At 35.9% G+C, this 57,671-nt stretch carries 56 protein-coding genes and 3 pseudogenes (2 of these 59 cut by a window edge); 30 read left to right on the top strand and 29 right to left on the bottom strand.

The window, feature by feature from the left end; translation table 11 throughout:
- The 3 genes in view from AC5P2S_RS16955 to AC5P2S_RS16965 are tightly spaced (each overlapping or abutting the next) and all read right to left on the bottom strand, a layout consistent with a single transcriptional unit that may run on beyond the window.
- Nucleotides 1-688, bottom strand: partial view of a glycosyltransferase family 2 protein gene (locus AC5P2S_RS16955; protein ID WP_494555708.1) — the 5' portion only. Its footprint begins 317 nt before the window's first position; only the first 688 of its 1,005 coding nucleotides appear in the window; the start codon lies at nt 686-688; its stop codon lies off the left edge, out of view.
- Complete coding sequence (locus AC5P2S_RS16960) at nt 685-1,539, bottom strand: glycosyltransferase family A protein (RefSeq protein WP_494555709.1); 855 nt, start codon at nt 1,537-1,539, stop codon at nt 685-687. The genes AC5P2S_RS16955 and AC5P2S_RS16960 overlap by 4 nt, the downstream gene beginning before the upstream one ends.
- Nucleotides 1,540-2,544, bottom strand: a complete 1,005-nt coding sequence (locus tag AC5P2S_RS16965) for a WaaS/CpsH family glycosyltransferase (protein ID WP_494555710.1) — start codon at nt 2,542-2,544, stop codon at nt 1,540-1,542.
- Between the two features lie 100 nt (nt 2,545-2,644).
- On the opposite strand from AC5P2S_RS16965, the gene AC5P2S_RS16970 reads away from it, so the two are divergent.
- Genes AC5P2S_RS16970 through AC5P2S_RS17005 form a run of 8 tightly spaced genes read left to right on the top strand, consistent with a single transcriptional unit; the run spans nt 2,645 to nt 11,261 of the window.
- Nucleotides 2,645-3,781: an NAD-dependent epimerase/dehydratase family protein gene (locus tag AC5P2S_RS16970; protein WP_494555711.1), complete on the top strand. Its 1,137-nt coding sequence runs from the start codon at nt 2,645-2,647 to the stop codon at nt 3,779-3,781.
- Nucleotides 3,782-3,790: 9 nt separating this feature from the next.
- Nucleotides 3,791-4,681 carry a hypothetical protein gene (locus tag AC5P2S_RS16975; protein ID WP_494555712.1) on the top strand — a complete coding sequence of 297 codons (891 nt, stop codon included), beginning with the start codon at nt 3,791-3,793 and terminating at the stop codon, nt 4,679-4,681.
- Nucleotides 4,682-5,794: a glycosyltransferase gene (locus AC5P2S_RS16980; RefSeq protein ID WP_494555713.1), complete on the top strand. Its 1,113-nt coding sequence runs from the start codon at nt 4,682-4,684 to the stop codon at nt 5,792-5,794. It abuts the gene before it with no gap.
- A gap of 6 nt (nt 5,795-5,800) precedes the next feature.
- The gene (locus AC5P2S_RS16985; protein ID WP_494555714.1) at nt 5,801-7,246 is read left to right on the top strand and encodes an MBOAT family O-acyltransferase; all 1,446 of its coding nucleotides are present in this window, start codon (nt 5,801-5,803) and stop codon (nt 7,244-7,246) included.
- A 5-nt stretch (nt 7,247-7,251) separates the two neighbouring features.
- The gene (locus tag AC5P2S_RS16990; protein WP_494555715.1) at nt 7,252-8,307 is read left to right on the top strand and encodes a hypothetical protein; all 1,056 of its coding nucleotides are present in this window, start codon (nt 7,252-7,254) and stop codon (nt 8,305-8,307) included.
- The gene (locus AC5P2S_RS16995) at nt 8,294-8,974 is read left to right on the top strand and encodes an NAD-dependent epimerase/dehydratase family protein (protein WP_283415968.1); all 681 of its coding nucleotides are present in this window, start codon (nt 8,294-8,296) and stop codon (nt 8,972-8,974) included. The genes AC5P2S_RS16990 and AC5P2S_RS16995 overlap by 14 nt, the downstream gene beginning before the upstream one ends.
- Nucleotides 8,975-9,970, top strand: coding sequence for an SDR family oxidoreductase (locus tag AC5P2S_RS17000; RefSeq protein WP_494555716.1), 996 nt, complete (start codon nt 8,975-8,977; stop codon nt 9,968-9,970).
- Between the two features lie 4 nt (nt 9,971-9,974).
- Complete coding sequence (locus tag AC5P2S_RS17005) at nt 9,975-11,261, top strand: nucleotide sugar dehydrogenase (protein WP_494555717.1); 1,287 nt, start codon at nt 9,975-9,977, stop codon at nt 11,259-11,261.
- Here the strand turns inward: AC5P2S_RS17005 and AC5P2S_RS17010 are convergent, their stop codons facing one another.
- Nucleotides 11,262-12,257 carry a glycosyltransferase family 2 protein gene (locus AC5P2S_RS17010; protein WP_494555718.1) on the bottom strand — a complete coding sequence of 332 codons (996 nt, stop codon included), beginning with the start codon at nt 12,255-12,257 and terminating at the stop codon, nt 11,262-11,264.
- Between the two features lie 85 nt (nt 12,258-12,342).
- Here AC5P2S_RS17010 and AC5P2S_RS17015 point away from each other — a divergent pair, with 85 nt between their 5' ends.
- The 3 genes from AC5P2S_RS17015 to AC5P2S_RS17025 are packed head-to-tail and all read left to right on the top strand — an operon-like array spanning nt 12,343 to nt 14,893.
- Complete coding sequence (locus AC5P2S_RS17015) at nt 12,343-12,870, top strand: acyltransferase (protein WP_494555719.1); 528 nt, start codon at nt 12,343-12,345, stop codon at nt 12,868-12,870.
- An 8-nt stretch (nt 12,871-12,878) separates the two neighbouring features.
- The gene (locus AC5P2S_RS17020) at nt 12,879-13,865 is read left to right on the top strand and encodes a glycosyltransferase family 2 protein (RefSeq protein ID WP_494555720.1); all 987 of its coding nucleotides are present in this window, start codon (nt 12,879-12,881) and stop codon (nt 13,863-13,865) included.
- A gap of 8 nt (nt 13,866-13,873) precedes the next feature.
- Nucleotides 13,874-14,893 (top strand): glycosyltransferase family 2 protein, encoded by a 1,020-nt coding sequence (locus AC5P2S_RS17025; RefSeq protein ID WP_494555721.1) that lies wholly within the window; start codon nt 13,874-13,876, stop codon nt 14,891-14,893.
- A gap of 33 nt (nt 14,894-14,926) precedes the next feature.
- Here AC5P2S_RS17025 and AC5P2S_RS17030 read toward each other — a convergent pair whose 3' ends face one another.
- Nucleotides 14,927-15,703 carry a class I SAM-dependent methyltransferase gene (locus AC5P2S_RS17030; protein ID WP_494555722.1) on the bottom strand — a complete coding sequence of 259 codons (777 nt, stop codon included), beginning with the start codon at nt 15,701-15,703 and terminating at the stop codon, nt 14,927-14,929.
- An 89-nt stretch (nt 15,704-15,792) separates the two neighbouring features.
- Between AC5P2S_RS17030 and AC5P2S_RS17035 the strand changes: the two genes are divergently transcribed.
- From AC5P2S_RS17035 to AC5P2S_RS17055, 5 genes are all read left to right on the top strand, one after another.
- Complete coding sequence (locus AC5P2S_RS17035) at nt 15,793-16,950, top strand: glycosyltransferase (protein WP_494555723.1); 1,158 nt, start codon at nt 15,793-15,795, stop codon at nt 16,948-16,950.
- A gap of 3 nt (nt 16,951-16,953) precedes the next feature.
- The gene (locus AC5P2S_RS17040) at nt 16,954-17,514 is read left to right on the top strand and encodes an acyltransferase (protein ID WP_283415960.1); all 561 of its coding nucleotides are present in this window, start codon (nt 16,954-16,956) and stop codon (nt 17,512-17,514) included.
- 99 nt (nt 17,515-17,613) lie between these two features.
- Complete coding sequence (locus AC5P2S_RS17045; RefSeq protein WP_494555724.1) at nt 17,614-18,564, top strand: 3-oxoacyl-ACP synthase III family protein; 951 nt, start codon at nt 17,614-17,616, stop codon at nt 18,562-18,564.
- Between the two features lie 9 nt (nt 18,565-18,573).
- On the top strand, nt 18,574-19,719 hold the full coding sequence (locus AC5P2S_RS17050; RefSeq protein WP_494555725.1) for a glycosyltransferase: 1,146 nt from the start codon (nt 18,574-18,576) through the stop codon (nt 19,717-19,719).
- Between the two features lie 59 nt (nt 19,720-19,778).
- Nucleotides 19,779-20,330, top strand: coding sequence for a serine acetyltransferase (locus tag AC5P2S_RS17055; RefSeq protein ID WP_494555726.1), 552 nt, complete (start codon nt 19,779-19,781; stop codon nt 20,328-20,330).
- On the opposite strand, the pseudogene AC5P2S_RS17060 reads toward AC5P2S_RS17055, so the two are convergent.
- The 6 genes and pseudogenes from AC5P2S_RS17060 to AC5P2S_RS17085 form a co-directional block, all read right to left on the bottom strand.
- A pseudogene (locus AC5P2S_RS17060) lies at nt 20,327-20,567 on the bottom strand (IS1 family transposase); the annotation flags it as partial. The gene AC5P2S_RS17055 and the pseudogene AC5P2S_RS17060 sit on opposite strands and share 4 nt — an antisense overlap.
- A gap of 546 nt (nt 20,568-21,113) precedes the next feature.
- Nucleotides 21,114-21,626, bottom strand: coding sequence for a hypothetical protein (locus AC5P2S_RS17065; RefSeq protein ID WP_494555727.1), 513 nt, complete (start codon nt 21,624-21,626; stop codon nt 21,114-21,116).
- Between the two features lie 739 nt (nt 21,627-22,365).
- Nucleotides 22,366-22,545, bottom strand: a pseudogene (locus tag AC5P2S_RS17070) (RHS repeat domain-containing protein); the annotation flags it as partial.
- A 24-nt stretch (nt 22,546-22,569) separates the two neighbouring features.
- Nucleotides 22,570-23,229 carry a hypothetical protein gene (locus AC5P2S_RS17075; RefSeq protein ID WP_494555728.1) on the bottom strand — a complete coding sequence of 220 codons (660 nt, stop codon included), beginning with the start codon at nt 23,227-23,229 and terminating at the stop codon, nt 22,570-22,572.
- A gap of 18 nt (nt 23,230-23,247) precedes the next feature.
- A complete protein-coding gene (locus AC5P2S_RS17080; RefSeq protein ID WP_494555729.1) occupies nt 23,248-23,424 on the bottom strand; it encodes a hypothetical protein in 177 nt (58 codons plus the stop codon).
- A gap of 62 nt (nt 23,425-23,486) precedes the next feature.
- Nucleotides 23,487-23,621 (bottom strand): hypothetical protein, encoded by a 135-nt coding sequence (locus tag AC5P2S_RS17085; protein WP_494555730.1) that lies wholly within the window; start codon nt 23,619-23,621, stop codon nt 23,487-23,489.
- A gap of 10 nt (nt 23,622-23,631) precedes the next feature.
- On the opposite strand from AC5P2S_RS17085, the gene AC5P2S_RS17090 reads away from it, so the two are divergent.
- Complete coding sequence (locus AC5P2S_RS17090; RefSeq protein WP_494555731.1) at nt 23,632-23,838, top strand: hypothetical protein; 207 nt, start codon at nt 23,632-23,634, stop codon at nt 23,836-23,838.
- 51 nt (nt 23,839-23,889) lie between these two features.
- Here the strand turns inward: AC5P2S_RS17090 and AC5P2S_RS17095 are convergent, their stop codons facing one another.
- The 10 genes and pseudogenes from AC5P2S_RS17095 to AC5P2S_RS17140 all read right to left on the bottom strand — a co-directional run bounded on the left by AC5P2S_RS17095 (nt 23,890) and on the right by AC5P2S_RS17140 (nt 38,313).
- The gene (locus AC5P2S_RS17095; protein ID WP_494555732.1) at nt 23,890-24,348 is read right to left on the bottom strand and encodes a hypothetical protein; all 459 of its coding nucleotides are present in this window, start codon (nt 24,346-24,348) and stop codon (nt 23,890-23,892) included.
- On the bottom strand, nt 24,338-24,937 hold the full coding sequence (locus tag AC5P2S_RS17100; protein WP_494555733.1) for a hypothetical protein: 600 nt from the start codon (nt 24,935-24,937) through the stop codon (nt 24,338-24,340). Before AC5P2S_RS17100 ends, AC5P2S_RS17095 begins: the two co-directional genes overlap by 11 nt.
- A gap of 82 nt (nt 24,938-25,019) precedes the next feature.
- Nucleotides 25,020-25,203, bottom strand: a pseudogene (locus AC5P2S_RS17105) (RHS repeat-associated core domain-containing protein); the annotation flags it as partial.
- Complete coding sequence (locus AC5P2S_RS17110; protein ID WP_494555734.1) at nt 25,199-25,618, bottom strand: hypothetical protein; 420 nt, start codon at nt 25,616-25,618, stop codon at nt 25,199-25,201. The pseudogene AC5P2S_RS17105 and the gene AC5P2S_RS17110, both read right to left, overlap by 5 nt.
- A 3-nt stretch (nt 25,619-25,621) precedes the next feature.
- Nucleotides 25,622-26,737 carry an RHS repeat-associated core domain-containing protein gene (locus AC5P2S_RS17115; RefSeq protein ID WP_494555735.1) on the bottom strand — a complete coding sequence of 372 codons (1,116 nt, stop codon included), beginning with the start codon at nt 26,735-26,737 and terminating at the stop codon, nt 25,622-25,624.
- Between the two features lie 337 nt (nt 26,738-27,074).
- The gene (locus AC5P2S_RS17120; protein WP_494555736.1) at nt 27,075-27,326 is read right to left on the bottom strand and encodes an Imm74 family immunity protein; all 252 of its coding nucleotides are present in this window, start codon (nt 27,324-27,326) and stop codon (nt 27,075-27,077) included.
- 2 nt (nt 27,327-27,328) lie between these two features.
- Complete coding sequence (locus AC5P2S_RS17125) at nt 27,329-31,249, bottom strand: DUF6443 domain-containing protein (protein ID WP_494555737.1); 3,921 nt, start codon at nt 31,247-31,249, stop codon at nt 27,329-27,331.
- 17 nt (nt 31,250-31,266) lie between these two features.
- Nucleotides 31,267-32,100 (bottom strand): hypothetical protein, encoded by an 834-nt coding sequence (locus tag AC5P2S_RS17130; RefSeq protein ID WP_494555738.1) that lies wholly within the window; start codon nt 32,098-32,100, stop codon nt 31,267-31,269.
- A gap of 99 nt (nt 32,101-32,199) precedes the next feature.
- Nucleotides 32,200-36,525 (bottom strand): hypothetical protein, encoded by a 4,326-nt coding sequence (locus AC5P2S_RS17135; RefSeq protein ID WP_494555739.1) that lies wholly within the window; start codon nt 36,523-36,525, stop codon nt 32,200-32,202.
- Between the two features lie 12 nt (nt 36,526-36,537).
- Nucleotides 36,538-38,313 carry a T9SS type A sorting domain-containing protein gene (locus AC5P2S_RS17140; RefSeq protein WP_494555740.1) on the bottom strand — a complete coding sequence of 592 codons (1,776 nt, stop codon included), beginning with the start codon at nt 38,311-38,313 and terminating at the stop codon, nt 36,538-36,540.
- Between the two features lie 680 nt (nt 38,314-38,993).
- Between AC5P2S_RS17140 and AC5P2S_RS17145 the strand changes: the two genes are divergently transcribed.
- From AC5P2S_RS17145 to AC5P2S_RS17165, 5 genes are all read left to right on the top strand, one after another.
- Nucleotides 38,994-39,632: a DUF6266 family protein gene (locus AC5P2S_RS17145; protein WP_494555741.1), complete on the top strand. Its 639-nt coding sequence runs from the start codon at nt 38,994-38,996 to the stop codon at nt 39,630-39,632.
- A 190-nt stretch (nt 39,633-39,822) separates the two neighbouring features.
- The gene (locus AC5P2S_RS17150) at nt 39,823-40,488 is read left to right on the top strand and encodes a carbonic anhydrase (protein ID WP_283415947.1); all 666 of its coding nucleotides are present in this window, start codon (nt 39,823-39,825) and stop codon (nt 40,486-40,488) included.
- A 14-nt stretch (nt 40,489-40,502) separates the two neighbouring features.
- Complete coding sequence (locus AC5P2S_RS17155) at nt 40,503-40,799, top strand: hypothetical protein (RefSeq protein WP_283415946.1); 297 nt, start codon at nt 40,503-40,505, stop codon at nt 40,797-40,799.
- A 183-nt stretch (nt 40,800-40,982) separates the two neighbouring features.
- Nucleotides 40,983-42,578 (top strand): SulP family inorganic anion transporter, encoded by a 1,596-nt coding sequence (locus AC5P2S_RS17160; RefSeq protein ID WP_494555742.1) that lies wholly within the window; start codon nt 40,983-40,985, stop codon nt 42,576-42,578.
- Between the two features lie 62 nt (nt 42,579-42,640).
- Nucleotides 42,641-43,276, top strand: coding sequence for a carbonic anhydrase (locus tag AC5P2S_RS17165; protein ID WP_120212127.1), 636 nt, complete (start codon nt 42,641-42,643; stop codon nt 43,274-43,276).
- 65 nt (nt 43,277-43,341) lie between these two features.
- On the opposite strand, the gene pth is transcribed toward AC5P2S_RS17165, so the two are convergent.
- The 6 genes from pth to mfd form a co-directional block, all read right to left on the bottom strand.
- The gene (gene pth / locus AC5P2S_RS17170) at nt 43,342-43,905 is read right to left on the bottom strand and encodes an aminoacyl-tRNA hydrolase (RefSeq protein ID WP_494555743.1); all 564 of its coding nucleotides are present in this window, start codon (nt 43,903-43,905) and stop codon (nt 43,342-43,344) included.
- On the bottom strand, nt 43,905-44,798 hold the full coding sequence (locus AC5P2S_RS17175) for a hypothetical protein (protein ID WP_494555744.1): 894 nt from the start codon (nt 44,796-44,798) through the stop codon (nt 43,905-43,907). The genes pth and AC5P2S_RS17175 overlap by 1 nt, the downstream gene beginning before the upstream one ends.
- A 72-nt stretch (nt 44,799-44,870) precedes the next feature.
- Nucleotides 44,871-45,863 carry a hypothetical protein gene (locus AC5P2S_RS17180; RefSeq protein WP_494555745.1) on the bottom strand — a complete coding sequence of 331 codons (993 nt, stop codon included), beginning with the start codon at nt 45,861-45,863 and terminating at the stop codon, nt 44,871-44,873.
- 21 nt (nt 45,864-45,884) lie between these two features.
- Nucleotides 45,885-46,184, bottom strand: a complete 300-nt coding sequence (locus tag AC5P2S_RS17185) for a type II toxin-antitoxin system RelE/ParE family toxin (protein ID WP_494555746.1) — start codon at nt 46,182-46,184, stop codon at nt 45,885-45,887.
- Nucleotides 46,168-46,410, bottom strand: coding sequence for a hypothetical protein (locus AC5P2S_RS17190; protein WP_494555747.1), 243 nt, complete (start codon nt 46,408-46,410; stop codon nt 46,168-46,170). Before AC5P2S_RS17190 ends, AC5P2S_RS17185 begins: the two co-directional genes overlap by 17 nt.
- Before the next feature lie 33 nt (nt 46,411-46,443).
- Nucleotides 46,444-49,791, bottom strand: a complete 3,348-nt coding sequence (mfd, locus tag AC5P2S_RS17195; protein WP_494557046.1) for a transcription-repair coupling factor — start codon at nt 49,789-49,791, stop codon at nt 46,444-46,446.
- Nucleotides 49,792-49,909: 118 nt separating this feature from the next.
- Here mfd and AC5P2S_RS17200 point away from each other — a divergent pair, with 118 nt between their 5' ends.
- The 4 genes from AC5P2S_RS17200 to AC5P2S_RS17215 all read left to right on the top strand — a co-directional run bounded on the left by AC5P2S_RS17200 (nt 49,910) and on the right by AC5P2S_RS17215 (nt 51,748).
- Nucleotides 49,910-50,287, top strand: coding sequence for a hypothetical protein (locus AC5P2S_RS17200; protein WP_283415939.1), 378 nt, complete (start codon nt 49,910-49,912; stop codon nt 50,285-50,287).
- A complete protein-coding gene (locus AC5P2S_RS17205) occupies nt 50,287-50,901 on the top strand; it encodes a hypothetical protein (RefSeq protein WP_494555748.1) in 615 nt (204 codons plus the stop codon). The genes AC5P2S_RS17200 and AC5P2S_RS17205 overlap by 1 nt, the downstream gene beginning before the upstream one ends.
- Nucleotides 50,902-51,004: 103 nt before the next feature.
- On the top strand, nt 51,005-51,268 hold the full coding sequence (locus tag AC5P2S_RS17210) for a hypothetical protein (protein WP_283415937.1): 264 nt from the start codon (nt 51,005-51,007) through the stop codon (nt 51,266-51,268).
- A 141-nt stretch (nt 51,269-51,409) separates the two neighbouring features.
- Nucleotides 51,410-51,748: a hypothetical protein gene (locus tag AC5P2S_RS17215; protein WP_283415936.1), complete on the top strand. Its 339-nt coding sequence runs from the start codon at nt 51,410-51,412 to the stop codon at nt 51,746-51,748.
- A 64-nt stretch (nt 51,749-51,812) separates the two neighbouring features.
- On the opposite strand, the gene AC5P2S_RS17220 is transcribed toward AC5P2S_RS17215, so the two are convergent.
- Entirely contained in the window at nt 51,813-53,825 is a 2,013-nt protein-coding gene (locus AC5P2S_RS17220; RefSeq protein ID WP_494555749.1) for an AsmA family protein, read from the bottom strand.
- Nucleotides 53,826-53,869: 44 nt separating this feature from the next.
- Nucleotides 53,870-54,661, bottom strand: a complete 792-nt coding sequence (locus AC5P2S_RS17225) for a DUF2797 domain-containing protein (protein WP_494555750.1) — start codon at nt 54,659-54,661, stop codon at nt 53,870-53,872.
- Between the two features lie 120 nt (nt 54,662-54,781).
- Between AC5P2S_RS17225 and AC5P2S_RS17230 the strand changes: the two genes are divergently transcribed.
- The 4 genes from AC5P2S_RS17230 to secA form a co-directional block, all read left to right on the top strand.
- Nucleotides 54,782-55,591, top strand: coding sequence for a T9SS type A sorting domain-containing protein (locus AC5P2S_RS17230; RefSeq protein WP_494555751.1), 810 nt, complete (start codon nt 54,782-54,784; stop codon nt 55,589-55,591).
- 88 nt (nt 55,592-55,679) lie between these two features.
- Entirely contained in the window at nt 55,680-56,708 is a 1,029-nt protein-coding gene (locus tag AC5P2S_RS17235; RefSeq protein ID WP_494555752.1) for a GDP-mannose 4,6-dehydratase, read from the top strand.
- Nucleotides 56,709-56,828: 120 nt separating this feature from the next.
- Complete coding sequence (locus tag AC5P2S_RS17240) at nt 56,829-57,050, top strand: DUF2795 domain-containing protein (protein ID WP_027382805.1); 222 nt, start codon at nt 56,829-56,831, stop codon at nt 57,048-57,050.
- 98 nt (nt 57,051-57,148) lie between these two features.
- Nucleotides 57,149-57,671, top strand: the start of a protein-coding gene (gene secA, locus AC5P2S_RS17245; protein ID WP_494555753.1) for a preprotein translocase subunit SecA. 2,549 nt of this gene lie beyond the right edge of the window; the window shows 523 of its 3,072 coding nt (coding positions 1-523); the start codon lies at nt 57,149-57,151; its stop codon lies off the right edge, out of view.

Below are 57,671 nucleotides of genomic sequence, written 5' to 3' on the forward strand. Positions count from 1 at the left end.
CATAAAGGTTTTTTAATCCCACACCAGCTGTAATGGATCCTGTATTGGAATAATAATAATTATAAGTTTTTTTATTCAGAAAAGTAATTTTTTTTGCAAGTGCCGAAAACTGAAACACCCATAATTCATCTTCGTGAAGCAATCCGTCTGGAAACTTTAGATTATTTTCTCTTATAAAATTAATATCATATAATTTATTCCATACAGTTGAAGCCCATTCTGTAGAGAAAAACCCGTCCAAAATTTCATTGTCACAATATGTTTCCTTTTTATTTTCAAGTGTATGATACTTGCTATTGGTGAGAACATCATTTACATAAAAAAAATTTTCCCCTATGACTATATCGGGGTTATCCTTCGTTTTATCAATAAAGCTCTGTAATGCAGAATCTCCTACCAAATCATCATCAGCATCAATAAAAAAAATATAATCCCCCTTTGACATTTCAATCCCAATATTTCTACTGACACTAGGCCCAGAATTTTTATCATTTGTAAATATTGTGATATCATGATTGATATTTTGTGCTTTATATTGATTCAATATTTCTAATGTATTATCTGTACTCCTGTCATTAACAAGAATAATTTCAAAGTTTTTATAACTCTGAATTTTAATAGAATCGAGACATCGTAATATATAATTGCCGGCATTATAAACCGGTATAACTATGGATACTTTTTTCATTTTTTGTATTTATCAAACAATACTTTCAATATTGAGAATGGATTGATTCCAAAGAATTTTTCTGTGAAAGGTCTGTTGGTTTTGGATGCGATATCCCAATAGGTTTTCGCAAGATTCAATCTTTCTTCTTGGGATAATTTATCTTGAAAACGCTCTTTAATATTGAGCAATGATCCTTGGGGGTTCTTCAAAAGTAATTTGTAAAAATCATTAGATAATCCATCCTCAAGATAATCTCCAAAAGCCAAAATCTTATTCGTGAATAATATGCAATATTTCCTTTCAATTCTTCTAAAAACCAGAGATTCCTGGCAAAACTTTTCTCCTTCAAACTCCGGAAACAAAAATTTTTTATGAATTTTTGTCTTGAAACAATACACCATTTCTCCAGGAAATTCCCATTCATATTCTGCTCTCCCTGATACAAGCCATTCTTTTTCACCAAATGAATCGATATCAACAGTATTTTTTCCTGAAAAATGGATAAATGTAAACGCTGCAATCTGATCATTATTCCCGATTTTATGGGAAAGACGTTCCATTTCGTCAACTGCATTTACTGCCAGATAATCATCACTGTCTATTACACAGAAAAACTCAGTTTTTGTATTTCTCAGTCCGTTGTTCACGGCAACATGCTTTCCTTTATTTTCCTGAAAAATATAATGAATTTCGATTTGATTTTCATCCTGAAACTTCTGGACTAAAGTTTTAGTTTCGTCAGAAGAACCGTCATCCACAATCAGCCAAATAAAGTTTTTATTGCTCTGATTTTTAAGACTGTTATAAAGCTTTGAAAGAATATAAGCCCTATTGAACGTAGGTGTAAAAACAGTAAGAAACTTTGTCATCTAAGGCAAATTTATAGGTTCATAATCTCCGTAATCCAAAGCATATTTCAGCCAGTTTTTAATACCATATTTTTCAACTATTTTCCTGTCAATTTTATGATACGGTTTTTGTAGAAATTCTTTTAATCCCGTAAAATTTTCAAAGTCTGTGATGAAAATATTATCCGGATGATAAAAGTCGTAATCTTTAAGATTATGGTTATTGGAAACAAATTTCTGCTCCTGATTCAGGCATTCGAAAAATCGGAAAGCAACACCATTATGCGTACTCATTTTGAAATCTACAACCGCTTTTGCTTTCTCAGTATATTTTTCGTTCTCGGCTAAAGAGATTCCTTTATGCCGCAAACTTACCGATTTCGTTTTCTTTTCTTCTCTGAATTCCGGAATTGTCAAAATAGCCTTAAATTTCAGATCATTTTCTTTAGAATAATCTTCGATATTATAAGCCCATTTTATACGCTCATCCAATCCTACTCCAACATAAAAAAGATCAAATTCTTCTTTTGCCGGATCGTGAAAAATATTTTCAGTATAATGATAGATCGGCAAAGGAAGAAGATTGTACTGTGAGTATTTTCTGATATCATTGCCATCAAAAACCAGTCTTCTGTCAAAATATTTGTAGTAATCAAGAATTTTGGGATACATATCTACGCCGTCCCATTGGTAACTTACCATTTTTTCAGACTGCTTTCTGACTCTTTTGATAAGCTTTTCAGAATACATATCCGCTCTTATAAAAAAAGCAATGTCATAAGTTTTGTTCTTCAATTGTTTTTCAGCGAATTTTTCAAAAAGCTGTTTTTCTTTTTTGATGAAATAATTTTTGTCTTTCAAGATTAATCTTGAAAAAATATTTCCGATTTTATGAACCAATGCAGATTTATCAAGAGCTTGAGGCAAATTTTCTATCAAAACATCGACCTCGAAACCCATTCTGATCAACTGATCTACGATCGGTTTCGAAAGATTAAGATTTTTATTGACGTATAATATCTTCATTAATCAAATTTAACACGGTTCTGATAATATTTTCCGCTAAATTATGGTTTTTTTGTACTTTTACAAATTGAAAATTTTCTTTATTAAAGAACTTTCACAAATGATAAAAAAAATATTAATAACAGGCGGCGCAGGATTTATCGGAAGCAATCTTGTTCTCAAATTAACCAGCAGAGGCTACATAATCACTGTTCTTGACAATCTGTCTGAGCAGATTCATGGTTCAGATCCCGAAAACACTTCCCCTCTTTATAAAAGTATCAAGGATAAAGTCCGATTTATCAAAGGAACCGTAACATCCCGTGAAGATCTTGAAAAATCGATTGAAGGACAAGATGCAATTGTTCATTATGCTGCAGAAACCGGCACAGGACAATCTATGTATTGCATCGAAAAATATACTGAGGTGAATGTCCAGGGAACAGCTTTGATGCTAGATATTTTGGTGAATCAAAAAAATTCAGTCAAAAAAGTGATTATTGCATCTTCTCGCTCAATTTACGGTGAAGGAAAATATGAGCATCCGGAATTGGGAGTGGTTTATCCTTCTCACAGAACCGAAAAAGAAATGTTGGCGGGAAATTTTGAAGTTAGATACAAAGACAATCAGACGCTTAAGCTATTACCAACATCTGAGGATTCTAAGATTCACCCTTCGTCTGTTTATGGAATTACAAAGCAGAATCAGGAGCAAATGATTATGGCAGTTTGTCCTACGATTGGAATTGCTCCGGTTGCATTCAGGTATCAGAATGTTTATGGTCCGGGACAATCTTTGTCGAATCCTTACACCGGGATTTTGTCCATTTTTTCTAACCAAATAAGAAATCATGACGATATCAAAATCTTTGAAGACGGAAAAGAATCCCGTGATTTTGTTTTTATTGATGATGTTGTGGATGCAACCATCGCCGGAATAGAAAATGACAATGCCAATGGAGAAGTTTTCAATGTCGGAACAGGTGTTGCTACTGATGTAATGACTGTTGCTAAAACTCTGATTGTCTCTTATGGGATTGATGTGCCTGTAACCATTACCGGAAATTTTCGGTTAGGAGATATCAGGCATAATTTTGCAGACCTTACAAAAATAAAATCCAAGCTTGGCTTCGAACCAAAATTTGATTTTAAAAAAGGAATTAAACAATTTACAGATTGGGTTTTACAGCAGGACATTCAGGAAAATAAATTGAATGACTCTTTGGATGAGATGAAAGCGAAAGGATTATTCAAATAAAATCAAGAAATGATCGGAACATTAATTTGGAGATGTCGAGAGGCAATGGCCGTTCTTCTGGGAAAAAAGAAAACTTTTCCTGACAACAAACCGACTTCTGAAACATCACTTTCCATAGACAAACTCCCTGATTATAAAATTGACAATCAAGACATTAAATCTTTTCTAGAATCTATTTCCATCGAGTTTTTGTTTTCTGAATTTGGAGAAAATCGTGTCAATGCTGGCGGATCAGAATTTAATTTGGAAAACAGATTGGAACCTTCTCTTTCAACAATCAGACACTATTTCCCAAATGCAAAATTCACGGTTTATTCTGATTTTGATTTGGAGATCGAAGGAGTTAATCTTAAAAAAGTAACATCTCCTGTTCCGGAAAAAGAACATCCAAGGTATCTCTACAGGACTGCAGATTATTTTAAATTCAAATCTCTTGCGGAGTCGGAGGCAGACTTCCGCTGTGTTGTTGACTCCGATATGTTTGTGGTTTCACCAGATATTTACAGTTTGGTTTTTCTTACAAAGATATTTGGATTTTGTGCGCCATACACACCAAGAAACCTTCTGAAAAGAGATATGGAAACATCTCTGGATGCCAGAAAAATCACCGACGAAAGTAGTGGTTTCGGACATTCTTACAACCAAAGCCCGATGACACTTTGGAAAGACTCAGAAAATGGGAAAGCATTCTTCGAAAAGTGTTGTGAGATTATGATAAAAGAACCTTCCAGAGCTTCTCTTGTGATGTGGAAAGCTGCTGTAGAAACCCACTCTTCACCTTATCTTTTACCAGCCGAGTTTTGTGTTTGTGGTGCTGATGTTGGTATAGGAAACGAAGTAATATTGCATGTTGGTCACACTCAAGTTGCTGATTATTATAATGTAAAATTTAAAGGCTAGATGAAAAAAACAATTCTTTTTATTGCTGACAGACCAGATTGGGCTTATGAGTTTATGATCAAAGCCTGGCTTCCGTTTTTGCAAAAAGATTATGATTGTTTTATAGCTTACGATGATGATTATTCTATTAAAAAAAACAATTCAAAAGGCAAATTATTTCAATTTATTTTCAACTTTAAAAGTTATCTCAAATTTTTAGTTTTCAAATTAATTAAGAAAAACGAAGCTGTTTATTTTCTAAATAAAAGTAGAAAATACTATTACCCCAGGTATATTTCTGATAAAGTTTATCAATATAAAACTGATCTTAACAAGGAACTAACGGCAAAGAAAAATTTTGATATAAAAATCGAAATGGCCTATTACTTTCAATATATGGCAAAATTTCCGTTCTCTGCAAAAAAAAATATTGTTGGGATTTTCACTGACAAATTTCCACACGAAGGTCCTTCAAACGACTTAAAAAACAATATCGACAGAAGTCGTCTGAATCAGGAAGAGTTTTTCGAAAAATATATAAAACCTTATGATCACCTCATCGTTGGCGGTGGTAACCTGCTAACGCGTTATAAAAAACTGACGGACAAAGTAGATTTTGTTTACGGTATCTATGGACAAGAAAACTTTGTTGAGAATAAAAATGTTGGCAAAAATCCTTTTCTAACCGTTGGCTGGACAGGAAATCCAACCAGAACAATGAAAGGTTTTGAAGAATATATTGTCCCCGCCATAGAAAATGCAAAAAAAACAGGAAGAGATATTCGGTTAAAGACCAAATTTTCCGGTCCATATCAGGATCTTTTTACATTCTATCAGGATGTGGATGTCGTAATTGTTGCTTCTGATGCGGATTCTGGACCATCGATGTATGCAGAAGCCTGTTTGTCCGGTGTGCCCTGTATCTCTACCAAAGTAGGTCTACCTCTAATGGGAATAAAAGATAATGAAAATGGATTTCTAATTAATCGTGATGTTGAAGAGCTGGAAAATAAAATCATCAATCTTTATGATAATCGAGATCTTTTAAAAGCAATGTCGGTAAAAGTCAAATCTGATTATCTGCAATGGATGGATAATAAAATAACCATCGAACATATTAAAAAAGTATTGTAATATTCTATGCTGTTCAACTCTCTTAGTTTTGCGATCTTTCTCCCAATAGTTTTTGCTTTGTACTGGTTGACAAAGACCAGAAGAAAGCAGAATATTCTTCTGATGATAGCAAGTTATTATTTCTACGCTTGCTGGGATTGGAGGTTTTTGTTTTTATTGGCATTTTCAACATTTCTGGATTATTATACAGGTCTTAAAATTGAAAAATCTCAGAAAAAATCTTCTAAAAAATTCTGGTTTTGGCTCAGCGTCGGCGTTAATCTTGGATTTTTAGGATTTTTCAAATACTATAATTTCTTCGCTGAATCATTCGCTGAGTTGTTTGCCGGTTTTGGCTTCCAAATCAATCCCTGGGTTTTGAAAATTATTCTTCCTGTCGGGATTTCCTTCTACACATTCCACGGATTGTCATATGTCATTGATATTTATAAGGAAAGAATCAAGGCAGAAAAATCATGGATAGATTACGCATTATTTGTCAGTTTTTTTCCGCTATTGGTTGCTGGTCCTATTGAAAGAGCCACACATCTTCTTCCTCAAATTAAGAGAGAGAGAAACTTTAGTTATAGCAATGCTGTTGATGGATTGCGGCAGATTCTTTGGGGGCTATTCAAAAAAATGGTAGTTGCGGATAATTGCGCTTACTATGCCAATATGATTTTCAACGATTACCATAACTATACCGGTGTGACCTTGATTTTTGGAGCTGTTTTGTTTGCATTTCAGATTTATGGTGATTTTTCAGGATACTCCGACATTGCTTTAGGAACGGCGAGATTATTTGGATTTGATTTGTTGAGAAACTTTTCTTACCCTTATTTTTCAAGAGATATTGCAGAATTCTGGCGTAGATGGCACATTTCGCTTTCGTCCTGGTTTCGTGACTATTTATATATTCCATTGGGAGGAAGCAAAGGTGGAAACTGGATGAGAATAAGGAACACATTCATCATATTCATTGTCAGCGGTTTTTGGCACGGTGCCAACTGGACATTTATAATTTGGGGATTTCTGAATGCACTTTTCATTATGCCTTCCATCATTTTGAAAACCAATAGAAATAACTTAAACATCGTTGCGGAAGGAAGATTATTCCCGAATTTCCGAGAAATCATTCAGTTGATTATTACTTTTTCTTTGGCTTGTTTTGCATGGATATTTTTCCGTTCGGCTTCGGTTACAGACGCGTTCTCTTATATCGGAAGATTATTTTCAACCTTAGGAACCGGAATCGGATATCCTTACAAACTTCTGAATGGAGATCTGAAGGTTTTGATTTTTGTGGTAATAATGTTAATTTTCGAATGGTTTATGAGAGAAGAACTTCATCCATTGAGAAAACCTTTTACAAAATTGCCTACTATTGCAAGGTGGGTTATTTATTTTCTGTTAGCAACTTTGGTTTTATTATTTGCTGGTGAGCAGGCGGAGTTTATTTACTTTCAATTTTAAAAGAGATGAAAAAGTTTATTTTAAGAACACTTTTATTTTTATCACCATTTCTGATTATTGAAATTTCTCAGGGGTTTTTACCTATTTATGCTTTTACCCATAAGTTCTATGAATCGCCTCTTTATAAAAGCACTGTTGTTCCTCATAATTATCCGATCTATGCCAACCAGAATGGAAAAATGACCGGCGTCGGTGATCTTTGTTTCAATACTAAGTATGAAATTCCAAAAGACGAAAGCTATATCACTGATGAGTTAGGATTCAGAAACGATAGATTCATTAAGAATCCCGACATTCTTATCATTGGTGACTCTTATACAATGGGAGCAACACTTAATCAGTCCCAGATTTTAGCCAATCAGATAATGAAAAATTCTGATTATAAATACTCTGTCTATGGAATGGCGCCAACAGACTTTTCTACACTTGATAAAATGCTGAAGCTTAATATCATTCAAAAACCAAAATACATTATTTATGAAAGGGTTGAGAGAGGAGTAATTCCTAAGATTGAACGTTTTGACAATTCTTTCCTGACTCAATTAAAATACGAATACAACAATCTTTGGGCGCTGGGTGACACTAATGTTTTTCTGGATAAGATTTTCAGAGGTTATATTAATAACTTTGCTAAAGCTAAAATTACAAAATCGCGAGGAACAGGAACCCAATCAAAAGTAGACGAAAAGTTGTTTTTTTATGACACAAAACATTTGGAGCCTTCTGATGAATGGATGCATATCAATATCAAATCTCTGGAATCCTATAAAAAATATTGTGATTCCATTGGAAGCAAATTTCTTTACTTGCCAATGCCAAATAAAGAAACGGTTTATTTTGATAAAATACCTGTAAACACGCAGCCCGACTATCTTTTCAAAGTCGGGAAAATTCTGAATCAGAATAATATCAGTTATTATCCTACAATTGAATTTTATAACAATTTCAGAAAAAAGGATAACAGAATGTTGTATCAATATGATGATTCTCATTGGAATGCATTGGCCTGTGAACTCATCTCAAAAGAAATTATTAAAACATTAAAAAATGATAATAGGTAGAGGACTTTTAGCTTCACTGTTTGTAGAAGATGATCGGGATGACACCGTTTTCTTTGCTTCAGGTGTTTCCAACTCATTAGAAAACCGTCCCGAGGAATTTATGCGGGAAGAAAATCTCGTTACCAAGACCTTATCAGAAAACCCTGATAAAATTTTTATTTATTTCTCTACCTGTAGCGTTTATGACTCCTCAAAAACGGAAAGCAGTTATGTTTTGCATAAACTGAAAATGGAGCAGATCATTAAAAACCAATGTGAAAAATATCTCATACTGAGAGTAAGCAATGCTGTTGGAAATGGTGGAAACCCCAACTTACTAATGAATTATCTTATCAGATCTATTAATCAAAATGAGATCATCAATGTGCATACAAAAGCTACCAGAAATCTGATTGATGCAGAAGACATTAAAAACATCACTTTTCAACTATTAGAAAAATCAGAATTAAATAAAATCGTTAATGTAGCTTATATTCAGAACTATTCAATTATTGAAATTTTGGAGATCATCGAGCGCTTTTATGATAAAAAATTAAGCCTGAACTTAATCAAAAGCGGATCCGGATATGACATCAATGTTCCTGATGTAGAGTATTATTTTCAGGAAAACGGATTGACAGATAAAGATTCTTATCTTAATAGGATATTAAAAAAATACTATTCGTAAATGATGAATTATAAAGAAAAACTTAATAATAAAAATATTTTAGTAACCGGTGGCGCTGGCTTTATCGGTTCCAATCTTTGTGAAGAATTATTAAATCTCGGGGCAAATGTAACTTGTCTGGATAATTTTTCTACAGGTTTAAGAGAAAATCTGGAAGCCATCAAAAATAATCCGAATTTCACATTAATTGAAGGCGATATCCGCAATTTGGAGGATTGTAAAAAAGCTTGTGAAAATCAGGACTTCGTTTTACATGAAGCCGCATTAGGCTCTGTTCCAAGATCTATCAATGATCCGATTACAAGCAATGACGTTAATGTCGGCGGATTTCTCAATATGCTTGTTGCAGCCAGAGAAGCGAATGTAAAACGATTTGTTTACGCAGCGAGTTCTTCCACCTACGGAGACTCCGAAAGTTTGCCAAAAATTGAGGATAAAATCGGAAAACCTTTATCTCCATACGCGATTACAAAATATGTCAACGAGTTATATGCTGATGTTTTCAAAAGAACTTATGATTTTGATACCATTGGTTTGAGATATTTCAATGTATTTGGAAGAAAGCAAAATCCAAACGGTGCTTATGCCGCAGTAATTCCAAAATTTGTAATGCAATTGATGAATCACGAATCTCCTGTCATCAATGGAGGCGGAGAATACTCAAGAGATTTTACATATATCGACAATGTGATTCTGATGAACCTTTTGGCTCTAACTTCCGAAAATCCCGAATCGGTAAATCAGGTTTACAATACCGCTTTTGGAGAAAGAACAACCCTTAATGATCTTGTAAAATATCTGAAAGAATATCTCTCCGATTTTGATCCTAAAATTGCAGATGTGGAAGTCATCTACGGTGATTACAGAAAAGGCGATGTTCCACATTCTCTTGCAAGTATTGACAAAGCAAAAAATCTATTAGAATACCAGCCGAAACACTCTATGAAAGAAGGTTTGAAAGAAGCTGTAACTTGGTATTGGAATAATCTTAAATAAAACAATGAATCATAAAATTACAATAATTGGTCTTGGTTATGTCGGTTTGCCATTAGCAAGATTATTCTCAACAAAATATCCGGTTGTTGGTTTCGATATTAATGAAAAAAGAATTGCTGATCTTAATTCCGGGAAGGATGACACTTTGGAAGTTGATGACGATTTATTAAAATCAGCTTTGGTCCCAAACAATCCAAATCTGGAAGAAACAGGATTATTCTGCTCAAGCAAATTTGAGGATATTGCTGATTCTAATATTTACATTGTAACCGTTCCTACACCTGTTGACAAGAACAACCGCCCGGATCTCACACCGCTTTACAAAGCGAGTGAAACGGTTGCCAAAGTTCTGAAAAAAGGAGACATTGTCATTTATGAGTCAACTGTTTATCCCGGAGTCACGGAAGAAGAATGTATTCCTGTATTGGAAAAAAATTCGGGTTTGAAATTCAATGTAGATTTCTTTGCCGGTTATTCCCCGGAAAGAATCAATCCCGGCGATAAGCTTCATACCGTTGAAAAAATACTGAAGGTGACTGCAGGTTCTACTCCTGAGATCGGAAAAATAGTTGATGATCTTTACAAATCTGTCATTGAAGCCGGAACTCATTTGGCACCAACAATCAAAGTTGCAGAAGCAGCAAAAGTCATAGAAAACTCTCAAAGAGACATCAACATTGCATTTGTTAATGAGTTAGCAAAGATTTTTAATCTGATGGGAATAGATACACACGATGTCTTAACAGCCGCAGGTACAAAATGGAATTTCCTTCCGTTCAAACCGGGCTTAGTGGGTGGACATTGTATTGGCGTAGATCCTTATTATCTGGCTCAGAAAGCTCAGGAATTTGGTTATCATCCGGAGATTATTTTGGCTGGAAGAAGAATGAACGATTCTATGGGGCAATATGTTGCCAGCGAAACCGTAAAACAAATGCTGAAAAAAGATATGAAAGTGAATGGTTCCGATGTACTGGTTTTAGGATTTACTTTCAAAGAAAACTGCCCCGATGTCAGGAATACAAAGGTTGTAGATGTTGTGAAAAACCTGGAAGATTATGGGATCAATGTTTCGATTTATGATCCTTGGGCAAACCCGGAAGAAGTGAAACACGAATACGGTCTGGAAACCTCAACAAAACCACCTTTTAAAAAATACGAAGCGATCGTCTTAGCGGTTTCTCACAAAGAATTTCAAAGCCTTAACATCAAAAATCTGCTTACAGAAAACGGAATTATCTATGATGTGAAGGGAATATTAGAAAAACAAGATGTGGTAAAAAGACTTTGATCAACGGTCAAATCTCCACCGGAAAAATCTATATCCAATAAATAAAGGCAGGCGGTAAAATAAGTCCTGCTTTTTTAGTTTTTTGGAATAATCCGAAGAGAAATAATCCGTAAGGCTCAAAGATTTCATTTGGTTATAAGCTTTGTAACTCCTCTTCCAGAGCTGCTCATTTTTCTGTGCTTTCCAGTTCATTTCCAGCGTCATTCCCTTAAAATCCACAAGATATTCCAGGATCAGTTTTTTCTTATAAGCATCTTTTTCTTCGCGATAAGCTTTGTCCATATAAGAAGCAATCGTAATCCAATTCCCAAAATGTTTCTCTCCTCTATTATGAATGATAGATGCTCCATGAAAGTAATACAGATAAGTATCTTCTCTAAGGAAAGCTATCTTTTCAAATTTTAGCATACTTTGAAAACTCCATAAAACATCCTGAGAAAAAAGATCTTTCACAAAATACAGCTGATGTTTCATAAGAAAATCCATTCTAACCAGTTTATCACAAGCCATTACAGGATATTGACCTTTTACAAAGTTCCACACAATGTCTTTGTTGCCTTCAAGACTATCTTTTGGGGAATTGACCGGGAAATAATTTCTTCTCCAGTTTTCTTCCTCATTGATGCAGACACTCTGCCCCAAAACCATTTCCGCATCTGTTTCCTCCGCAAGTTTTACAAGATGTTCAATTGCATAGTCCGTGATCTCATCATCACTATCAAGAAAATAGATATACTTTCCTTTTGCCAGATCCATTCCTGCATTTCTCGCCATTGACAACCCCTGATTGGTGGGCTGATTGAAAACGATAAAATTAAACTCAGGATTTTTCTGAATAAATCTCTCAGCAATTTCCATAGATGAATCCGGCGTTACATCATTGACCAGGATACATTCGATGTTTGTGTAGGTCTGATTAGCAACCGATTGCAGACATCTTTCAATGAATTGTTCAACTTTATAGACGGGAATTACGATTGTAACAAGAGGACTCATCAGGTGTATTTTAATTTTATTAAATTTAGGCAAAAATAGAAATAAAAATCTGGCATTAACCTATCTTTGTATTAATAGAAACACAATGGACTTTTTTTCTAAAATTATTTTTAAAATACTGAAAGAGAATTCTCTCAATGTCATTCGGAAAAACAAAAATTCCAGGATTGGTGATGCATTCAGAATCGGGAACTATGCTAATTTTTCTCTTCACCCCTCAGCTACTTTATTGATTGACAAACGTGTTAATCTCAGGAACTACTGTAATTTTGTATTGGCAGAGGGCGCAATAGTTGTTCTGGAAGAGAATGTTTTTATGAATAATTATTGTTCTATTAATGCCATTGATAAAATAGAAATCGGGGAAAACACATTGTTTGGTGAAGGCGTAAAGCTGTATGACCACAACCACGAGTACAATGGACAAACCGTCGAGCACCGCAAATTCAAATCTTCCCCTATAAAAATTGGCAAAAATTGTTGGTTGGGAAGTAATGTTACAGTATTGAAGGGGGTTACGATCGGCGACAACTGTATTATTGGCGCAGGCTGCCTCATTCACAAAGATGTTCCTGCCGGCAGTGTTCTCAAACTAAATCAGACTTTTTCATAATTATTTCTATGGAACAGGTACCAAAGATTTCTGTTGTAATGTCTGTTTATAATGGCAGTAATTTTTTAGCTCAGAGTATTCAGGCTATTTTGGAACAGACTTTTCGCGATTTCGAATTTATTATTATTGATGACGCTTCAACGGATAATACCCCTGACATTATAAAAAAATTCGCAGACCAAGATCCCAGAATCCGGGCTTTCCGAAACGAAAAAAACATTGGTCCGGCCGGCTTCATCAGGAATCTCAATACGGGTTGCAAAGAAGCCAAAGGAAAATATATTGCAAGAATAGACCACGATGACATCTCCAGAAAAGATCGTTTCCAGCTCCAATATGATTTTCTAGAAAGTAATCCGGATATTTTTATTACAGGAGCAGCCTTGAGAAAAATCGATGAAAATGGAAATGATTTAGGATTGATGAAAGCACCCATCAATGATTTGGAAATCAGGAAAACAATGCCAAAAAAAATCTCTTTGTATCATCCTGTAATTATGTTCAGGAAAGAATTCTATCAAGATTTTTATCGGGAAAAGATGCGCTATTGTGAAGATTACGATTTTTATTTCAGGATTATGACAGACAATTTGAAAATGGCAAATCTGGACGAATGTCTATTAGAATACCGGATCCTGCAGAACTCTCTTTCCAGAGAGCAGGATAAAGTCATCAAAAACCTTTTCATCAATCAATCGAAAGTTTTTTACGAAGAACGACTGAAAAAAGGTAAGGACTCTTATGATTATTTTGACCCTAATAATTTTTTGAACATCTATGAAAATCCTTCAAAAGAATTATTTGCAAAAGCAATTAACGTTTCAAAAAAATATTATGATTTCATAGGCTTCCAAAAGCTAATGTCAAAATATAAAAACTTATATGGTTCTGATATTTTTTATATCAAAAACGCTCTGCTTCTTACTTATGGTGAATCTATGTTCTATAAATATTCTAAATTAATCAACAAGTTAAGCTCTTCGGAATCAATATAACCAAACTCATGACAGATATTTTTATCAAATCTTTTAACCGCCCTTTTTATCTGGACAGATGCATTGCTTCTATCAAAAAATTTGTGTCCGGAGATTTTAGGATAAATATTCTGGACGATGGAACGCCAGAATCCTATCTCGACAAGATCAGGGAAAAATATCCCGATGTCAAGATTCTTCTTTCCGACAATTATCCAAAAAAAATCAAAGCAATTGAAGAAAATCTGCGATCCGGAAAATCTGTTAATGGCTTCGAAATTCCCACCAAATTCTGGTACGAAAATGTAAAAAAAGGCTCAGAATATATTATCGTAACGGAAGATGATGTCTGGTTTACACAACCTGTAAATGTTGACAATCTATCGCAGCAAGCAAAAAAATTTAATATCAATCTTATAAAACTCGGCTGGCTAGGAAATGAATCTGAAAGAAATGATTTAATAATCGATTCAATTTCTGATGATCTCGAATCTGCACAACCCAAAGGTCTTCTTTTTTTCTCAAAAAGACTGATGCAGGCTTTTTTTTATAATCAATATAAATTTTTCACAATTCTTTACAAATTAGGAAGAGTTGATAATCTTACACAAAGAAAATATTGGGCTCTCAACTCAATACTAATGGGATTTTTTAATAAAGAATATTGGTTGGAAATCTGGGAAGGAATGGACGGAAAAGTAGACGAAAAAAGACAGTTGATCAATGCATCCTTATATTACCGGCAAAATAAAAGCAACCCTAGCTTTATTTCCAAACTAAAGCTGGAATCGATGAAAACCACATTCCAGTCATCTGCGACCAATTCTTACCACGAATATGGTTTCGATTTCGACGTCAACCGGTTCAATCATCTAATCAATGAAGCCTGGTTAAATAACGAATTCGATGCTATGGAAAATTTTCCAAGAGATTTCTCCTTGGATTATTTCAGGCGGTTTGTCTCCGATAAAATCAACTTTCCGGAATTTGAAAAATGGGCAAACCAATTCCGCAAACAGTACGAAAATATGGGTTGCAACACCGAATAAAAAGCTCCGAAAATTATTTTCGGAGCTTTTTATTTAATCTTTTATAATAAGACCGGCATACTTACCGTCAAATTCTACAACGTAAGGCTTCAGGCTGCCGGACTCACAGAAATCTTTGAAAGCCGCGTTGTCACCAATGTCATCGCTCATAAAAATGCCGCCTTTCCTTACTTTACTGAACAATAAGTTATATGCCCAGATCCTGCCGTTATAAGATTTATCACTGTCATAATGAACCACATCAAAAGAATTAGCCTTACCGAAAATTTTCGGTAAAGATTCTTTGTCTGCGTAGCGGTAGAGATCCCAGTTATTCCTGTACTTTTGTGGAATGACACAACCTACAAAATCCTCACTTTGGTTTTGTAAAAGATAAGGCATATCCGAGCTGTAAAGTGTTCCGTTTCTATGTACCAACGACGCCAAAGCTGCAAAAGAAGACCAGCCGTAGGCAACACCTGTTTCCACTGTTTTCTGAGCATTGGTATATTCATTAATATAATAGATAACGCTCAATGAGCCTGCTCCACCCAATTTCACCGGTGCTTTTGCCTGGATTTGAAGTGCATCTGCAAACTCCTGAGGAAACAATTTTTCGAAAGGAATAAAGGATGTCTTCAGAACATTTTCTATAAAATCCTTTTCAGAGATAGCCAGGGATGCACACCATTTTTCGGCATCTTCCTTACCCCGCAAAGCAGAAGATCTGTTGAATATATTCTTCCAGATTTTCCTTCTCAGTTCTGGATAAAGATCCGGGCGTTTCAGATACGCAAAAAAAGTAGATGTAATTTCGGCGATTTTGCTCATACAAATATGTTTTGAATTGCAAAAATACAAAACAATTGCACAAACAATGCTTATATTTGTTTTTTGAGAATTTTTTTTGAAAAATACAAATGAACCAAAAAATCAAAGTCCTTTTCCGCCACAGATCAATGGAAATGGGAGGCGTAGAAAAAGTAATTCTGAGTCTTCTTGAAAATCTTGACAAAAGCAAATTTGACATTACCTATCTGGTCAATCTATATCAGGGAGAGCTTAGGGACAAAGTTCCGTCTCATGTTCATTATATAAAAATCAATAAAGGAAAAGAAGATTTCTCAGAGAATCCATTGATACAGAAGATTCAGTTATTCTTGAGAGGTTTAAGAATTAAGTTTTTTGAGACTTTTCCCGCTTGGATCGATAAAATTTATCTGGACGAGAAATTTGATATAGAGATAGCATCTACTTATTCCGATTTTGCTCTGGTTCTGGAAAGCGCTAATAAGAAATCAAAGAAAATTGGCTGGTTTCATTCAGACATTACTTTTCCAAAATTACAGCCGCTTGTTCCGAAAATCCTGAATCAGATTCCAAAGTTTGATTATTTTATATTTGGGTCTCAGCAGACCAAGGACATTTTGGAAACAACTTATCCTGATCTTGATGTACCTGATAACAAAGTCATTCTTAATGCCATTCCAATCCAGGAGATCAAACAAAAAGCTGAAGAATTTGTCCCTGACTTTGGAACATCTGTTCCGGTTTTTGTTTCAGTCGGCAGATTGCATTCCAGAAAAGGCTTTCACAAGTTGGTCGAAGTCCATTCACAGTTAATAAAGGATGGCTTTCCAAATAAAATAATCATTATAGGAGATGGAGAAGAAAAAGAAAACCTTGAAAATCTTGCAAAAGAATTGGGCGTAGAAGACTCTTTTGTCTTAATGGGATCTTTGCTCAATCCCTATCCTTATGTGAAAAATGCAGATTTTTTCATTATGCCCTCGGAATCGGAAGGCTGGCCACTGATCATTGCTGACACACTGATTCTTCAAAAGCCTATCATTTCAACTGCTGTTGGTGGCATTCCGGAAATGATTACACATCAGGAAAATGGCTACCTTATCAATTATGATCATAATGAGATCTACCAGGCGATGAAGGAATTCATGACTAATCAACACCTGATTGAGAACCTGCAGAAAAATCTGAAAAATTCTGAAAATCAATTTGATAATCAGAAGATTTTTGATGCCATTGAAAATATCTTGACTAATTTAGCAGAAAAATAACTGATGAATATCGTTTACAGAATCATTCTGAAAATCCATTCGGTCTGGAAAAGCATTTACAAAAAAGCTTATATAGAGATTTGTAAATCCAGAGGAATGAAAGTTGGAAAAGATGTTATTTTTATAGAAGCACCTGCATTTGGCTCGGAGCCTTATCTGATAGAGATTGGCGATCGCACCAAGATCACGGCAGGGTGTACATTCATCAATCATGATGGTGCCATGTATGTGATCCGCAGCATGGAAAAATATGCCGATGCCCGAAACTTTGGGAGAATAAAAATCGGAAGTAACTGCTTTGTCGGGAACAACTGTATTTTTCTTCCCGGCTCACAGATGGGGAACAATTGTATCCTGGGAGCAGGTTCCGTTCTTAATTCTTCTATGCCGGATAACACGGTGTTCGCGGGAACTCCTGCAAAATTGATCTGCACGATAGAAGAATATGGAGACAAGGCGCTTTACAACAATGTTATATATCCCCGGGAGCTTGAGAAAAACCGTCCGGAACTGGATCGTTATATCAAAGAGAATCTGCCGCATCATTACAAACCTGTTAAATAGCATCATAATTTATAGGTTTTTAACTTTTTATGATACTATTCATAGCCTAACATTGTTTTTAAGATTAGTATCTTTGCCAAAATTTTAGGAAAGAGTATAATGATCAATGTTGCAGCAGTAGAATACTATCTGCCCAAAAATATATTAACGAACGAAGATATTTCGAAAGAGTTCCCGGAATGGAGTGCCGAAAAAATCAAAGCAAAAATAGGTGTAGAATCGAGACATGTGGCAGATGAGTCTGAAACAGCTTTGGATTTGGCTTATAAAGCTTGTGAAAAGCTTTTTAAAAACTATGATAAAAGCAAAATTGATTTCATATTATTCTGTACTCAGAGTCCTGATTATTTTTTACCGACAACCGCCTGTATCTTACAGGACAAATTAGGTCTTTCAAAGTCAATTGGTGCATTGGATTTCAATCTGGGCTGTTCCGGTTTCGTCTATGGATTGACGCTGGCAAAAGGATTGATTGCCACAGGAATAGCAAAGAATATCTTGCTGGTTACTTCGGAAACTTATACCAAATTTCTTGACAAAGAAGACAAATCCAACAGAACCATTTTCGGAGACGGCGCTGCCGTCACGATTGTGGAGAAAGATGAGACCAGGCCGGACTTTCAATTCGTTGTGGGAACGGACGGAAGCGGCTTCAACAACCTGATTGTAGAAAACGGTGCTTCCAGGAACAAAGCAGAAAAGCCGGTTTTGTTTATGAAAGGTCCGAAAATTTTTACATTTGCAGTAGAGAATATCCCGTCTTTGATCAAAGATACATTAGAGAAGAACAAGCTGACAATGGATGATATCGACTTATTCGTTTTCCACCAGGCCAGTTCTTATATGCTCAATTATCTTAAAAATCTTTGTAATATTCCGGATGAGAAGTTTTTTATGGAGATGAAGGATATAGGCAATACCGTGTCCGCAAGTATCCCTATCGCTTTGAAGCTGGCATCGGACAAAGGAAAAATTAAAAAAGGGAATAAGGTCATGGTCGTTGGCTTTGGCGTAGGTTATTCCTGGGGTGCGGGCATTTTAGAATTTTAATCCAGATTATTGAAAAAGAAGATCCTTATCAGAATTGGTTCACTGCGTCATGGCGGCGCAGAAAAAGTCCTGGTAACCTTTCTCAAAAACCTTCCGGAAGATAAATACGAGGTTGACCTTCTTCTGAATCTCCATTCGGGGAAATATCTCCCGGATGTTCCGGATTGGGTGAACGTCATGTTCCTGAACCGTGGAGAGATGATCACCACCAACCGTCCCAAAGATCTGCCGAAAAAAATATACCGTGTCGTTTATCAGCAACTGCTGAAGAAGTATCCCAAAATTCTTTACAAAAGAAAGCTTAAAAACAAGCAGTACGATATCGAGTTTGCGGCCATTCATGGTTTTATGGACGAGGTTCTGAACAGTCCGTTAAAATCTTCCAAAAAACTGATGTGGATCCATAATGACCTTACACAGGTAAGCGGCTACACACCGGAGAAGATGCGGAGGTTTTTCAATTATGATAAAGTCATGGTGATTTCTGAGAAAATTCAGGATACCTTTTTATCACTGGCCGGGAACGAAGACGAAAAACATAAAATTGTCAGGATCTACAATCCTCTTGACACAGAAGAAATTCTTACCAAAGCGGAAAAACCGGTCATTAATTATGAATTTGATTCATCAGTCCCGACTTTTATTTCCGTTGGAACCGTTTTTCCTCAGAAAGGTTTTGACCGGCTACTGAGAGTTCATAAAAGATTGCTGAACGAAGGTTTACCACACAAAGTATTGATCGTTGGCGACGGTTATGATTTTGAAAATGTTAAAAAGCTGAAATCAGAATTAGACATTGATGAAACTGCAACCATGCTTGGTTTTACAGACAATCCTTATCCTTATTTCAAAAAAGCGGATTTTTACATCCTGAGCTCCCGTTACGAAGGTTTCCCTACCGTTTTGTTTGAAGCGATAACATTGAAAAAGAACATCATCGCAACCGATGTTTCCGGTGTCAGCGAGATGTTGGAAAACGGAAAATTGGGCCTGGTCACGGAAAACTCGGAGGATGGTATTTATAATAGTATGAAGCAGGCTCTTACTAAGCCGGAAAGCTTCTATGGTTATCAGGATCAATTACGGCATTATGAGAAGCCGTTCAGTCTGGGAAATTCTGTTAATTCGATAATGCAAATTATTGATAATTTGTAATAGCAGCTAATTTGCTATCCCGTAGGAATCTCAATTAAAAATATTCCTATTTTTACACCATGAGTTATTCTATTATTCAAAAAGATTTTTACAGGGAAAGCGGGCGCTACCTATCATCGTTTCAGATTCTGAAAAAATGTTTCAGCCCCAATCTGCATTATATCTATCTGCTCAGAAAAACTCAAAAACATTATAAAAAGCCCGTGATTGGTTTGTTTTATAAACTGATGCTTCGCCATTACCAGATCCGGTATGGTTTCCAGATCTATCCTGAGACACAAATTGGGGAAGGATTTTACCTCGGCCATTGGGGACACTTGGTCATCAATCCGAAAGCTAAGATTGGAAAAAACTGCAACATTGCACAGGGCGTTACCATCGCCCAGGCTAATCGCGGAAAAAACGAAGGCGTTCCCGTGATCGGGGATGAGGTGTGGATCGGCCCCAACGCAGTCATTGTCGGTAAGATCACGATCGGCAATAATGTGCTGATCGCGCCTAATGCTTATGTCAATACCGATGTTCCCGACAACTCTGTCGTAGTTGGAAATCCTGTCGTAATTACACCAAAAATGAACGCCACTGAGGGTTATATTAATAACAAAATTTAGCTCCAGAAATAGATTTTCAGAATAGCGGATAATATAATCATGCTTCTGCTAAAACAAATGGTTTTTCTGCCCAGTCGCTTCAGATGTGAGACCGAGATTCTTTCTTTCGATTCCATTGGTACCATATCTTTTAGTATTATGAAGTTCTTGTGGAATTAAATATTGATAATTCTTCAGCTTATCCGTGAATATCATTTCTGCTTTGGAATTGAGCAATGTTTTTACCACAGCAGTAAGCTTTTTTACAAAGAAAGTCCTTTGTGACTTTGTAATAGTAGCAAACGCACTTAGTATTTCCGTAATCGTGACTCATTTGATAGAAATACTCTTATCGCACCATAAGAGCAAGACTTATGCCTCGATAAGAGTAAGTCTTATGCCCCGATAAGTGCAAAACTTATCGTCCGATAAGAGTGAAACCTGCCGATCGATAGGACTTAAATGGAAGCTCGAATACTATAATAAAAGAGTATCGATTTCTCGATACTCTATTTATTATTTACCACCTTGATGTTGCAGATTTGTAACACGTATCAATTATAAATCCACCAACACATCTGGAACATCTGTTATGGTTCTCAGCATTTTCAAACAGCTTATTTTATACTTTCTTTTGCTCTGGCTATCTGCAATACTATTTCAAAATCTATTTTTCTATCACACTTCCTCAAAAAACAGTATTGAATATCAATACTGTTTTCTATTTACCAATTTGTTTGGAACACTGCCAAAACCAGTTTCCTGCAGCTCTTGTTCCTGAAACTTGTAATTCTTGTAAGCTGTCTATTGTATAATTTTACCACTTTTATCAAAAAAGAAAGAATTTATTTTAATTTTTTTGTTTTTATTAAAATCATAAACATAATAAGGCGTACTTAACTCTGAACTACTAAAAGAGTCATTTAATGATAATAAGTATTCCTCTTTACCATCAAGATAGTTGTCCAAAATATATACAAGTTCTCTAAAATGTACATCAGATGTATTATTAGACTCCACTATTGTTCGTGGATTCTTTTCAGTAGTTCTAAATAATTTCTTTTCCCCTGTTGATGGATAATATATTAATGCATTATAATAAACATTCCCATTCTTTACTAATATGTTCTTTTCCCAAGAAATTATTAAAATGACATCTTCCTTTTCTTTGGAAAGAATAGGTTTTATGATTTCAAGCTGCTTAGTATAGAATTTTCCCTTTGGAACATTGTCATTTAGTCTTTTATATTTTTTGTATAAAGGATTACAGCTAAATAATATTATCATTACTAATAATAAATATATTTTTTTTCCCATAACATTATTTTTTACTGTTCATTATTTTATTATAAATATTCTGCACACTGTTTGGCATAGTAAATATTCTAGTATTTGTATTTATCTTCAAATTAGCTGGACTGTTTCCACTAGTAGTAGGACTCCATTTAATACTATTCACATTAACTAATGTCGAAGCAGTATTCGCATCTGGGCTATAACTCGTTCTAATAGGCATTCCTTGCTCGGAACGTAATAAATTTTCAATATAGGAAGCAGCTATTTCAGATTGCGGAATGTTGTTAGGCAAATTATTCTTATCATCTGCATCAACCCAAGAAGCTCCCAGTTCTGACCTTGAGGAGACTTGGTCAAACCAAGAATGCCCTAATTCGTGAAATAGCGTAGCATAGAAAGGACTGCTTGTTTGGCTTGACTTCTCTCCAAACATTGATGTATATGGTTTTACCTCTTGATCAAATGCAGTTAAAACCACCGAACCATCTGTACTTGTACCATTTTTTCCATCAAATTTACTTCCTTTGCTGGATTTTATAGTTGTGTTTACATCATCATTTGCAAATAGTCCTAAAAATTTACTTCCAAAAGAATTTTTATCTCCTCCTGTGATAGAAGTTAGAGAAGACAATATCTCTCCCGCATAACTGCCACTTGTTACAGATGCTTCAACATCCCATTTTTTTGTCTTTTCATTTTGAGTATATAACTTTCCATTATCATATCTATATTTATTTGTACCATCACTAATACTAATCCACATACCTGTTGGGTCTATAAATTTCATTGGATTATTAGCGGCATATTGATATGACGAGTAAGAATAATAAAGTTCCGCCAACGGATCAATCACACCCCATCTTCCTATATCCGCCATATACATCCTAGCACCATAATCATACATTCCGGATTCTTGCAGTTCCTTTCCGTTGTACTTGTAGTTCTTATATACTACAAAGGCATTCTATTTATCATTGGGGTCGTAGACATTTTCTGGATGATTTTTTTTCTCTTCCTCAAAGTCCTTTTGCATCTTCTTATTATATTTTATTTTTTCCCATTTCTCATTATCACTCCAAAATCTAATATCATCAATATTATATTTATCACCATTATCCATACTTGAAGAACTTCGTTTAAAATAGTAACTTCTTATTTTTCCTGATAGACTTTCAATATCATAAGAATTAGTATAGTTTGGACCAATCCAACTTAATAAAAAAGAGTCATCTTCTTTTGTTCCAAAATAGCAAGTTGCATCATAATACCATTTATAATTCTTGTCTGGCATTAGTTGCTTCTTGGTTGAATTCTTAGCAATAATAAAAGTTACAATTTTTTTATAATCTGGACTATAAAGAATAGTATCTACTATTATTTGAGTGGAGTCATCATATTCTTTGGAATAAAATGACTCTTGATTATTTTTTACAAAACCTTGAATTTGTAAAGCAATAATTGCACTATCTAAAGAGTATTTTTTCTTATTTACAACAGTGTCATTTACATATTCCTTAGGTGTTTTTTTATAAAGTTTTAACTCATACCATCCATAAATATGTCGCAAATAAAGAAATGATAATCCAACAATTAGAAGAGACATAATAAAAAATATTTTCTTCATTTTTCAGTATTTAGATTATTAATGGTTACAGTTTGTACAAGCCCAAGAGGATCCATTCCAACGGTAAGTGCCTTCTTGTAATTTGCTAATGTCATTGAGAAAAGTAAGAACTGAATGATCTGTACTTGATCCTGTATTTGTATAAGTGTCTTTATCACTAATTCCTTGCTCTTGTTCGTTAGCAAGCCACCCCATTCCTTTGATATTTCCATTGCCTTCGTGTATAAATTGTTGAGTTTTGATATTTGGATCAACTTTTAAACTTCCTGCTTGGAAAGGATCAAAAAATCTGCAACTAGGGTAATTTTAATTTGTTTCTGCTGTTCTTTAGGTAAAGTAGATATATATTCTTTAAGGGCTTTTACATATCCTTTACCATAAGCTCCTCCCATACTGTGGGTAATGATTTTTACTGACCAGATTATTAATTATGATGAAAACGTAAAACCTAAAGAGATTGTAATTGAAGATAAATCTACTTTGGAACAAATGGAACTGATACAGCAACTCGATGATGAAGATAAAACAACGGTCTTTAAAATCATTGATAAAATGCTTACTACCAAAAAATTTAAAGACTTCTTTAATAAAAATGTAGCTGCACTATAAAACACAAACCCCACCGCATTGCGGCGGGGTTTATTATTATAATATTTATTGTTAATCAAATTTTGAAAAATCAGGACCTGTAATTACCACATAATATTCTTTGTTGCTCTTATTTCTCCCTGAATATCTCTTTTTATAAATCTTACTATCTTTATTGAATATATTGACAATAATATATTTTTGCATTAAAAACTCTCTGGGTAAAGAAAACGTATATTTCTGTGCAAGTGGAGACTTAGACGAAAATGTTTCAAAACTAATATCAAAATTTAATGAATTGTCATTAGTAAGTTTATCATAATTATCATCACGCAAATCAACAGTTCCAACAATGTAATTCCCTTCAATCGAACCCATAGAAGGAGAATCAAGGCGCATATCTTTTACTATCAAACAGGGTTTTTCATCAACCATAATTAAAAAATTAATTTTCTTTGTTTGGGATAAAAAATAGCTTGAAAAAAACAAACACAATAAAAAAGAATATTTTTTTAAGATTTTATTTTCCATTTCTGTTAATTATGTTTTGTATTACCTGCTTAGTTAAAATCATTGATGGTTTAGATATATTACTTCCTCTGTAAATTGCTGCACCTACTGGTCTGTAATCATTATATGTACCATTAGCATTTTTAGTAACATTTGTTGAGTTTGCAACTTCTAATCTGCCTACAATAATATTTGTCCCCTTACCTGCAAAGGTTTTATCATCTACTCCAGGAGTAGGAGTCAAAGCATTAAAAGGATAAGCCAATCCATTTGCTTCAAAAATACCTGCAGGATGAAGGTGGATTGTTGTATGCGTGTTTGCATTAGTTGGTATTGAAGCAGGAGCCGTACCAACTCCATTTACATCAACTGTAGGCAATGGTCCTGTTTCCCCTCTTGATATTACATTGTCTCCCGAAATTGAGGAACTTTCTTCTTTAAATCCACCATTTGCATCGCCTCTAGCTAAAACGCTCAAAGATTCTTTTAATGTACCATCCGGAGGAACAACCATATCGACATTCAATTCACTTAATTTATCTGTAGAAATATGTTCTCCTTTTTTCTCAGCTGATTTTATCGCTGCTTGGTCCTGTTTATTTGTAATCATTAAAGTACCTTCAACATCTGTTCCGTCTGTACCAATTTTTTTCCATTTTCATTCACATAATCAATAGGAGGAACAGCAAACATACCGTCTGGGTCAATAAATCTAATCGGGTTGTTATAAGCGTAAGTGTATGGGGAGAATCTTCTCATCTTTTCTGCCAACGGGTCAACAACGCCCCATCTTCCAATATCCGCCATATACATCCTTGCGCCATAATCATACATCCCCGTCTCCTGGAGTTCCTTACCATTGTACTTGTAGTTATAGGGGATCGCCATCGGATTTGTTTTTGTTTATAAAGAAAATTGCCAGCCAAATATTTATTATAAGAAATATCAAAAAAGGAATAGAACTATAAAAAAACTGACCTTTTGAGAATAAAGCACCAAAGTAAATTAAGATATCTACCCATATTGTAAATAATAAAACTGTTGAAATGATGATTAAATAATATTTATTTTTTAAACTAAATATTATTAAATAAATATTTATGAGTAAAAAAACGACAATATGTATTAATGGATTTTTAATACTAAAATCTGCTAATATTGATTTATTCTGAAGGAAAGCAAAGACCAATTTAAAAATTGTATCATAAGAATTACCTGAATAACTTATTTGTATTGAGAAAAAAGCCCCACATATAAGTAACGATAATATTAAAAATATTCTATTTTTCATAATTTAATAGGAAGATGTACCTTTTTTATTATTAGGATCTGGAACAATTTGACCATTATTAAATATCTTCATATTATTAAAATTAACTCTGTTAGATGTATCTACCGGATTTGTAGTATTTAACAATGGGGCAATATAAAATATTAAAGAATTGTCCATATTAGTATGATCTGTGCCAGTTGGTAAACTAATATTTGTTGATTTTTGTGAAGAATTAGTAGCAGATCCACCACCACCTATATAACTTGAGCGATTAGAATTAAAATTTATAATATTTTTTACATTAGAGCCTAAGGATGCAGAATATGCACTTCCTAAAATACCTCCTTCTGGAGAAGCTGCTTCCAGAGTCATCACTAAGTTTATAGGAACATCTTTCGCAATATTAGCTGCCTCTAAAACGTTTTTCCCCCCTAAACTATGTCCTACAAGATCAATTTGACCATCAGGATTCGCCGCATGATAGTCGGATATTGTTTGGGCTATATGTTTTGATGTAATATTAGAGTCAGAACCTGCGTAGTTTATTACAGTTGCATTATCAACAGAAAATATTGGGTTTTTTCCTATTAGAGAAAGACCATCATCACCTCTATTATATGGTGCGGGTAAATTTTTCACCAAAGTATTATTTCCTTGAATATAATCACCCGATCCTCCTCCAGCTCTTCCATTTACGGTAATAACAAGATGAGATACATCTTTATTTACCTTAACAGCTTCAAGACCTTCCAATTCTCTACTATCAATTACACGGTTTTCAGAAAAATTATAATGAGATTGGTAAGCGTATTTTTCAGAAAGAGGATCTACATTAAAAAATCTCCCTACATCCGGCATATAGTTTCTCCACTTAAAACTGTACCATCCAGTCTCTTGTAATTCCTGTCCTTGGTACTTGTAATTCTTGTAAGAACTCTGTCCAAAAAATGATCCAGAATCGTTGTCCAGATGGTTCATTCCAAATGGGTAGTAATTGTTCTTATCCGTTACTTCTATGCCGCCTGCGCTGTTCCTTGAATAACTCACCCTTGCATTGCCAAGATGATCTCTGTACTGGTAAATATAACGATTTTCCACAAAACTGTAATATCCCTCCGCTGTCGGTACGAACTGCAATGTTGCATTCTCTATTCCGGTTCTCGTCACGCCCAAAGTTCAGCCTCGTGTTACCAAGGTTGTCTTTGTACTGGTAATAACACCAACACATCTGAAACACCTTTTATGATTCTCAGCATTTTAGATAGCCTGTTTTCTAATTTCTCCTGTTCTGGCTATCTACAATACCATTTCAAACTTTATTTTCCTATCTTATTTCTATAAAAATAGTATCGAATACCAATACTATTTTTATTTACCAACTTGTTTGGAACACTACCAATATAAAATCTCTTTTCCATCTGGAAGACTTAACTTTATCCTAAAACTTATTGGGGTTTTGAGTTTCATAGAATCATTATTCAATTTCATATTTCAGACTCTGTTTTTCTAACTCTTCAACTAATGATTGCAAAATTCTATTTCTACTTTCATTGCTCAATTGTTGTTTTTCAGGAAGTTTAAGAATACTATCTTTGTAAATAACTATATCATATTCTCCGTTTAGCATTTCGGAATCTATATAATAAGATTCATTCTTATTCATATTAAAAATAAGTCCTGCTCTGCCTTTGAAAACAATCTTTTTAGGTTTAAATAATCCAAACATAATTATTTTATTAGATGTGCATTAATATTAATTCCTCTTGATTGCAATAAAGGTCTTTCTACAGTATTCCAAATGCTTCCAGAGCGATATCGTGCTTGATTTATGAATACGTTAGCTGTTCCTTCTGCTCCTCTTCCAAAACTGTATGAAGCATAATCCCAAAAGGGTTTCATTGTATTATAGGAAGTTTTTTCTGTTGCATACTCCAATCCTCTTCCTACCCAGGTCATCTCTAATGAACGACCTCCATTTGCAGTAGCATAATCAATAGCGGCATTTTTTGCTATATCTCCACCAGACCAAAAAACTCGACCTGCTCCTTTACCAAAAGCTAAAAAGTTAAACGCTCCTCCTAAAGCTTTGGATGCTGCAATATCCGCAGTTCCTATCTGCATACCATACAACCCAGCAACGGCTAACCGCCCCGAAGGATTACCCATTGCTACTTCGGGAGAGTTGGAAGCTGGTGTTTCTCTTATAGAGCCAGTAATGGTATCACTTCCACCTATGCCTAATATTGTAGCTTTTCCGGTTTCTATATTATTTGAACCAAAAACACTTTGGGTAGTAGACATAAAATTAAGACTCCCAACAGTAGTTGTAATAGAACCATTATCCCCCAAAGCATAATGCGTAGTAACATCTCCTTGCGTAACGTGATAGCCTGTAATTGATTGAGCATTCTCTCCGTATTTCAATTTTGTTTCTGCATTACCTTTGACTGCCGGGTCAAAAAATATCTGATTCCCCCTCTTCACCCAATCTTCATTAGACATTCCTGTAGGGTCTGCAAAACGCATAGGATTATTAAAACCATAAGCATAGGGTGACCATCCTGGTGTAGATTCTGCAAGAGGGTCTATCTGCCAAAAATGAGGTGCATCAGGTGAGTAAACCCGCGCACCGAAGTCATATCCGCCAAATTCTTGCAATTCCTTGGAACCATACTTGTAGTTCTTATACGAACTCTGTCCGAAGAATGATCCAGAATCGTTGTCCAGATGGTTCATTCCAAATGGGTAGTAATTGTTCTTGTCTGTTACTTCTATTCCGCCTGCGCTGTTTCTTGCATAACTCACTCTGGCATTACCCAAGTGATCTCTGTACTGGTAAATATAACGATTTTCCACAAAACTGTAATACCCCTCCGCTGTCGGTACGAACTGCAATGTTGCATTCTCTATTCCGGTTCCCGGTTCGGTTAAGGCAACTTCTTCCACTCTTTGGAACGCCTCCCGCTCCATCGCAAGATCGAGCTCATTGTCTTCTTCAAAGCTATTAGCCGCGAGCGTGAGTCCCGAAGTTCCCGGATCAAGATACTGGAAACCATCCAGGTAGTGTGTAGTCGCAGTAACGTTCGCCCAGATTCCAGACATTGTAGGGCGAAGGGAGATGTAAGACTTTCGCAGCTTTGTTCCGTCTGCCCTGTACAAGGTGCTGTTACTGGACTTCCTCTTACCGGAACCCATATCCATTGCATTGGGAAGATTAAGGTGATTGTAGGTGATCGAGTTGAATCTTTTATCCGGCATAGTAATCATATTGCCGTTATCATCATAATCAATCGTGCTATTGCCACCCTCATAACCATTGGCATCACCTGAAACATCGTCTATTGATGTCAGCCTATTCCCGGTATAGTGATAGCTAAGATCATCAATCAGGCTGGACGCTGTCCCGATATTATATGAAAACCTCTTAAGCTCGCTGATATTTCCATTAAGGTCATATTTTGGGATCTCGTTGTTCTCTTCAGGAAATATATACTGGCCGCTGTTTTTCACGTAATAAAATCCTGCGCTCAACCTGTTAAGGGCATCATAAGTGTAGCCGTAGGATTTCTGCACATGAGAAGATTCCGCTGGGTCTGCTATCAGCCATTCGATCTGAGAGATATTCCCATTATATTTTTTGTTGATCTCCAGGGACTGGTCCGCCAGGTAAGGTTTTCTGAGGTTGGTCGGAATATTAATGGTGTTATAATTGATCTTATAGGCAAACAAGTCATTGCCGATACTACCTAAATCATTGATCCCTGTCATCCAGCCTCTGATGTTGTAGTCGTAATTGATCTCCTGAAGATTATTACCAACTTGTTTTTTAACAAGTCTCCCCAGTTCATTATAAGTATTTTCTGCAAGAAGAACTTCTGCATTGCTGTTGACCTGATGATAATGCTGCTTGAGCCTGTTCTGATAGTCATAGATAAACCGTTCTGCGATTCTTACCTCTGTGTCGGCAGTCTTTCTCTTATGCCTTGTTATAGTTTTCTGTGGTGTTCCTGTGAAATCAAGAAAAGCCTCCGTCTGCGTGTAACCTCCAAGGTAATTTTTGGAATAAGTGCCGATAATACGTCCTTTCTCATCATAATAGTTAAAGTTCTTAGTCCACGAATTATTTTCGATATTACACAGATAAGAAGCTACAGGAAGTGACTTTGTATTGATATTATTCTGGAAATTATCCGTGATGAAGGTCTGCTGGAAGGCTAATGTCGACAGGTTTGGCTTATCGGCCGGATAGCTGTCATAATAGTTGACCGATAACAGTTTGGTTATGGTATTAGGATAATTATTTGCCGTAAGATTATCATAATAAACTATTAATCCGGGAGCAGTGAATCCTGAAGATGTCGTTCTCGCAACATTGTTACTGCCTTTACCATTCAATGTCGTCTGAAGGCTGCTTCTTGTTCCTGAATCTGATGTAATTCCTGTGTAGGCAACCCTTCCGAACTGGTCGTACTTAGTAAAGAGCCATTCTCCGGCATCTTTCAGATTGGCATCCTGGGTCATTACCAAACGGTCCTGATTATCATAAACCATAGATTCCCAGCCTTTACCCGGAAGTTTTTTTTCAGCGAGTCGATTTCTGCCGTCGTAACGGTACTGATAGCTTAGTTCTGACAGTATCGCACCTGTTTCTGTCAAATCGGCGGTCGCCAGATTATTTAGGACTTCTTCAACGCCTTTAGGTGAGATTACAAAAGCCAGCTGGTCGTATTCGTTATATACATAATAAGTGTCCGCTGATTGCGTGGTTGTCAGCATCTTTCTTACTAATAACGTCTGTCCCTGTCCATTCTTAAACTCGTAAGATACATTGTCGTCCTCATCCGTTACCTTATTCTTGTACAGAGTTGCCTGAGGATAGTAATTCCCGGTAGCTAATGACAGTGTACTGTGGGTGATGCCTTCTGTCCATGGTGTTGGAGTGCTGGTTACAAACTTCAGCACTTCACTACCTCCATTAGCCAGATAGTCGAAAGTTGTTTTCTTGCTGTTATTTTTCCAATCATCGCCCGGGCCATATTGTTCCAAAACCCTATCCAGGGGCGAGTTTTCTAATTTTTTCTCGTTAAAGGCATTACCGCCAACACCTAAAGACCAATAATAGGGATCGATATTGCTTCCTGTAGTTGGCTGTATACTGCCGTTAAGTGTAGAAACTGGTATCGGAAGATAGTCTAATGTCTGCCTGCCAAATCCATCATAAACAATAGGCGTTACCAGATCATTCCCGCCGGGTGTCGATTTGATGGCTATATTCTGCTTGGGTCTGCCCAATCCATCGAAATAAGTGATGCTCTGCATCTGTGGCGCATAATTATTGCTTTGGGTTACAGGGGCAAGATAGGTTCTCGTGTAGATATAATTCTCATCGCTTGCAGGGTTATATGCTACCGGTGGATTTGTTATAACAGGATCCGGATTGTTGGGATCATAAATTTTAGATTTTGCAATAAATGCGGCACCGTTATTATAGATAACATTCTTGGAATCTGCGTGAAAACCGCGAAGCATACGTACTTCCACATTCATAACAGTCTGTGGAGGCTGGTAGCTGTCGCTAAGATTGGTTGTCTGGGAAAAACCTGAAATACTCCAGGCTAACCCCATTATGATAAGTATCTTCTTGTGCATAAGATGATTCTTTATGGTTAGTTAGTTTTTTTCTTTTCAAGTCTTTCAACCCGCTCCAACAGAGATTTGATCTGCTGATTCTCCTGCTCTAATTGCTTGATTTTTTCCTTCTGATTTTTTATCTCTTCTGTTTGGATTTTATTGAGTTTATTCTGCTCGATTGTATACAATGTCAGTTCTTCAATCTTTTGCAACAGTTTGATTTGAAACTCACCGACATTAACACCGTCCTTTTCCATCTCCTTGGCCGAAGCAATTTCCGGCAAGTGCTTTCTCTCTTTGATGTGTTTTTCAACATCCTCCAGCTTTGGAAGATCATATGTTTCTTCAAAGACAAAATCTGCGGTCGGGCTTTGGGTGACCTTGACTTCTGTAGCCTCAAGTTTTCCACTAACTGCTACATTACCGTTGTTATTGAATACAGTCTGTTTTGTCCAGTCAAACTGACCATTTCCTAATCCAGGGGCAATATGGAGCGTTCTACGCTGATCATCGGGCGTATGGAAAATCCAACTGTTGACTCCATCACTGATAATATCACTGGTGTTGATGTTTCCTGAAGTTCTTAAAAAACCATTGATATCCAATGTCGCATTAGGGTTTTCTGTATTGATGCCGACATTGCCCCACTTGTTCATATAAAGTACTCCTAATGAGGTTCTAAGCTTTACACCGCCCCACCATTTTACATCAAGTCCCCAATCACCACCAAAGCCTGTCTGTGTATTTGATATATGGTAATTATCCGGTTCTGAAGCGTTATTTCCATACAGGTTCGTAAAGTTGATATTTTGTGCGCTCACAGAGAATATTGATATTGTCAGTATTACTGTTGTTAATATCTTTTTCATAGTTCTTAATTTTTTATTGTTTGTAATTGTATTTGTATTCTTTTAAGATTTTGTTTAGCCTTGTCATATATGGAGAATTAGCAGCTATGGTAAATTGTACTATTTCTGATATGTAAACGAACTTACATTAATTGCTGAATCATTTGTCAACGGTGTTCCCGTATATGATGCACTAACATAACCCGTTGTTTTAAATGTAAAAATCCATTGTCTGTCTATGCCGGTATCAACTTCATGAAAATTAACCGGTCTGTCAGCAGACGGGGCTTTATCACTGGAAATAAGAGCAAAATCTTTTGTTCCAGTAAAGATTCCCGGCTTGAAAACAAAATATCCGGAAACTGTGGTTCCATTAAGATAAATTCCTGAAGTGGCAATTTGAATATTTGGCAATGCGGTAAGGTTTGGACTGCCATAGGTTGGATAAGTAATACTATAGACATTTATTTTTTTCTCTAAAGTTACATTCTCTCCTGTTGTGGTATTCAAACCTGTACCATATAAAGTGTATGAAGATTTGGAATTGCTATTAAATGTGAGATTTACAACTGACGAATTATTTAAATTAGATAATGTAACGCCATCAGTGGGTTGAGTATACCAATAGTAATAGCCCGGCATATTTTTAGTGAAATAATTATATGTTTCATGGGAGGTCTGTCCTGAAAATACCCCGACACTCGTATTACCCAGAATTTCGCCGGTTGTATTTATATCACTAGCAAAAGTATTAGAATAGTTATATTTATTTTCTTTAAGAATATTTCCATTAATATCTTTAACTTCCAACAGGCGATTATTATCATCATATTTGTAAACCTCACGGTTTCCGGAAGCTGGTGTAACGCTTGTAAGACCAATCATTGGATTATAGGTGTAAGTACTGATTTGGTAATTTGCCAAGTTAGAATTTGTACGGAAAGCATCCAAAGCAACGATTAAATCATTTTCAGTAGTCTGATCTTTATCTATATCTGACTTAGAAATCATATTGTTTACGACTGCACTTATTCCTGGAAGTGCTATCATTGCATCATACCCAATTCCTTCAATTTTTGCAATGGGCAAAGTTTGATTATACCCCCAAATAAAAGAAGTAGGTTTTATTCCTTTTTCTGAATATTGCAAGATGTTTCCCTTAGAGTCATACTTGTCATATGTTAAAAAAGTATTAGGCGTAGTAAGGTTATCCAGACCATAAGTTTTTGTCCATAATGGTAAAGTCAAACCATTTGTACTTGTAGTTTCTGATGCATCTTTTGGATAATAGGTCTCAACTTTCTGAAGGGTTTTTGTTGAACCATTAACTGTTTTCTTTGTTTCACTTATTAATGGGATACCAATTATATTTCTGTCTTTCATCAGTTGATTGCCTTCTTCATCTGCATACCTGTAAGTTTTCTGAGTGGTGACATCAGGGAAAATAGTCTCCTCTTTTGTTAGCTGTTTATGACTTAAATTCTCATATGTGAAATTTTTTGTTGTTACTATTGGAACTCCAAATCCTTGTGGATAAGTTCTTTCTACAACTTGGCTTGGAGTCCACCAATTTATCTCATCTTCATAAAAACGATCAAAAAGAACTCCCATGATCATTTCGTCACATGGAAAGAAACCATTGCCATATGTCCCTATAGGATTAACAAAGCAATAAGGTGATGAACTTCTCATTATTCTTAATCCATTTACTTTAAATGTACTTCCTAAAGCATATTTATATTCCTTCTCATACAATAGTTTATTTGCTCTGTCATAATGGTATTCATTTATCAATTGTCCATTTTCATCATGTTGCTTATCTCTTTTTACATAGGGAACAGTCGCACCATACAAAGTATCCGGAAAATTATTATACTTATAAACAGACTTACCCAAATTTTTCATTGCCGAAAATGGATAAGAATCAACATTTGTTATTGTAACTTGAGAATAACCGATCGATTGTCCAGCTGCAGAATTTCCTAAAGGAAGAAAACTACTACCTGAAGCCTCAATATAATTTCCTATTGGCCGATTACGTTTATAAATTGGGTTTTTTAATGATATAATAAACGCCGATTCCATATCTTCATTACGCGCAATAGAGGGAGGAGTCGACAAATAGCCTTCCATATAACTGGTAGCATTATAAAAATTGAATATTGGAGACATAATGTTACCGGAACTATTACCATTGTCTAAGGTATAGGAATATTGTTTTGCCTCAATATTTCCTGTACCGTCTATATTTTGTATCGATTTGACCCTTAAACCAGCCCCGACTTGATTAACAGATGTACTGGATGTATATTTGTTCTGTACAGTTGCTTTTAAATCTAAAGTAAAATATACAAACCCTCCATTATTAGCTTTTAACTTATAATTTCCTGGCTCAAGCAGTACAGTAAAATATGCCAAAGTATGTTTTGCAAATGTACCATCTGGAGCAGGATAATTTGGATTAGAAAAATCCCTTACAGGAAAAAATCTAAGTTTTTGTGTCCCATCTTGCTTTTCCAAAGTTACATAAGTATTCCATATTTTATTATAAATAGATGACTCTGTCTCTTGTCCATAACCAGTGTTATTATCAAATCGGTATTCTATTTTAACAAATGACTTATCTTGTACCCAAAATGAGGTTTCATTGGCACCTAATGCACTTGCAAAATAGGATGTTTCCGAGATTCCTTTTCCATCTGATTTGTAATAGGTGTTAGGTTCATACTCAAAATTTGACTTTCCTCCAGTCGGATAGTAAATCGTTTTTAATATTCCTGCTTGTATAAAATCTTTATTAGGAGTACGATCTGCTCCATTCATATTAACAACAATATCATTGTCAGAATAATTGTATGATGGTATAAATGTTGAAAAACTACCCCTTGTGTATGAATTTCCGAAAATCTGAAAAGAGTATGAACTAGAGGGCGTTGCATAAAGCTCGTAGTTGATTATATTAGTATTATTAGCACCATTATAGTACCCCCAACTATCTACAGAGCGCGTGTCTTTTGAAGGAAGTGCTATATTACTATACTCGAAACTGTATTTTTGAGGATTGGTACTTGTTGTGTGTAAAGTTATTGCGTTTAACTTCAACCGAAGATAGTCTTGCTTATTACTTAAATTCGTTTTATCTGCGTTAAAATAATCCGTATTAAAAGTAATTTTGTCAATAATTTCATTATTTTTATTGTAAATAATAATATTATTTAATGCACCGCTAATTTTATTTTCAGGATAATAATTAAAAATAACCCTATCCTTCCTATTATTGTAATCCATATTAAATTCTACATAACCTTCGCTGAAATTAATTCTCTTCAAATACTTTTCGAAGCTCTCAGTATAATTCTTTACAATTCTTTTATAAGAACCACCTATAAAATTAGCATTACACGGCTGTGCACCTGCATTAATACCTAAATAACTTTTTGTATCTCCTGGTGGAGGTGTCTTTCTCCATTGAATATTGCCTTGTTCTTCAACTCCATTTTGACTTGTAACACTTACACCGGCTATAGGAGCGCCATCATCATATAAATATTCAAATGAAATTTCACCACCTGCTGGAGATTTGACCCTACTTAAATACCAGCCAGTAATACTAGTTTCACTGATATAATCTTCAGAATCCATACAAGTCCGTTGTTTAGATCGAGAATACTCTGTAACCCCAAACTCAAATTCAAATCCTTTAATGTCTTTCGCAGTCCATTTTTTTGTGTCGCGGTTATAAGTAAAACTTAATCTATCTTGTTCACTAGAAACTATTTTAATTATACCAGCATTTTTTCCTATTATCAGTTTACCAGAATATCCCAAAAAATTATAATGATAAATATCCGGTTCAGCATCCTGGGGGGCTACAAATGGATCCATATCAGAAAGATATCCGTAAATGTCCAATCCACTACCGTTAAATACTTGAGAAGATATATATCCACCACTAAATGCTTTCATCTCAGGAGTGGTGATTTCATGTATGCTAGGGGGATAATTTGGATCATAGGGATGAAGACTATATTTTATTTTTTGATAATTGCTGATTATCGTAAATGTATTAGATTGATTTGGAAAAGAATACATTCCACTTCCCAAATAACCATGAGAATCGAAATCATCTATTCCTCTAACTTGTCTTGTAATAACACCACCTGCATTAAGAGTCCAACCTAACCCTATCCAACTAGCTTCGTCAGTAACCCTAATACCAGAAGAATGGTATGATGCAGATATTGGCACTTCGATATCTCCTGATTTTACAGTATAGATGGGTATATTAATGTTAGGAACTCCTGTGTAGTTACTTACAGGTATCTCTCCATACTTTTGTAATGAAGCTACATTAGGAGAAGGAGAGATCACTTTTGGTAATTCCGTTCCCTGTGATAATAAAAAATTAGCTAAAAAGCTAAATAATAAGTATACAATTCTCTTCATAATCTATGCGTTTTACTCTTTCACGATTTTAGCAGTTAGTTTTTTGTTCTGTTGGGCTGGGATACTCGCTTTGATGATGTAAACACCCTGTGGTAGTTTACTCGTATCAATCTTCGTAACCCTGTTTTTGGTGCTCAGGGTGTGGATCACCTTACCTGTCATATCATAAACATAGACATCTGCACTCTCGAAGTCCAGCCCGATCTCCACATAACAGTAATCCTTCACAGGATTCGGATAAATCTGGATATCCTTGTTCTCCATCAGATCTTCAATTTGTTTGTCCTCAAGCTTAACCACCTTCCAGTTCTCTTTCCCCAATTCCTCAGCGCTTGTCCCTGCCAGGATATATGAGCCGTCCCTGTTCAGTAATGCGGATGTTAGTCTTTCTTCTTTTTTCTTGTCCCTGCCTTCAACATACTTTCGCCAGACTTCCTTACCATTCCTGTCAATGTACAGCATCCAGAACGTCTCATCATTCTTCTCCACCTTGCCTTCCGACTGCGTGTAACCACCTATCAAAAAGCCTTTGACGGATTGAGACCCTTCGGCTCCGCTCAGGGTGACATTATGATTCCTGATAGTATTCAAGGACATCAGCACATCCCGGTTCTTAAAGTTGTAAGACTGCTGCCACTGCTCGTTACCGTCCTCATCCAATGCCAATATCCAAAGGTCTGTCCCCTCCTCCAGCTTCGCCCTCTTGTTACCCGAGGTCTCTGAGCGGCTTTCTCCACCAATAATATAACCTGAATCTGTCAATGCCATTGTTCTAACATGGTCGTCCTCGCTTCCCCCAAAGTTCTTCTCCCACTGGACATTACCACTCTTATCCAGCTTCACGATCCAGTAATCACCCTCGCCATAGTTTCCGAAGGACTTACCATAGAAATTAATATTGTAGTTCTCTGTAGAATTCTGATTGTTGGATGATGATGAATTACTGCCTGAGTAGTTGGTTGAGGATTGAGAAGTATTACCGGAATTTAAATTTAAACTTCCAGAATTCTGTAATAATAAATCTTTAGAATTGATCTTCGGTTTTGACTCTCCGTCATAGATGCCGCTCCTGGAATAAATGCCCATCAACACGCCGCCGTCTTTCGTCGGGATCACTTTCTCCACTTCATCCAGACCTTTGCCACCCAGAATTAATTGACTAATGATCCTGCCTTTCTTATCCAGCTTAATGACCAGAACATCTTTGGAGCCGTAACCTGATTTTGGATGATTGGTAGAGCCTGTAACAATGTAACCTTCGTCCGTAGTCTGAGTCACACTTCTGGCTTCTTCACTGTATCTTGTTCCGATGGTTTTCTGCCACTGTTCTTCACCATTCTCATCAATCTTAATCAGCCAGATATCGGATGATCCATTAGATTTATCTTTCTTATCCAATCCTAAAGACGAATACGAAGTCCCTGCCAACAAAAAGCCACCTTCCTTTGTTGAAACGGTGGCGCTGAGATAATCATGCTGATTCCCTGAAAAATACTTCTCCCAAACCTTCTGACCCTGCTGGTCAAGCTTCAGGATATGGTAATCGTAGCCTTTGTTTTGATTGTGGGTTGATGATGGATTTACGGCAGTTGAGCCGGAGCTGTCACCCTGAGCCTGACGAAGGGACTGAATGGATGATCCCGAAACTAAATACTGGCCGTCTATCGTAACCGCCAGTCCGGAAAGAAAATCCTGTGTCCCGGAGTCGAGATTCTTTTGCCAGGAAATCTTCTGCGAAAAGAGTACAGCAGAACCCAGCACCAATAGTGTGGTAGAAATCTTTTTCATAATTTGAGTTTTCTTTTTTGGTTATTGATTATTATTCACAATGCAACAATAGCATTGTTATGCGACAAATCTTGTCGCTTTATTATCACATTCATGTTTTTTTATTATTTGCTAAAATAATAACATTTTAACAACTTTTAAAATATTTTTTAATGTATTTTATTATGCTAAATCGCTGGTCTTATTAAGATCATCCTAAACAACTAATTATCGAACGAACATCGAACATAGGATAACCAACGGATATAGAATAGATATACCACTATCGAACAAAGGTTATACAAAGGATATACAAACTCTCATATTATGTTAAATGCAAACATCACGATCAACAAAATATCAGTAGATTAAAACATATACCTGCAACTATAAACATTTTGTATCAGAAATGTCACACTGAGCGGAATCGAAGTATTTTAACATTTCACCATCAATCAAAAAACCGCTGTCAGGCTGAGGCTCTCGAAGCGCGCATAAAAACCAATCCTTATAATGAACGAAGCATCCTTGCGCCCCCTTAAAATACAACCCAAACAAAAACCCATGCGCCTTTGCAATTAAAAATAATTCAAAAAAAATAAATCACGACAACTTTTGACGACAACCCATAATACTTTTGGCTCATCAGCTGACACAAAAAGCAATTTTAAAACTATCTATTAAATTTTAAAAAAAACATTATGGGAAAATTACATGACTCATTATTATCCGGCACTTCGGGACGCACAGGACGCATCGTAGTCGCCAACGTTTACGGCAATGAAATTTCAAGAGTTCGCCCTAAAAAAAGAGCCTCACAACCAACAGCGAAACAGATGCTGATTCAGAATCGGATGAAAAAGTGTGCCGCATTCATGCAGTCTTATAGAGCTTATGCGTGCCAATACTTTGGAAGCAGAAGCGGGATGAAATCCTGCTACAACCTGGCAATGACCAATCTGATGGAAAACTTCAGGATCAACTACACCGCGGAGACGATCACTCCGGATTATCCTTCGCTTTATTTCTCCAAAGGTAATCTCTTAGGGGCCGTGCCATTAGGAATGAGCTTAAAATCAGCCGAATCATTGGAGATCAGCTGGCAGGATAATTCTGCAGGAAACCCTGAGAGAGAAAATGATGTAGCTCAGATTCTAATTGCCGGAGAGGATAATGATTTTACGTTCTTCGTAGAAAACGCCGCAAAACGCTCTGATATCAAATATTCAGTAAACTTACCGGTCAACTTTCAAAACAAACCACTTCATGTTTGGATCGCATTCCGAACAGAAAATGGTGAAATTGCCTCCAATTCACAGTATGCGGGAACAGTTTTTTAAAACAAATGATCAGCCGTGATAATTCTTACGGCTGATTATTTTAAAGTCAGAAGAAAAAGTCCTAATATTAAAAGTTTGTTAAATATTAGTTTTTTACACTGTAAACTTTTATTTTTGCATTATTATTGATTCGATCTATTGAAATTGAAAATGATTTCAACGAAATAAATAATTTACAAACCAAGTTTAAATGGCAAAGTCATACGAAGCTATTTTCGAGAACAACAAGAAGTGGGTTGAATCCAAGATTTCCGGCAACCCGGAATATTTTCACCAGCTTGCTCAAACTCAAAATCCCGAATATCTCTACATCGGATGTTCCGACAGCCGGGTAACGGCAGAAGATATGATGGGAGCAGAACCGGGCGAGGTTTTTGTTCACAGGAATGTAGCCAATGTCATTAACACTTTAGATATGAGCTCAACAGCGGTGATTCAGTATGCTGTGGAACATCTGAAAGTAAAGCACATTATAGTATGTGGCCATTATAACTGTGGCGGTGTAAAAGCGGCAATGACATCACAGGATCTCGGACTTCTGAATCCCTGGCTGAGAAATATTCGGGATGTATACAGGCTGCATCAGGCAGAGCTAGACGCTATTGAAGATGAAGACAAAAGATATGACCGCCTGGTAGAACTGAATGTCCAGGAACAATGCATCAATGTCATCAAAATGGCTTGCGTACAGGAACGTTATATTTTGGAAGAATTTCCGGTCGTCCATGGTTGGGTTTTCGACCTGAGATCAGGAAAAATAATCGATCTCGAAATCGATTTTGAAAACATATTAAAAGACATTCAGAAGATCTACAACCTGACAGATTCTGATTGGGTGATGAGCAGAAAAAAATAGGCACATCAAATATTATGAAGTACTGGAGTATTATAACATTAACGATCTTTCTCAACTTTACGGCTCTTCCGGGATTAGCCGCAATGTTCGGTTGGGAACTGCCGAGAACCAATGTTGTAATCAGTGAAGAAGAGACGCACTCCAGCAACACAATCGTTATCTACGAAAAAACCATTCCTAAAACGATGGACATCCATGATTTCCTGAAGTTTTATGAAGCTGACACCCATAGAAAAATTACAGTCAACTGGGAATCAACTCTATATTTCCCGCCGTCTCTCAGCATATTCTCTCCACCTCCGGAAGCATAAATAACATTTTCTGTTTTCTCAGAAAACGCTTGGGGTTGGCTGTAATCACACAGCGGATAGCACTTGCCGTTTCCTGACATCGTCTTAATCAATCACTATTGATTATCAATCACATCTGTTATTTACATTGATGTAGTTACCTTTAGGTCAGGTGATGACATCAGTCAAACTTATTATTTTCTTATGAAAAAGTCACAATCTTTGTTTGGAGGAATCAAAGAGAACTTTCCGTCTGGTCTTGTAGTATTTTTAGTTGCATTACCATTATGTTTAGGCATTGCACTGGCATCCGGAGCGCCTCCTTTATCCGGTATCCTTGCAGGTATTGTTGGAGGTATTGTAGTGGGCGCGATCAGCAATTCCAACATCTCAGTTTCTGGGCCGGCAGCCGGTCTTACAGCTATTATTTTGGTAGCGATTACCGATATTGGTGCATTCGAATTATTTCTTTGTGCCGGGATTATTGCCGGAGTCATCCAGTTGATCCTGGGTTTTATCCGTGCAGGAAGTATCTCCAATTATTTCCCGAACAATGTGATCGAAGGGATGTTAGCCGGGATCGGAATCATCATCATTCTTAAGCAGATTTCTCACGCGGTAGGCTTTGATAAAGATTATGAAGGGCATCAGTCGTTATTCGATAATGGATTTAACATTAATTATTTTTCAGAATTATTCGCGGCGATACATCCGGGAGCTGTCATTATAACATTAATTTCAATGGGAATTTTGTTAGCCTGGGATAATATTGCAGCATTGAAAAGAATGAAATTATTACCCGGAGCACTAGTAGCAGTAATTGCCGGAATCCTGATTAATGAATTTTTCAAATTATCGGGAAGTTCATTAGCCATTTCCCCAGAGCATCTGGTAACACTTCCTGTTCCGACCACTTTGGATGAGTTCAAGAATATGATCACTTTTCCTGATTTTGCAGGATTCACCAATCCAAAAGTGTGGGTCACCGGCGCAACGATTGCTATCGTAGCATCAATTGAAACACTACTTTGTATAGAAGCGTCGGACAGACTGGACATAAGAAGAAGAATTACAGATACCAATCTGGAGCTTAAAGCACAGGGAATAGGCAATCTGATAAGTTCGTTCATTGGCGGATTACCAATGACATCGGTCGTTGTAAGAAGTTCTGCTAATGCCAATGCAGGCGCAACATCCAAATTATCGGCAATCATCCATGGTGTTCTTTTATTGATCTGTGTTCTAACCATTCCTGTCATATTGAATTTGATTCCGTTAGCAACCTTAGCAGCGGTATTGATTTTGGTGGGTTACAAATTGGCAAAACCAGCTACATTCAAGCATTTTTGGCACAACGGAAAGTATCAGTTTATCCCATTCGTAGCGACAGTTTTAGCTGTTGTGGCAACGGATTTGCTGAAAGGTGTTGGGATTGGATTATTGATTTCAATTATTTATATCCTGCAAGGCAATATGAAGCGAGCCTATTACCTGAGCAGAGAAACATTGAACGATGCTGACGAGATCACTATCAAATTAGCAGAAGAAGTTTCTTTCCTGAACAAGGCGGCGATTAAAAAAACATTGAAGAACATCAAGTCTGGTTCAAAGGTAATTATCGATGCCAAGACGACTTCATACATAACGACAGATGTACTGGAAATGATTCAGGATTTTGCGAATGTCAGAGCAAAAGAAGAAGATATAGAAGTAGAGCTGGTGGGATTCAAAACATCGTATAGAGATTATGCGAGCGATCAGGATTCTCACGTGGTGGTGAACCACAAAAGAGCAATGTAACCAAATTATTTATTATTAAATTTTAACAATCAGAAACACAAATATTAAAACATTTTAAAAATATGAAAGCACATACATCAGAAACGCAGGCAACCATTACTCCGGAAAAAGCATTGGAAATCCTTAAAGAAGGCAATGCAAGGTTTGTCAACAACCTGAAAGCAAACAGAGATCTTCTGGAGCAGGTGAATGCAACGCGTGCGGGACAATGGCCATTTGCGGTTATTTTGAGCTGTATCGACAGCCGTACTTCTGCTGAATTGATCTTTGACCAAGGTCTTGGAGACATCTTCAGTGTAAGAATCGCAGGTAACTTTGTGAATCAGGATATTCTTGGCTCAATGGAATTTGGCTGTAATGTAGCTGGTTCTAAACTGGTAGTGGTTCTTGGACACTCCAAATGCGGTGCACTGAAAGGTGGTCTGGATGCAGCAGCCATCGAAGGAATGGGAATGGATAACCTGAATCATTTGATCGGACACTTTGACCCAATCATCAAAAATATCATTAAAGAGGGTGAGGAGCGCTCTTCCAAGAACGAAGACCTTCTGGAAAGACTGAATCACCACAATGTAAAGCACGCAATTGAAGACATCAGAAAGCAAAGCTCAACTTTGAAAAGGCTGGAAGACGAAGGTAAAATCAAAATCGTGGGTGCAAATTACGACGTAGAAACTGGCGTTGTAACTTGGTTATAGGAAATATTTTTTCTTCATACAATTAGGGTAGTAGGCCGGGTAATTTATTATCCGGCTTGCTTTTTCTACTTGCCGTTAAAAGCGGTCATTGTATTCTGAACGCCGGCAAACACAAAAGATAAAGCCGCCTGAGAAAACTTCTCAATTCTTTCAGGGAGTTTGTCTTGTTCTTCAGCATTCCATTTCCCGAGAACGTAATCCGCTTGTTTTCCTTCCGGGAAATCGGCAGAAATCCCAAATCTTAATCTGGTGTAATTTTGGGTATTGAGTTGTGACTGAATACTTTTCAGCCCATTATGACCGGCATCAGAACCTTTCATTTTCATTCTCAGAGAGCCAAAAGGCAGAGCCAGATCATCGGTAATGATCAAAATGTTTTCTAACGGAATATTTTCCTTCTGCATCCAGAATTTAACAGCGTTTCCTGAGAGATTCACATAAGTATCAGGTTTTAGAATAAACACTTTTCTGCCTTTATATTTGCCTTCAGCTAAAAGACCAAAGTTCGAAGATTTGAAAGGTGCTTCGATCTTTTCAGCGATCTTTTCAGCAACTTTGAAACCGATATTATGTCGGGTTTCTGCATATTCTTCTCCTTTGTTCCCGATGCCGACAATAAGATATTTCATTATTTATATAGGAAATTTAATTTATCCCCGGCATTAGAAGTCATCTCTGTAGGATAGCTATCAGAGTTGTATTGATATGTCATTGTAAGAGATTGTGACATTCCCATTGTTGTAACTTTGACAGTTTTGTAGTTATTTGCAGAAAGCCCTAACATACCTTGATTAGAAGTATTATAATGCGTTGATAAAATATTGTAAGCTAAAGGTAACGAAGCAAAAGGATTTTTGTTCGTATCATAGTTGCTTAATGCAGATTCAATAACAATTGGCGGAATTGTAATAGGACCGCCACTTGCAGAAGTTGTCGCCAATTTCCAGTTAGAAATATTATTTCCTGCATAAGTCAGATTACTTGTCACTTCATATTCTAAAATGAATTGTCCAGGATTATCAGGATCTTCAGCATTCATTTTAGTTAGAACCTTTGTAACTTTTTCACCACTGTATGTTACATCTGTTGTTGATTTATACAGAAGTGTTCCACCAGATTCTGTAGTTCCGCTGACAGATTTTAATTTCCCAGAATCATAAACTAAATCCAGTTTCGTCAGTCTTGTATCGCCAGATTCTACATTGGTAATATCCATATGTATAATCTGATTATTGCTATTGTATGTCAGAACGGCATTTTCATTACCATCGTCAAATTGACTTTTAACTGATGTAAGTTTGCTTCCCGTATAGATATAATCTACAGTCGTTCTTTCTCCGTCAGAATCAATACCAGAAACTTTACTTAAAAACCTAATTGTGGTCGATCCACCATTGCCTCCTCCTGTATTAGTACCCGTACCATACTCAACGCCTTGTAAGAAATCACCATTTTCATCTTGACTGGGACTGCAAGAGGACAGAATAAAAAATCCGAATATATAATAAAGTATATTTTTCATTGTTTTGTTTGTGTTTGCAAAGTTAATTTTTTAAAATAAATGTTCAGGTAATTTTTGAGAGGCAGGATTTATTTAGTTGGAATCAAAATTTTCTTCAGAATTCAGGCTCTTAAGTTGACTGAGTTCATCAATATAAACTTTCAACTGCTTCTCATTGAGTTCACCATTATTCTTATAGATTTCTACTCTTCTGTTGACCTCAGAATCGTAATATTTTTTGAACTGATCGTTCGTTTCATATTTATTCCACAATTCGAAATACTCACACATCTCGGATAAAAAGCTTTGTATTTCTTCTCTGGTTTTCTTATCTACATTGCCCCCAAATGGTATAACAGAACAATAAGCAGGATTTTTAACCGGCATTATTCTCTTGGTAAACTCGTTATATTGGTCATCAATGAGAGATTCGATTTGTTCTTTGTTGAAGTAGACATCCTCATTAATATCATTAAGCTGTACAAAATTTGCCGAACTGTAATTATTATTAAAAATATAATTGGCATAGACCACAACCTCGCCTTTTCCTAACCCTGGTGAAATCCCATAATGTTCCGAGAGATAAAACAATGCCGGTTCAGAATAATCGATTCCATCTTTGAGATTAGCGATAAACAGTTCTATTTTGGTTCCGTCTTTATCTGTTGCGATTCTTTTCTCAAGATTTTTATACGATTTGTAATCATACAACGTATCGGATGCTTTTTTAAAATATCGAATTGGTGACGAAGCACTATAAGTTCTGAAGCCGTTGGCAGAAACATACTTTTTGTTGCATAAAACACCATCCATTCTGTAGATATTTTTCCGATAGGCATAATAGAAATTAATTGTATTTCTAATATATTTCTTCTCAGAATTGTAACTTATCGAATAAACAGGAACCGATTTGTCTTTAGAATTGAATTTTACTGAAATACCAGCCTTATTATCCACCTCACTGAAGAAGGTCATTTCTTTATCATAATGGTATTTTAGGATCTGGGCATTACAGAGGTAGCTAAATATTATGAAAGTTAACTGAATAAATTTTCTTTCCACCAGATTAACGTAACAAACATTCATAAAATTTAAAATTCAAAGAAGTTATATGTTTCTTTTTTCAGGATTCTGTCTATTGGAAAAGGATGAAACAATCTCGATTTTATCATTTAAGATCCTGTAGTATAGACTATTAAATTTTAATATGACGGCCTTTCTAATTTTATACTTATCCGAGTAAGGGAAAATTTCAGGATTCTGTGCGATAATATATAGGATTCTCTCAATCTCGTTTCCCAAGTTATCGATTTCCTTATCTGTAAACTCCTGTTCCAAATATTCAACAGTCTGCGCCAGTTCTTCCAGAGCTAAATCAGTCCATAGAATCTCAAAGTCTTTTTCCATAGATTTCTCTTGCTTTGGAATGTGGATTTAATCTACCTTCATCCGCTTGAGCAATTCCTTTTTCGATGGATTTTTTTTCGGCATCAGAAATTTTATCTGCCCAGTCTTTTTTTCTTTCGCGAGATATCAAATCCGAAATCTTTTCAAGAAAACTCAAATCTTCAATTGTAGATAACCATTGGATTAGCTCCAATTTTTTATTTTGTATCTGTAAATCAGTATTCATCTTTCCAATTTTATTAATCAAATATAATCAATTCTAAGCCAAAATCCTATTCAAAACCAGATTCACTTCATCCACATTTTTCACATTGTCTTTCCTCATCATCAGCTGGTTGTTCTTTTCTTTTAACGTCGCTTCTGCCGGATTTTGTGTGAGGTAAGATATGATTTTTTTGAATTTTTCACTTTGATAGAATTTATCCTGAGGATTCGCTGGGAAATAACCAAGAAACACTTTATTCTTCACCACCAACTTATCAAATCCAATTTCAGCCGCCAGCCATTTCAGTTCTACAGATTTCAAAAGATTAATCGCTTCATCAGGCAGTTTTCCAAATCGGTCTGTCAGCTCATTTTCAAATTGTTGTAACTCTTTAGCATTCTGAATATCTGCTAACTTTTGATAAAGCGACAAACGTTCTTCCGTTGAACTCACGTAATCATCTGGCAACATCAATTCCAAATCTGTATCGATGTTGACTTCTTTTGTGGATTTGAACAGCTTGTTTCTATCTTCTTCATTTTCAAAAAGATTTTCAAAATTCTCATCATCTTTGAGTTCTTCCAAAGCTTCCTGCATCATTTTCTGATACGTCTCAAATCCCATTTCGTTGATGAATCCACTCTGTTCTCCGCCCAATAAATCACCGGCACCACGGATTTCCAGATCCTTCATCGCAATCTGGAAACCACTTCCCAAATCCGAGAATTGCTCAATCGCTTCCAGACGTTTTCTCGCATCAGACGTCATCATATCGAACGGTGGCGTTATCAGGTAACAAAATGCTTTCCTGTTGCTTCGTCCGACTCTTCCACGCATCTGGTGCAGATCTGCCATCCCGAATCGTTGCGCATCATTGATAAAAATCGTGTTGGCATTTGGAACGTCAACGCCCGATTCTACAATCGTTGTAGAAACGAGAACATCATATTTTCCTTCCATAAAATCGAGGATGTTGGTTTCCATTTGTTTCCCGTCCATTTGTCCGTGGCCAGTAATCACTCTCGCATCGGGAACCAGTCTTTGGATTAATCCTGCAATATCTTTCAGATTTTCGATTCTGTTGTTGATGAAATAAACCTGTCCGTCTCTCTGCAATTCATAAGAAATCGCATCACGCAAAATTTCTTCATTGAATCCAATGATTTGCGTTTCCACAGGTTGACGGTTAGGCGGTGGCGTTTTGATAACGGATAAATCTCGCGCTGCCATTAATGAAAATTGTAAAGTTCTGGGAATTGGTGTCGCCGTTAATGTCAGCGTGTCAACATCGGTTTTTAGCGTTTTCAATTTGTCCTTAACGGAAACACCAAATTTATGTTCCTCATCAATAATCAACAAACCTAGATCTTTGAACTTGATATCTTTACCAACCAACTGATGGGTTCCGATGACAATATCGATTTTACCATTTTTAAGACCTTCTTTGGTTTCCGATTTCTGTTTGGCAGTCCGGAATCGGTTCATATAAGAAATATTAACAGGAAAATCCTTCAATCGTTCTTTGAAACTTCTGTAATGTTGGAAGGCCAGAATCGTTGTCGGAACCAGAATCGCAACCTGTTTTCCGTCGGTCGCTGCTTTAAATGCAGCACGAATCGCCACTTCTGTTTTACCAAAACCAACATCGCCACAAATCAACCGGTCCATCACACCTTCCGCTTCCATATCCTGTTTCACATCCAATGTTGCTTTTTCCTGGTCTGGCGTATCTTCGTAAAGAAAGCTCGCTTCCAACTCATTTTGAAGGTAAGAATCCGGCGAATACTGGAAGCCTTTTGCAGTTTTTCTTTCCGCATAAAGTTTTATCAAATCAAAAGCAATCTGCTTAACTCTGGCTTTGGTTTTTTGTTTTAATGATTTCCAGGCTGGTGAACCGAGTTTGCTGAGAACAATTTCTCGTCCTTCCGGGCCGTTATATTTCGAAATTTTATGAAGTGAATGGATACTCACGTAAAGCAAATCGCCATTCTTGTAAGTCAGTTTAAAACATTCCTGGATCTTGCCGTCATTATTAACCTTAACCAAACCCATAAATTTCCCGATGCCGTGGTCGATATGCGCAATGTAATCACCAACTTTCAAAGACATTAAATCTTTAAGCGTCAGTTGCTCAGACTTTGCAAAAGTATTTTTGGATTGATATCTCTGGTAACGGTCAAAAATCTGATGATCTGTGTAAATCAGAATCTTATTATCAGAATCTACAAAACCTTCGTGCAATTCCGATTTGAAGCTTTTGAACGGAATCTCGTGCTCTAATTCCTCAAAAATCGATTCTAATCTTTCCTTTTGTTTTTCACTTGAAAATGAAATCCAGGTGTCAAAACCCTGACTTTGTTTTTCCTCCAAATCCTGAATCAGCAATTCAAAGTTTTTATGGAAACTCGGCTGTTGTGTCTGATTGAGTTCGAGAGTTCGAGAATTTGGGAGTTTGAAAGTTTGAGAACTGAAATCTATCGTTTTGAATTTGATTAATTTATTTTGGAATTCAGGTTCAGAAATGAATAATTCGTCAGGTGTTCTGTGCTTGATATCTTTGCTTAAAGTGTCGAATTTATCTATTGCCTTTTCATAAAAATCTCTGATTCTTTTGGTTGATAGGTAAAGATTCTTTGAAACCACAAAACTGTCATCAGGCAATAATTCAAACAAAGAAACCTTAGTTCCGGAAACCGAAAAATTCATATTGGAAACCAGCTGGAATTCATCAATCTTATCCAACGAAAGCTGCGTTTCAATGTCAAAAGTCTTGATGCTTTCCACTTCGTTTCCGAAAAACGTGATCCGGAAAGGTTTTTCGTTGGAGAAAGAAAAAACATCCACAATTCCGCCTCGGACAGAAAATTCTCCCGGCTCGGAAACAAAATCTGTTTGGTTGAATTGATAATGATTCAGCAACTCATCCACAAAATCAAAATACAGTTGGTCGCCCACTTTTATCTGATGAGAAATTGCTTTGAAGTCTTCTTTCTTCAAAACTTTTTCAGACAACGCACCAATGAAGGCGACAATCACTTTTGGCGATTTTCCGGAATTAAGTTTATTGATGACTTCAGTTCTCAGAACCAGATTCGCATTCTGAGTTTTCTCAACTTGATAAGGCTCAAGATGTGTTGCTGGAAAGTAAAGAACGTTGTCTTTTCCCAGCAAATCTTCCATTTCTGCATTGATGTAAAGCGCATCTTCCTTGTCATCCACCAAATAAAGAATGGTTTTGTTCTGAGTCAGAAACAATTCCGAAGCTAAAATTGAAACTGCGGAACCCGCACTTCCTTTGACTGAAATGTGCTGATGCTTTGATATCTGTGAAAAAATCTCATTCCCGAATTGTTTCTGAAGCAAGTCCGGCAAAAGATTTTGATTGATTTTTTTTAATTCCATTAATGTGGGTATAAACGCAAAAAGCGATTCCGAGATATTTTCGGAATCGTTATTTGTTACAAAGATACTATTTTTCAAAAAAATTAGTTTTAATTTTACGGTCTTAAACTATGAGCATTTGAAATTCGGTTTCAAAATATTGTCCCTTTTCTGTCTATTATCAATTCTTTTTACGCAATGTAAGGATGATGATGCTAACATTTTCCGTGCATATGTAGAAGGGAAAATCACGTATTCTGATGCCAAGTTTCTGGAAAATCCGATTCATCTTGTGAAGGAAAAGAAAATCATTGCGGAAACTTTCCCGAAAGAAAGCGGAAGTTTTGTTTTGGCCGGGCCTTATGACAAAGGTGCTTACAAATTTCAGCTTAAAAACTTCAAGATAAAATCTTTTTCTACCGAAACCAAAGGCTGCAAAATCTCCAGTGATTCTCTCAGTATCGAAATCCCGGATGGTGTGACTTACGTTATTTTCAATGATATTACTTTGAAATAATGAAGAAACTTCTACTTTTTTCGCTGGCTCTCATTTCGACATCTGCTTTTTCTCAAAGAAGAAAAAACCAGGATTGGACAGAAAATGTAAAATTTTCTATCGACCCACACGTTAAAGTAATGAAGTCACTTGGCAACAATTTTCTGAATGAAGCCTTCGATTATTTTTATGGTTTCGGAATAGGCGGTAATGTTAATGTCTACAAGAATTTTGGTTTAGGCGTAGAATACACATATTTTTTAGCAAACATAATAAACGGTGACCAATTCGGTTATCTTGGTGCTCCATCAATGAACAATTTTGATTGGTATGCATTTCATCAGGACAAAATCACAGAAGATTTTTTTGTAGAAGAAATTTTAGGTTACAGCACTTACCGGGTGAAAAGTCCTTTTCTTGACAATTCCGGGAATTTCCACGAGGGCAATGGCGGTCTTAATTTCGGAGCCAAAGCAATCTATACTATTGATGACACCGGCACTCAACAGATTGTTCTCAATGCAAAACTTAATTTCTATAATTCTAAGATAGGAAATCAGAATCCTGATATAGAAAAGTATTATTCCAAAGCAACGTTGTTGAATATCGGTATTGCCTATCGTATTAATTTTTAAGGCATTTTTAAGTTGTTATAATTTCTGGTTAATTTTTTTTATTCGTAATTTCTAATTGATTTTTAGTATAAATTTGTTCCATCAAACTAAAACAATCTTTGATATGAAAAATTTATTAACAGCTCTGCTACTTACTTTCGGTGTAGGTGTAGCAACTGCACAAACAACAGCACCGGCCACGGCAAAAAAGCAAGTTCAGAAAACTGAAAAAAAAGCGACCAAGTCTGTGGAAGCACAAGCTGCAAAAGTGGCTAACACTCCTGATGTCAAACTGAAAAAAGACGGAACTCCGGACAAAAGATATAAAGCCAACAAAATGCTTAAAAAGGATGGAACTCCTGACAAGCGTTACAAGGCTAACAAATAATTTTCCTGATCGATGAAGAAGAAAGGGACAATTTAATTTTTCATAACTTTTATTTTTTTAGACTTTACATTTTTTGTAAAGTCTTTTCTTTTTGGTTCACGATTTGATTATATTTTTTTACCAATTCAAAAAAATAGTATTATGAGCCCGAAACCAATGCTTACGCTTTCTCAAGTTATGGAGAAGCTCAGAGAAAAAGGAATCACAGATGAGATCATCATGAATGATAAAAAGCAATTCGTCATTCATAGTACAGAAAAAGCTTATCATGCAGAAGATCTTAAAATTATCCGTGTTTACAGATTTGAAGGCGCAAGTGATCCGGACGATAATATTGCCCTTTATCTTGTAGAGGATGTCTATGGGAACAAAGCCATGATCATAGATTCTTACGGTGCAAACAGCAATTACGCAGGTCCGGAATTTGATGAATTCCTAAAGTCACTTCCGACAGAAGAAAGAGAAGAATACGACTTTTAAATTTCAAAAAGCACATTTATATATTTATTACCCTTTTCCATATTTCGCAGAAAAGGGTAATTTTTTAATCAATTTTGACAACAAGCAATGTTTTTTTAAGTCCGTCTTCTATTCCTTTCCAATAGAAATTGAAGAAAGAACGCTGTTTGTTTCTCTCCACATAGATATCAACTGATTCCGGGAATTTTTTGGAATCTTTTTTAACTACAAGATTAGCAACCGCTGACAAGAATTTCTTTTTCTCCTTTGTATCTTTATCCAGAATATTTACCTTCAGATCTTTGTGTGTGATCCGGAATTTTCCGTTCATAATATCATTGTTCCCCTTAAAGTCAAAATTGAGACTGGTAATTGTTCCTGTGGCAGTGATGTTCATATAAGGTTTGATGAATGGGTTGATATCATTTGCAGGAAGATTGTTGATATAACCACCAATTGTGAAATTATCACGCATATTCGCAGTATCAAAATTCCAGTTGACCTTCATTGGTGAAGCATCCATAAATTTACAATTGATCACAATCGGAACATTGGTATTAGCGCCTCTTTTCTTGTTGGAATTAAGGTTTTTTACATTCATATTGAAGTTGGTGAAAATCACTTTTCCAGGTCCGTTTGAATCCGGCTTGTCTTCTTCATACACCAATTTGGATTGTACAAGATTCAGATTTTCAACAACTAAAGGAAATTTTATCGTTCTTAATAATTTCGAATAAAGTAGTTTTTCTTTTGGATTATCTCTTGGAATCTTGCTTCGGAAGATATTAGCGTCAACATTGGTTAATCTTGCATTTTTCAGTAAAATATCCGGTTGGTCATTTTCAAATTTCCATCGTAATCCTGATAACTGAACACGGTTGGCAGAAATATCAAATAAATCATTTTCCATTGGAATCATTCTCACAAACTCAGCTCTGGAAACTTTTGGATTAAGATTAAAATCTTTCAAATCAATACTTTTCGAAGTCACATCGAAGCTTGACAAATCCATTGTGTAATATTGTCCTGCATCGTAAAAAAACTGATTGCCGGAAATTTTGTAATCCTGATAACTGAAAGGCAATTTGTTTTTTGAAGTTTCTTCATTCATCAGAAAACTTTTGATATTCGCATCAAATTTTGCAATTGAAAGTGTTTTCTTTCCATTGGATTTTAAAATCGATAATTTTCCGTTAATAATATCAAAATTTTCAAAATTAAGATCAAATCGAGATTTCTTTTTGCTGGTCTTGACAACTTTATTGTCACGGTTCTGAATCACAAATTCCGGATCTTTGATCTGAGCATTTTTCAGGCTTAGTTTTGTTTTGCTGAAAACCAGCTCATCGAATGTCAGCTTTTTGCTTTTGATCCCAAACAAACTTTTCTGACTTCTGAAACTTTGTTCCCAATTCTTAAAATCCACCAGAGATTTCATTTCAAAATCATCAATTTCTAACTTCCCATTATCGGTTTTGATGTCTGAAGACGTGATGGAATAAACCTGGTCCAGACGGAAAAAGAAATCTTTTGCAGTGATATTGTAGCTGTCCAAGGCAAACGGCAATTCATCAGGATCTTGATTAAGGCTCAGGTTTTTAACGTTGAGATTAAGATCTTTTGCAGAAAATAATTGGGTTTCGTCCGATCTTTTAACACCAATATTTCCATGATCAATTTCAATATTATTAATCATAAATGGAATCGGATCTTTTCCTGACTTGCCGGCTTTTGGTTTTGCTAATCTAACCCGAAGATCCGGTTTTACAAGCTTGATGGAACTCGCTTCGATTCTGTTATTTTTCAACAATTCAATAACACCTAATCTACTGATATTCAAATCCCCCAAAGAACCTTCCAGCGCTATGGTTTCCAGATTATTGGGCTGTTTTGTTTTAATTTTGATTTGGTTAGCGGAAATACCCCCACTCAGGATTTCCACATTCAGAGATTGATAGGTAATTTGATATGGCGTTTTGTTTTTGAGATAATCGGGAAGTTTATATTTTAACCAAAGACTGAATCCAATATTGATAATTAATATTAATGCAAGAAAACTACCTAAGATTATAAGCGAAATTTTTAAAGTTTTTTTCATCCGTTTATTAAATTATTAACTGATGACTAAAAACCGTTCCAAAATTATAAATCCAGTTCTATAACATAACCTTCGTGACCTCTGACATTGATGAAATCGTCACCTTCAAAATGAAGATATTGCCCTTTGATACCTTTCAAAACTCCATTGAATTCCGGTTTTTTATCCAGTGTGAAAACATTAATTTTTCCCGGTTTTTCATAAGGGAAATCTAATTTCACAACATTCTCTTCGGTCACTGCAAATTTTTTGAAATCATTGGGAAAATATTCCGCAATCTTATTTCGGAAATCGATCAGATCCAAAGCATCCTCGTAATCATCCTGAAGCATTTTCTTCGGATTGGTTTTATCAGCGATATGCTTTTTCAGTTCAACCTCTATCATTCCCGCTTCATAGCGATTATCCGTCACGGCAATCGGCAAAGCGAAAGTTGCGCCCTGGTCAATCCAACGCGTCGGGATCTGATGTTCTCTTGTAACGCCCACTTTAACATCACCTGTGTAAGCCAAGTAAACAATGTGAGGAACCAGTTGTATTTCTTTTTCAACATCCAGATCTCTTTCTGCAATCCCAAGATGAGCAGTGGACAATTCCGGGCGAATGATTGTATCACTTGCATAAGGACTTTCAAAAAAACATTTTTTACAAAATCCCATTCTATATATTTTCTCATCACTTCCACAATTCACACATTCGTAACCCAAATGTTTGATGTAAAGTGTTTTTCCGAACAGTTGGTTCATATTGATCAAATCATTTTTCAGATTAAGAAAATACTGAATAGGTTGTCCGTTTTGGGAAATCATCTTTAGGATTTGTCCGGAGAATTGCATTTTTATGAAGATTTAAATAGGGATAAAAATAGGGATTTTTACAATAAGGTTCAAAAAATTAAAAAATTTGTCAATTCCAGTTTTAAGGATATATTTGCCACAATTAAAAAACATATTAGTATGAAAAATATTTATGCCTTCTTATCATTATTGGTAACATCTTTCGTTCTTGCACAAACGACTATCTATTCCGAGAATTTTGGAAATCCTTCCTCTACCACTCTTTTGACAGCGTATACAGGTTATCACAACAGTTCGCCTATCACTTACTCCGGAACAGCTGATGTGAGGACTTCGACACCGTCGGACTATGCAGGAGCTAGCGGGCAAGGCTGTGTCTTCATAGGTGCTGTGACCACATCTTCCGGTAATCCGGCAAAAACACTGATTATTAGTGGAATCAACACAACAGGATATCAGGATTTAACACTTTCCTTTGGGCATCAAAAAGGAACCAATGCCAGCAGTAATGAGTTAAAAGTTGAGGTAAGTTCTAATGGAACAGATTGGACTCCGCTTTCCTACACAAGACCAACCGGCTCCGGAACTTCTGTCTGGCTAGTTATTACACCAACAGGAACAATTCCTGCAACATCTAATCTTTCTGTAAGGTTTACAAATCCTTTGGATTCTAATGTGGGTTTCCGTGTTGATGATATTAAATTAACTGGAAATCAGACATTAGCAGTGAGTAATGTTAAAAAACAGCACTTCAACATTTATCCAACCGTTGTGAGCAATGGAATCATCTGTGTTACTTCCACAAATAATCAGACAAAAAAAATAAACATCTACGATTCTTCCGCAAAATTGGTTATCAGCAGAGGTACGGATAAAGAAATCAATGTTTCTCAACTTCCAAAAGGCACTTACATAATTAATGTCGAGGAAAATGGAATTGTTGAATCAAAAAAATTCATTGTTAAATAACAATCTATGTTTTAAATATTAAAAAGAATCTCCGAATAAGAGATTCTTTTTTTGTTTAATTCTTATCTTCGCAGCAATACAATATATTATGAATTATCTTGTAACTGGTGGAAGTGGATTTATTGGTTCCCATTTAGTCGAGCATCTTTTAAAAAATGGACATTCTGTCATTAACATTGACAATTTTGATGATTTCTATGACTATCAAATCAAAGTCAGAAATACTTTGGAGTCTACAAATAACAATTCTGAGTTCAGTTTTAAAAATAAAGATGCCGACATCGAGAATTTGATATCATTGACAAAATCAGAATATTACCAGCTTTATTATCAGGATATTCGGGAAAGAAGAGGCCTTGAAGAGATATTCAGAAAACACAACATTGACTTAGTTATCCATTTAGCAGCATTGGCAGGCGTTCGTCCTTCTATTGAGCGGCCTTTGGATTATGAAGAAGTCAATGTTCGTGGCACGATGAATCTTTGGGAGCTGTGCAAAGAATTTGGAATAAAAAAATTCGTTTGCGCTTCATCTTCCAGCGTTTATGGCAACAATGAGAAAATCCCATTTTCAGAAACAGATAATGTTGACAACCCCATTTCTCCTTATGCAGCAACCAAAAAAAGCGGCGAAATTTTAGGCCACGTTTATCATCATCTTTATAGTATAGATATGATCCAGCTGAGATTTTTCACGGTTTACGGACCGAGACAAAGACCTGATCTTGCCATTCATAAATTCACGAAACTGATCTGCGAGAACCAGGAAATTCCTTTCTACGGCAACGGTTCCACAGCAAGAGATTATACTTTTATTGATGATATCATTGACGGGATTCTTAAGTCTGTACAATATCTGGAAAATCACGATCATATTTATCAGATTTTAAATCTTGGAGAAAGCGAAGTCGTTACATTGAATGAGATGCTTGCAACTCTAGAATCCGCATTGGGTAAAAAAGCAAATAAAAAAATGCTGCCAATGCAACCCGGCGATGTCTTGAAAACCAATGCTGATATAACAAAAGCGAGATCTCTGATTGGTTATAAACCGACAACAAACTTCCAAAATGGCACAAAAAAATTTGTGGAATGGTTTTTGGGAAATCGGCATTAATGAATCTCTGACAGCAAGATCATTTAAAACTAAATGAAATTATTTTTAAATATTATTGAAAATCAGTAGAAACATATATAAAATATCACCTAATTTTTTACTTTTGCAAAAAATTTAATTATGTATTGGACATTAGAATTAGCTTCATATTTAAGTGACGCACCTTGGCCGATGACCAAGGCAGAATTGATCGATTATGCAATCCGTACCGGAGCGCCAATGGAAGTTGTAGAAAACCTTCAGGCTATTGAGGACGAAGGAGAGATCTATGATGCGATTGACGAGATCTGGAGCGATTATCCTACAGACGAGGATTATCTTTGGAACGAAGACGAGTATTAATCGTCAATAAGCTTTACACCAAAGCTTCAAAATATATCACACAACAAGTGTAATTTAAACGCTTTGGACTTTGGATCCAAAGCATAAATCAGAAATTTATGAGTTTTTTAAATACCGTTCTTAAAAGTTTTTTGGGAGACAAAAATGCAAAAGATTTAAAAGAAGTAAAAAAAGTTGTCGCAAAAATCAAAGCAGTTGAACCTAACATCCAGTCATTATCCGATGATGGATTAAGAGCGAAAACCGCAGAATTTCAAGAAAAAATAAAATCTGCAACTGCCAAGTTTACAACCCAAATCGACGAAATAAAAGAGCAGATAAAAAACTCTACCAACGTTGACGAGAAGGAATCGCTTTTTAACAAAATCGAAGGTCTTAAAAAAGAATCTTACGAGGTTGAGGAAAAAGTTCTTAACGAGATTCTTCCGGAAGCTTTTGCTTTGGTAAAGGAAACCTCAAGGCGTTTAGCACAAAATGGAGAAATCCGCGTGACTGCAACAGACAGAGACCGCGAGTTGGCAGCTACCAAAGATTTTGTAGCGCTGGATGGCGATATTGCTGTTTGGAAAAACTCTTGGGATGCAGCCGGAACGCCTGTCGTTTGGGATATGGTTCATTATG

This window comes from Epilithonimonas sp. 33E (assembly GCF_059372615.1).

Excerpts from the sequence above, each read along its gene's own strand:
- AC5P2S_RS16960 (WP_494555709.1), bottom strand. The coding sequence starts at position 1,539 with ATGACAAAGTTTCTTACTGTTTTTACACCTACGTTCAATAGGGCTTAT.
- AC5P2S_RS16965 (WP_494555710.1), bottom strand. The coding sequence starts at position 2,544 with ATGAAGATATTATACGTCAATAAAAATCTTAATCTTTCGAAACCGATC.
- AC5P2S_RS16970 (WP_494555711.1), top strand. The coding sequence starts at position 2,645 with ATGATAAAAAAAATATTAATAACAGGCGGCGCAGGATTTATCGGAAGC.
- AC5P2S_RS16975 (WP_494555712.1), top strand. The coding sequence starts at position 3,791 with ATGATCGGAACATTAATTTGGAGATGTCGAGAGGCAATGGCCGTTCTT.
- AC5P2S_RS16980 (WP_494555713.1), top strand. The coding sequence starts at position 4,682 with ATGAAAAAAACAATTCTTTTTATTGCTGACAGACCAGATTGGGCTTAT.
- AC5P2S_RS16985 (WP_494555714.1), top strand. The coding sequence starts at position 5,801 with ATGCTGTTCAACTCTCTTAGTTTTGCGATCTTTCTCCCAATAGTTTTT.
- AC5P2S_RS16990 (WP_494555715.1), top strand. The coding sequence starts at position 7,252 with ATGAAAAAGTTTATTTTAAGAACACTTTTATTTTTATCACCATTTCTG.
- AC5P2S_RS16995 (WP_283415968.1), top strand. The coding sequence starts at position 8,294 with ATGATAATAGGTAGAGGACTTTTAGCTTCACTGTTTGTAGAAGATGAT.
- AC5P2S_RS17000 (WP_494555716.1), top strand. The coding sequence starts at position 8,975 with ATGATGAATTATAAAGAAAAACTTAATAATAAAAATATTTTAGTAACC.
- AC5P2S_RS17005 (WP_494555717.1), top strand. The coding sequence starts at position 9,975 with ATGAATCATAAAATTACAATAATTGGTCTTGGTTATGTCGGTTTGCCA.
- AC5P2S_RS17010 (WP_494555718.1), bottom strand. The coding sequence starts at position 12,257 with ATGAGTCCTCTTGTTACAATCGTAATTCCCGTCTATAAAGTTGAACAA.
- AC5P2S_RS17015 (WP_494555719.1), top strand. The coding sequence starts at position 12,343 with ATGGACTTTTTTTCTAAAATTATTTTTAAAATACTGAAAGAGAATTCT.
- AC5P2S_RS17020 (WP_494555720.1), top strand. The coding sequence starts at position 12,879 with ATGGAACAGGTACCAAAGATTTCTGTTGTAATGTCTGTTTATAATGGC.
- AC5P2S_RS17025 (WP_494555721.1), top strand. The coding sequence starts at position 13,874 with ATGACAGATATTTTTATCAAATCTTTTAACCGCCCTTTTTATCTGGAC.
- AC5P2S_RS17030 (WP_494555722.1), bottom strand. The coding sequence starts at position 15,703 with ATGAGCAAAATCGCCGAAATTACATCTACTTTTTTTGCGTATCTGAAA.
- AC5P2S_RS17035 (WP_494555723.1), top strand. The coding sequence starts at position 15,793 with ATGAACCAAAAAATCAAAGTCCTTTTCCGCCACAGATCAATGGAAATG.
- AC5P2S_RS17040 (WP_283415960.1), top strand. The coding sequence starts at position 16,954 with ATGAATATCGTTTACAGAATCATTCTGAAAATCCATTCGGTCTGGAAA.
- AC5P2S_RS17045 (WP_494555724.1), top strand. The coding sequence starts at position 17,614 with ATGATCAATGTTGCAGCAGTAGAATACTATCTGCCCAAAAATATATTA.
- AC5P2S_RS17055 (WP_494555726.1), top strand. The coding sequence starts at position 19,779 with ATGAGTTATTCTATTATTCAAAAAGATTTTTACAGGGAAAGCGGGCGC.
- AC5P2S_RS17065 (WP_494555727.1), bottom strand. The coding sequence starts at position 21,626 with ATGGGAAAAAAAATATATTTATTATTAGTAATGATAATATTATTTAGC.
- AC5P2S_RS17075 (WP_494555728.1), bottom strand. The coding sequence starts at position 23,229 with ATGAAGAAAATATTTTTTATTATGTCTCTTCTAATTGTTGGATTATCA.
- AC5P2S_RS17080 (WP_494555729.1), bottom strand. The coding sequence starts at position 23,424 with ATGGGGTGGCTTGCTAACGAACAAGAGCAAGGAATTAGTGATAAAGAC.
- AC5P2S_RS17085 (WP_494555730.1), bottom strand. The coding sequence starts at position 23,621 with ATGGGAGGAGCTTATGGTAAAGGATATGTAAAAGCCCTTAAAGAATAT.
- AC5P2S_RS17090 (WP_494555731.1), top strand. The coding sequence starts at position 23,632 with ATGATTTTTACTGACCAGATTATTAATTATGATGAAAACGTAAAACCT.
- AC5P2S_RS17095 (WP_494555732.1), bottom strand. The coding sequence starts at position 24,348 with ATGGAAAATAAAATCTTAAAAAAATATTCTTTTTTATTGTGTTTGTTT.
- AC5P2S_RS17100 (WP_494555733.1), bottom strand. The coding sequence starts at position 24,937 with ATGATTACAAATAAACAGGACCAAGCAGCGATAAAATCAGCTGAGAAA.
- AC5P2S_RS17110 (WP_494555734.1), bottom strand. The coding sequence starts at position 25,618 with ATGAAAAATAGAATATTTTTAATATTATCGTTACTTATATGTGGGGCT.
- AC5P2S_RS17120 (WP_494555736.1), bottom strand. The coding sequence starts at position 27,326 with ATGTTTGGATTATTTAAACCTAAAAAGATTGTTTTCAAAGGCAGAGCA.
- AC5P2S_RS17125 (WP_494555737.1), bottom strand. The coding sequence starts at position 31,249 with ATGCACAAGAAGATACTTATCATAATGGGGTTAGCCTGGAGTATTTCA.
- AC5P2S_RS17130 (WP_494555738.1), bottom strand. The coding sequence starts at position 32,100 with ATGAAAAAGATATTAACAACAGTAATACTGACAATATCAATATTCTCT.
- AC5P2S_RS17135 (WP_494555739.1), bottom strand. The coding sequence starts at position 36,525 with ATGAAGAGAATTGTATACTTATTATTTAGCTTTTTAGCTAATTTTTTA.
- AC5P2S_RS17140 (WP_494555740.1), bottom strand. The coding sequence starts at position 38,313 with ATGAAAAAGATTTCTACCACACTATTGGTGCTGGGTTCTGCTGTACTC.
- AC5P2S_RS17145 (WP_494555741.1), top strand. The coding sequence starts at position 38,994 with ATGGGAAAATTACATGACTCATTATTATCCGGCACTTCGGGACGCACA.
- AC5P2S_RS17150 (WP_283415947.1), top strand. The coding sequence starts at position 39,823 with ATGGCAAAGTCATACGAAGCTATTTTCGAGAACAACAAGAAGTGGGTT.
- AC5P2S_RS17155 (WP_283415946.1), top strand. The coding sequence starts at position 40,503 with ATGAAGTACTGGAGTATTATAACATTAACGATCTTTCTCAACTTTACG.
- AC5P2S_RS17160 (WP_494555742.1), top strand. The coding sequence starts at position 40,983 with ATGAAAAAGTCACAATCTTTGTTTGGAGGAATCAAAGAGAACTTTCCG.
- AC5P2S_RS17165 (WP_120212127.1), top strand. The coding sequence starts at position 42,641 with ATGAAAGCACATACATCAGAAACGCAGGCAACCATTACTCCGGAAAAA.
- pth (WP_494555743.1), bottom strand. The coding sequence starts at position 43,905 with ATGAAATATCTTATTGTCGGCATCGGGAACAAAGGAGAAGAATATGCA.
- AC5P2S_RS17175 (WP_494555744.1), bottom strand. The coding sequence starts at position 44,798 with ATGAAAAATATACTTTATTATATATTCGGATTTTTTATTCTGTCCTCT.
- AC5P2S_RS17180 (WP_494555745.1), bottom strand. The coding sequence starts at position 45,863 with ATGAATGTTTGTTACGTTAATCTGGTGGAAAGAAAATTTATTCAGTTA.
- AC5P2S_RS17185 (WP_494555746.1), bottom strand. The coding sequence starts at position 46,184 with ATGGAAAAAGACTTTGAGATTCTATGGACTGATTTAGCTCTGGAAGAA.
- AC5P2S_RS17190 (WP_494555747.1), bottom strand. The coding sequence starts at position 46,410 with ATGAATACTGATTTACAGATACAAAATAAAAAATTGGAGCTAATCCAA.
- mfd (WP_494557046.1), bottom strand. The coding sequence starts at position 49,791 with ATGGAATTAAAAAAAATCAATCAAAATCTTTTGCCGGACTTGCTTCAG.
- AC5P2S_RS17205 (WP_494555748.1), top strand. The coding sequence starts at position 50,287 with ATGAAGAAACTTCTACTTTTTTCGCTGGCTCTCATTTCGACATCTGCT.
- AC5P2S_RS17210 (WP_283415937.1), top strand. The coding sequence starts at position 51,005 with ATGAAAAATTTATTAACAGCTCTGCTACTTACTTTCGGTGTAGGTGTA.
- AC5P2S_RS17215 (WP_283415936.1), top strand. The coding sequence starts at position 51,410 with ATGAGCCCGAAACCAATGCTTACGCTTTCTCAAGTTATGGAGAAGCTC.
- AC5P2S_RS17220 (WP_494555749.1), bottom strand. The coding sequence starts at position 53,825 with ATGAAAAAAACTTTAAAAATTTCGCTTATAATCTTAGGTAGTTTTCTT.
- AC5P2S_RS17225 (WP_494555750.1), bottom strand. The coding sequence starts at position 54,661 with ATGCAATTCTCCGGACAAATCCTAAAGATGATTTCCCAAAACGGACAA.
- AC5P2S_RS17230 (WP_494555751.1), top strand. The coding sequence starts at position 54,782 with ATGAAAAATATTTATGCCTTCTTATCATTATTGGTAACATCTTTCGTT.
- AC5P2S_RS17235 (WP_494555752.1), top strand. The coding sequence starts at position 55,680 with ATGAATTATCTTGTAACTGGTGGAAGTGGATTTATTGGTTCCCATTTA.
- AC5P2S_RS17240 (WP_027382805.1), top strand. The coding sequence starts at position 56,829 with ATGTATTGGACATTAGAATTAGCTTCATATTTAAGTGACGCACCTTGG.